The organism is Halomonas sp. HL-93, assembly GCF_900086985.1.
GTDB lineage: Bacteria > Pseudomonadota > Gammaproteobacteria > Pseudomonadales > Halomonadaceae > Vreelandella.
Window position 1 is genome coordinate 343651 of record NZ_LT593974.1, and the last position, 57140, is coordinate 400790.

At 55.3% G+C, this 57140-nt stretch carries 52 protein-coding genes and 1 riboswitch (2 of these 53 only partly in view); of the genes, 28 read left to right on the forward strand and 24 right to left on the reverse strand.

Annotated features, from left to right (window positions below; all coding sequences use genetic code 11):
- From GA0071314_RS01525 to GA0071314_RS01540, 4 genes are all read left to right on the forward strand, one after another.
- Positions 1-469: the 3' end of an amidohydrolase gene (locus GA0071314_RS01525; protein WP_074394990.1), read on the forward strand. 827 nt of this gene lie to the left of the window's left edge; 469 of the gene's 1296 nt are visible here — the last part of the coding sequence; the start codon falls outside the window, past its left edge; the stop codon is at positions 467-469.
- A gap of 199 nt (positions 470-668) precedes the next feature.
- Positions 669-1640 (forward strand): aldehyde dehydrogenase family protein, encoded by a 972-nt coding sequence (locus tag GA0071314_RS01530; RefSeq protein ID WP_231896496.1) that lies wholly within the window; start codon positions 669-671, stop codon positions 1638-1640.
- A gap of 31 nt (positions 1641-1671) precedes the next feature.
- Positions 1672-2547 (forward strand): NAD(P)-dependent oxidoreductase, encoded by an 876-nt coding sequence (locus GA0071314_RS01535; RefSeq protein ID WP_074394991.1) that lies wholly within the window; start codon positions 1672-1674, stop codon positions 2545-2547.
- 280 nt (positions 2548-2827) lie between these two features.
- On the forward strand, positions 2828-3766 hold the full coding sequence (locus tag GA0071314_RS01540; RefSeq protein ID WP_074394992.1) for a GGDEF domain-containing protein: 939 nt from the start codon (positions 2828-2830) through the stop codon (positions 3764-3766).
- Here GA0071314_RS01540 and GA0071314_RS01545 read toward each other — a convergent pair.
- Positions 3763-4524 (reverse strand): SDR family NAD(P)-dependent oxidoreductase, encoded by a 762-nt coding sequence (locus GA0071314_RS01545; RefSeq protein ID WP_074394993.1) that lies wholly within the window; start codon positions 4522-4524, stop codon positions 3763-3765. The two genes, GA0071314_RS01540 and GA0071314_RS01545, sit on opposite strands and share 4 nt — an antisense overlap.
- 198 nt (positions 4525-4722) lie before the next feature.
- On the opposite strand from GA0071314_RS01545, the gene GA0071314_RS01550 reads away from it, so the two are divergent.
- A complete protein-coding gene (locus tag GA0071314_RS01550; RefSeq protein WP_074394994.1) occupies positions 4723-6069 on the forward strand; it encodes an aspartate aminotransferase family protein in 1347 nt (448 codons plus the stop codon).
- Here GA0071314_RS01550 and pdxR read toward each other — a convergent pair.
- Positions 6066-7547 carry a MocR-like pyridoxine biosynthesis transcription factor PdxR gene (gene pdxR, locus GA0071314_RS01555; protein ID WP_074394995.1) on the reverse strand — a complete coding sequence of 494 codons (1482 nt, stop codon included), beginning with the start codon at positions 7545-7547 and terminating at the stop codon, positions 6066-6068. The two genes, GA0071314_RS01550 and pdxR, sit on opposite strands and share 4 nt — an antisense overlap.
- A gap of 248 nt (positions 7548-7795) precedes the next feature.
- Between pdxR and GA0071314_RS01560 the strand changes: the two genes are divergently transcribed.
- From GA0071314_RS01560 to GA0071314_RS01575, 4 genes are all read left to right on the forward strand, one after another.
- Complete coding sequence (locus tag GA0071314_RS01560; protein ID WP_074394996.1) at positions 7796-8653, forward strand: transporter substrate-binding domain-containing protein; 858 nt, start codon at positions 7796-7798, stop codon at positions 8651-8653.
- Between the two features lie 76 nt (positions 8654-8729).
- On the forward strand, positions 8730-9371 hold the full coding sequence (locus tag GA0071314_RS01565) for an amino acid ABC transporter permease (RefSeq protein ID WP_074394997.1): 642 nt from the start codon (positions 8730-8732) through the stop codon (positions 9369-9371).
- A 13-nt stretch (positions 9372-9384) separates the two neighbouring features.
- A complete protein-coding gene (locus GA0071314_RS01570) occupies positions 9385-10050 on the forward strand; it encodes an amino acid ABC transporter permease (RefSeq protein WP_074394998.1) in 666 nt (221 codons plus the stop codon).
- Complete coding sequence (locus GA0071314_RS01575; RefSeq protein ID WP_074394999.1) at positions 10043-10810, forward strand: amino acid ABC transporter ATP-binding protein; 768 nt, start codon at positions 10043-10045, stop codon at positions 10808-10810. The genes GA0071314_RS01570 and GA0071314_RS01575 overlap by 8 nt, the downstream gene beginning before the upstream one ends.
- Positions 10811-10834: 24 nt before the next feature.
- Here GA0071314_RS01575 and GA0071314_RS01580 read toward each other — a convergent pair whose 3' ends face one another.
- The 7 genes from GA0071314_RS01580 to GA0071314_RS01610 form a co-directional block, all read right to left on the reverse strand.
- Positions 10835-11596 carry a M15 family metallopeptidase gene (locus GA0071314_RS01580; protein WP_197668822.1) on the reverse strand — a complete coding sequence of 254 codons (762 nt, stop codon included), beginning with the start codon at positions 11594-11596 and terminating at the stop codon, positions 10835-10837.
- Between the two features lie 4 nt (positions 11597-11600).
- Positions 11601-12878 carry a TRAP transporter large permease gene (locus tag GA0071314_RS01585; protein ID WP_074395000.1) on the reverse strand — a complete coding sequence of 426 codons (1278 nt, stop codon included), beginning with the start codon at positions 12876-12878 and terminating at the stop codon, positions 11601-11603.
- Positions 12879-12920: 42 nt separating this feature from the next.
- Entirely contained in the window at positions 12921-13412 is a 492-nt protein-coding gene (locus GA0071314_RS01590) for a TRAP transporter small permease (RefSeq protein ID WP_074398383.1), read from the reverse strand.
- 80 nt (positions 13413-13492) lie between these two features.
- The gene (gene dctP, locus GA0071314_RS01595; RefSeq protein WP_074395001.1) at positions 13493-14527 is read right to left on the reverse strand and encodes a TRAP transporter substrate-binding protein DctP; all 1035 of its coding nucleotides are present in this window, start codon (positions 14525-14527) and stop codon (positions 13493-13495) included.
- A 126-nt stretch (positions 14528-14653) separates the two neighbouring features.
- A complete protein-coding gene (locus GA0071314_RS01600) occupies positions 14654-15580 on the reverse strand; it encodes a LysR family transcriptional regulator (protein ID WP_074395002.1) in 927 nt (308 codons plus the stop codon).
- Positions 15581-15653: 73 nt separating this feature from the next.
- Entirely contained in the window at positions 15654-16913 is a 1260-nt protein-coding gene (locus tag GA0071314_RS01605; RefSeq protein ID WP_074395003.1) for a D-amino acid dehydrogenase, read from the reverse strand.
- Positions 16914-17080: 167 nt separating this feature from the next.
- Positions 17081-17182: riboswitch (glycine riboswitch) on the reverse strand.
- 90 nt (positions 17183-17272) lie between these two features.
- Positions 17273-18943, reverse strand: a complete 1671-nt coding sequence (locus GA0071314_RS01610) for an isovaleryl-CoA dehydrogenase (RefSeq protein ID WP_074395004.1) — start codon at positions 18941-18943, stop codon at positions 17273-17275.
- Between the two features lie 176 nt (positions 18944-19119).
- Here GA0071314_RS01610 and GA0071314_RS01615 point away from each other — a divergent pair, with 176 nt between their 5' ends.
- Together GA0071314_RS01615 and GA0071314_RS01620 are read left to right on the forward strand one after the other, a co-directional pair.
- Positions 19120-19413 (forward strand): hypothetical protein, encoded by a 294-nt coding sequence (locus GA0071314_RS01615; RefSeq protein WP_074395005.1) that lies wholly within the window; start codon positions 19120-19122, stop codon positions 19411-19413.
- Between the two features lie 135 nt (positions 19414-19548).
- Positions 19549-20076, forward strand: coding sequence for an HPP family protein (locus tag GA0071314_RS01620; protein ID WP_074395006.1), 528 nt, complete (start codon positions 19549-19551; stop codon positions 20074-20076).
- Here the strand turns inward: GA0071314_RS01620 and GA0071314_RS01625 are convergent.
- Entirely contained in the window at positions 20067-20651 is a 585-nt protein-coding gene (locus GA0071314_RS01625; protein ID WP_074395007.1) for a gamma-glutamylcyclotransferase, read from the reverse strand. The genes GA0071314_RS01620 and GA0071314_RS01625 overlap by 10 nt on opposite strands.
- A gap of 136 nt (positions 20652-20787) precedes the next feature.
- On the opposite strand from GA0071314_RS01625, the gene GA0071314_RS01630 reads away from it, so the two are divergent.
- Both GA0071314_RS01630 and GA0071314_RS01635 read left to right on the forward strand, forming a co-directional pair.
- Entirely contained in the window at positions 20788-21642 is an 855-nt protein-coding gene (locus GA0071314_RS01630) for a sirohydrochlorin chelatase (protein ID WP_074395008.1), read from the forward strand.
- 96 nt (positions 21643-21738) lie between these two features.
- Positions 21739-23325: an ABC-F family ATPase gene (locus tag GA0071314_RS01635; RefSeq protein WP_074395009.1), complete on the forward strand. Its 1587-nt coding sequence runs from the start codon at positions 21739-21741 to the stop codon at positions 23323-23325.
- A 15-nt stretch (positions 23326-23340) separates the two neighbouring features.
- Here GA0071314_RS01635 and GA0071314_RS01640 read toward each other — a convergent pair whose 3' ends face one another.
- Together GA0071314_RS01640 and GA0071314_RS01645 are read right to left on the reverse strand one after the other, a co-directional pair.
- A complete protein-coding gene (locus GA0071314_RS01640; RefSeq protein ID WP_074395010.1) occupies positions 23341-23943 on the reverse strand; it encodes a cell division protein ZipA C-terminal FtsZ-binding domain-containing protein in 603 nt (200 codons plus the stop codon).
- Positions 23944-23981: 38 nt separating this feature from the next.
- Complete coding sequence (locus tag GA0071314_RS01645; protein WP_074395011.1) at positions 23982-24443, reverse strand: TspO/MBR family protein; 462 nt, start codon at positions 24441-24443, stop codon at positions 23982-23984.
- 116 nt (positions 24444-24559) lie between these two features.
- Here GA0071314_RS01645 and GA0071314_RS01650 point away from each other — a divergent pair, with 116 nt between their 5' ends.
- Both GA0071314_RS01650 and GA0071314_RS01655 read left to right on the forward strand, forming a co-directional pair.
- A complete protein-coding gene (locus GA0071314_RS01650) occupies positions 24560-25471 on the forward strand; it encodes a helix-turn-helix transcriptional regulator (RefSeq protein ID WP_231896497.1) in 912 nt (303 codons plus the stop codon).
- Between the two features lie 274 nt (positions 25472-25745).
- The gene (locus GA0071314_RS01655) at positions 25746-26720 is read left to right on the forward strand and encodes a Bug family tripartite tricarboxylate transporter substrate binding protein (RefSeq protein WP_074395012.1); all 975 of its coding nucleotides are present in this window, start codon (positions 25746-25748) and stop codon (positions 26718-26720) included.
- Positions 26721-26800: 80 nt separating this feature from the next.
- Here the strand turns inward: GA0071314_RS01655 and GA0071314_RS01660 are convergent, their stop codons facing one another.
- Both GA0071314_RS01660 and GA0071314_RS01665 read right to left on the reverse strand, forming a co-directional pair.
- Positions 26801-28300 carry an aldehyde dehydrogenase gene (locus GA0071314_RS01660; RefSeq protein ID WP_074395013.1) on the reverse strand — a complete coding sequence of 500 codons (1500 nt, stop codon included), beginning with the start codon at positions 28298-28300 and terminating at the stop codon, positions 26801-26803.
- The gene (locus tag GA0071314_RS01665; protein ID WP_074395014.1) at positions 28297-29544 is read right to left on the reverse strand and encodes a M20 family metallo-hydrolase; all 1248 of its coding nucleotides are present in this window, start codon (positions 29542-29544) and stop codon (positions 28297-28299) included. The genes GA0071314_RS01660 and GA0071314_RS01665 overlap by 4 nt, the downstream gene beginning before the upstream one ends.
- A gap of 160 nt (positions 29545-29704) precedes the next feature.
- On the opposite strand from GA0071314_RS01665, the gene GA0071314_RS01670 reads away from it, so the two are divergent.
- The 3 genes from GA0071314_RS01670 (at position 29705) to aguA (ending at position 33652) form a co-directional block, all read left to right on the forward strand.
- The gene (locus GA0071314_RS01670; RefSeq protein WP_074398385.1) at positions 29705-31105 is read left to right on the forward strand and encodes an aminotransferase; all 1401 of its coding nucleotides are present in this window, start codon (positions 29705-29707) and stop codon (positions 31103-31105) included.
- Positions 31106-31178: 73 nt separating this feature from the next.
- Positions 31179-32525 carry a Na+/H+ antiporter NhaC family protein gene (locus tag GA0071314_RS01675; RefSeq protein ID WP_074395015.1) on the forward strand — a complete coding sequence of 449 codons (1347 nt, stop codon included), beginning with the start codon at positions 31179-31181 and terminating at the stop codon, positions 32523-32525.
- Positions 32522-33652: an agmatine deiminase gene (gene aguA / locus GA0071314_RS01680; protein ID WP_074395016.1), complete on the forward strand. Its 1131-nt coding sequence runs from the start codon at positions 32522-32524 to the stop codon at positions 33650-33652. The genes GA0071314_RS01675 and aguA overlap by 4 nt, the downstream gene beginning before the upstream one ends.
- A gap of 70 nt (positions 33653-33722) precedes the next feature.
- On the opposite strand, the gene GA0071314_RS01685 is transcribed toward aguA, so the two are convergent.
- Positions 33723-34841 carry an alkene reductase gene (locus tag GA0071314_RS01685; protein ID WP_074395017.1) on the reverse strand — a complete coding sequence of 373 codons (1119 nt, stop codon included), beginning with the start codon at positions 34839-34841 and terminating at the stop codon, positions 33723-33725.
- 155 nt (positions 34842-34996) lie between these two features.
- Between GA0071314_RS01685 and GA0071314_RS01690 the strand changes: the two genes are divergently transcribed.
- Positions 34997-35752 (forward strand): FadR/GntR family transcriptional regulator, encoded by a 756-nt coding sequence (locus tag GA0071314_RS01690; RefSeq protein WP_074395018.1) that lies wholly within the window; start codon positions 34997-34999, stop codon positions 35750-35752.
- On the opposite strand, the gene GA0071314_RS01695 is transcribed toward GA0071314_RS01690, so the two are convergent.
- The 5 genes from GA0071314_RS01695 to GA0071314_RS01715 all read right to left on the reverse strand — a co-directional run bounded on the left by GA0071314_RS01695 (position 35749) and on the right by GA0071314_RS01715 (position 41008).
- Complete coding sequence (locus GA0071314_RS01695) at positions 35749-37017, reverse strand: allantoate amidohydrolase (protein WP_074395019.1); 1269 nt, start codon at positions 37015-37017, stop codon at positions 35749-35751. The two genes, GA0071314_RS01690 and GA0071314_RS01695, sit on opposite strands and share 4 nt — an antisense overlap.
- A gap of 21 nt (positions 37018-37038) precedes the next feature.
- Positions 37039-37740, reverse strand: a complete 702-nt coding sequence (locus GA0071314_RS01700) for a DUF1028 domain-containing protein (protein ID WP_074395020.1) — start codon at positions 37738-37740, stop codon at positions 37039-37041.
- An 11-nt stretch (positions 37741-37751) separates the two neighbouring features.
- Complete coding sequence (locus tag GA0071314_RS01705; protein WP_074395021.1) at positions 37752-39146, reverse strand: YfcC family protein; 1395 nt, start codon at positions 39144-39146, stop codon at positions 37752-37754.
- A 175-nt stretch (positions 39147-39321) separates the two neighbouring features.
- Complete coding sequence (locus tag GA0071314_RS01710) at positions 39322-39693, reverse strand: hypothetical protein (protein WP_074395022.1); 372 nt, start codon at positions 39691-39693, stop codon at positions 39322-39324.
- Between the two features lie 118 nt (positions 39694-39811).
- A complete protein-coding gene (locus GA0071314_RS01715) occupies positions 39812-41008 on the reverse strand; it encodes a M24 family metallopeptidase (RefSeq protein ID WP_074395023.1) in 1197 nt (398 codons plus the stop codon).
- Between the two features lie 454 nt (positions 41009-41462).
- On the opposite strand from GA0071314_RS01715, the gene GA0071314_RS01720 reads away from it, so the two are divergent.
- Positions 41463-42755: an NAD(P)/FAD-dependent oxidoreductase gene (locus GA0071314_RS01720; RefSeq protein ID WP_074395024.1), complete on the forward strand. Its 1293-nt coding sequence runs from the start codon at positions 41463-41465 to the stop codon at positions 42753-42755.
- Between the two features lie 138 nt (positions 42756-42893).
- On the opposite strand, the gene GA0071314_RS01725 is transcribed toward GA0071314_RS01720, so the two are convergent.
- Positions 42894-44282 (reverse strand): glutamine synthetase family protein, encoded by a 1389-nt coding sequence (locus GA0071314_RS01725; protein WP_074395025.1) that lies wholly within the window; start codon positions 44280-44282, stop codon positions 42894-42896.
- 265 nt (positions 44283-44547) lie between these two features.
- Here GA0071314_RS01725 and GA0071314_RS01730 point away from each other — a divergent pair, with 265 nt between their 5' ends.
- From GA0071314_RS01730 to GA0071314_RS01750, 5 genes are all read left to right on the forward strand, one after another.
- On the forward strand, positions 44548-45354 hold the full coding sequence (locus GA0071314_RS01730; protein WP_074395026.1) for a gamma-glutamyl-gamma-aminobutyrate hydrolase family protein: 807 nt from the start codon (positions 44548-44550) through the stop codon (positions 45352-45354).
- Positions 45355-45389: 35 nt separating this feature from the next.
- On the forward strand, positions 45390-46766 hold the full coding sequence (locus tag GA0071314_RS01735) for an aspartate aminotransferase family protein (protein WP_074395027.1): 1377 nt from the start codon (positions 45390-45392) through the stop codon (positions 46764-46766).
- Entirely contained in the window at positions 46766-48265 is a 1500-nt protein-coding gene (locus GA0071314_RS01740) for an aldehyde dehydrogenase (protein ID WP_074395028.1), read from the forward strand. The genes GA0071314_RS01735 and GA0071314_RS01740 overlap by 1 nt, the downstream gene beginning before the upstream one ends.
- Positions 48266-48486: 221 nt before the next feature.
- The gene (gene nhaC, locus GA0071314_RS01745) at positions 48487-49941 is read left to right on the forward strand and encodes a Na+/H+ antiporter NhaC (protein WP_074395029.1); all 1455 of its coding nucleotides are present in this window, start codon (positions 48487-48489) and stop codon (positions 49939-49941) included.
- Positions 49942-50107: 166 nt separating this feature from the next.
- Positions 50108-50659 carry a cupin domain-containing protein gene (locus GA0071314_RS01750; protein ID WP_082934174.1) on the forward strand — a complete coding sequence of 184 codons (552 nt, stop codon included), beginning with the start codon at positions 50108-50110 and terminating at the stop codon, positions 50657-50659.
- Positions 50660-50733: 74 nt separating this feature from the next.
- Here GA0071314_RS01750 and GA0071314_RS01755 read toward each other — a convergent pair whose 3' ends face one another.
- The 3 genes from GA0071314_RS01755 to GA0071314_RS01765 are packed head-to-tail and all read right to left on the reverse strand — an operon-like array spanning position 50734 to position 53645.
- Positions 50734-51474 (reverse strand): sulfite exporter TauE/SafE family protein, encoded by a 741-nt coding sequence (locus tag GA0071314_RS01755; RefSeq protein WP_074395030.1) that lies wholly within the window; start codon positions 51472-51474, stop codon positions 50734-50736.
- A gap of 11 nt (positions 51475-51485) precedes the next feature.
- On the reverse strand, positions 51486-52166 hold the full coding sequence (locus GA0071314_RS01760) for a transglycosylase SLT domain-containing protein (protein WP_074395031.1): 681 nt from the start codon (positions 52164-52166) through the stop codon (positions 51486-51488).
- 60 nt (positions 52167-52226) lie between these two features.
- Positions 52227-53645, reverse strand: coding sequence for an aminotransferase-like domain-containing protein (locus GA0071314_RS01765; RefSeq protein WP_074395032.1), 1419 nt, complete (start codon positions 53643-53645; stop codon positions 52227-52229).
- Between the two features lie 237 nt (positions 53646-53882).
- Between GA0071314_RS01765 and GA0071314_RS01770 the strand changes: the two genes are divergently transcribed.
- The 3 genes in view from GA0071314_RS01770 to gabT are tightly spaced (at most 29 nt apart) and all read left to right on the forward strand, a layout consistent with a single transcriptional unit that may run on beyond the window.
- The gene (locus GA0071314_RS01770; protein WP_074395033.1) at positions 53883-55298 is read left to right on the forward strand and encodes an APC family permease; all 1416 of its coding nucleotides are present in this window, start codon (positions 53883-53885) and stop codon (positions 55296-55298) included.
- 29 nt (positions 55299-55327) lie between these two features.
- On the forward strand, positions 55328-56779 hold the full coding sequence (locus GA0071314_RS01775) for an NAD-dependent succinate-semialdehyde dehydrogenase (RefSeq protein WP_074395034.1): 1452 nt from the start codon (positions 55328-55330) through the stop codon (positions 56777-56779).
- 11 nt (positions 56780-56790) lie between these two features.
- Positions 56791-57140, forward strand: partial view of a 4-aminobutyrate--2-oxoglutarate transaminase gene (gene gabT / locus GA0071314_RS01780; RefSeq protein WP_074395035.1) — the start only. 922 nt of this gene lie beyond the right edge of the window; 350 of the gene's 1272 nt are visible here — the first part of the coding sequence; it begins with the start codon at positions 56791-56793; its stop codon lies off the right edge, out of view.

Consider the following 57140-nt stretch of genomic DNA (forward strand, 5'->3'; position numbering starts at 1 on the left):
GATTAATGTGGGTCAACTGCATGCCGGGAGTGGGCGCAATATCATTGCCGATAGCGCGCTGTTAAGGCTGGAGACCCGTGGTGCTACGGAAGACATCAACCACTATATGGAAAACCGTGCGTTTGAGGTGCTTAAAGGCGCTGCTGCCATGCAGGGCGTTGATGTCTCGATTGAGCGCGTTGGCGCTGCCAGTGCCTGCGCCGCCAGCCCTGCTTTGGTAGATAAAATTGCCGCTTGTCTTGGCGGTTACCCTGGCATCACCCAGTTAGTGAAGCACGATGTAACGGCCTCGGGCTCAGAAGATGCCACCTCACTAATGGCCAGGGTGATGGAGCACGGTGGCCAGGCGAGTTACATGATTTTTGGTGCGGATCTTGCGGCTGGCCATCACCACGCCTGCTTTGACTTTGATGAGGCAGTGATGCCACTGGCAGTCGGCGCGTTGATGCAGGTAGCGCTTACCTCATGATACGCGACGCAGAAGCGCTGATGGATATGACGCTGGTTTTGTAACTCATCAGCCATGGTGATGGCGTAAACCTATAAGGCAATACGGCTGTTTCGATTGCTATCGGGTGAGTCGCGTATCGGCGCAAGCCGGAATTTCCCCGTGCGCTTACCCGGCGCTATCTTGGCGCCTGATTACAAAACTAAGTACTGCCGCCGATTTGGAGCGTAAAACCCACATCGTGCTGGCGGCGGGCAACACCGTAGTGCTCAAGCCAGCGGAAGACGCCTGTTTGAGTGTGCTACGCTTGGCGGAGTTGGCAGTGAGCCATGGTTTGCCAGTTGGGGCCCTCAATGTAGTACCAGGGCTTGGCTCCGAGGCGGGTGCTGCGCTTGCCGCCCATCCCGACATTGATCATCTCTCCTTTACCGGCTCGCCTGAGACTGGCACGCATGTCGCCCAGGCGGCTGCGCAACACCATGTCCCGGTTACCCTGGAGCTAGGCGGTAAATCGCCCCAATTAGTGTTTGCCGATGCAGACCTTGACGCAGCGCTTCCAGCAGTAGTGCGCGGCATTATTCAAAATGCCGGGCAGACCTGTTCGGCAGGCAGTCGCTTACTGGTTCAGCGTGAAATTGCCGATAGTGTGGTAGCAAATCTTTGTGAGCGTTTTGCTACCTTGCGTTGTGACGCGGGTGAAGCAGATGCTGACTGTGGGCCGCTGATCAGTGCGCGCCAAAAAGCCAAATTGGAAGCACGTTTGGTGGCGGCTGAGGCGGATGGTATTCGCGTGGCGGCAAAAGGCAAGTTAGCCCCAGGCGCGCGTTCCGGAGGCCATTTCGTGCTTCCGCAACTACTGACAGACATCCCTGAGGGACACGAAGTGCTCCAAGAGGAGTTGTTTGGCCCTGTGTTGGTGGTGCAGGTATTTGAGGATGAAGCGGAAGCGTTGGCACTGGCCAACGCCACCGATTTTGGTCTATGTGCAGGCATTTGGACGCATGATGGCGGTCGCCAGCTACGCTTAGCCAAGGGTATTCGTAGTGGTCAGGTATTCATCAATAATTACGGCGCTGCCGGGGGCGTCGAGCTGCCCTTTGGGGGCGTTGGCCGTTCCGGCCATGGCCGTGAAAAAGGCTTTGAAGGACTACGAAGCTATACACGTATTAAGACCGTCGCAATCAAGCATTAACGGATGCGTCACCTAACCTAGGGAGATAACAATGAAGACAGCACGCCAAGTCGGCATCGTCGGTGTGGGTTTAATGGGCCACGGAATTGCCGCGAGTTTGCTACGCGCCGGCCATCAGGTCAGCTTTCTAGAACACCCAGGCAACCAGCCGGTAGATGACTTATTGGCCGCGGGTGCCACGGCGCTGCGTTCGGGCCGGGAAGTGGCTCAGCGCGCGGAGGTGGTGATTTTGTGTGTCACAGGGTCGCCCCAGGTAGAAGCAGTGTTGTTTGAACCCAACGGCGTACTAGAGGGATTAACGTCCGGCAGCGTGGTGGTGGACTGCTCCACCGCCTTACCTAGTTCCACTGAAAAAGTCGCTGCCCGAGTTGCTGGCGCGGGCGGGCGCTTTATGGATGCCGCCATGACACGCACCCCAAAAGAAGCCGCAGAAGGTCGACTCAACTTGATTGTGGGTGCGCCGCAAGCGCTGTTTGATGAAACGCTACCGCTGTTGCAAGGCTTTGCCGAAAACATTGCCCATGCGGGCGAAGTAGGCGCAGGGCATACGCTCAAACTGCTGCATAACTTCGTTTCACTGGGTTTTTCCGCCGTACTGGCCGAGGCCACCGCTGCTTCTCGCAAAGCGGGCATCAGCGATACTGCCCTGTTAGAAGTGCTGGGGGCAGGAGGCGGTGGTGGGGTGATACTAGAACGGCTGCGCCCCTATATCGCTGAAAATGACCCTTCTGGGTTTCGGTTTACCGTTGCCAATGCCAGTAAAGACCTCGGCTACTACCAGACCATGACCAGCGAGTTGGGTGTGGAGCAAGGCGTTGCGGGCGCAGTGCATGCCCTGTATTCCTCAATCGACGATAGCGCGCTTGCAGTGCCAGAGGTCATAGGCGTGCTTGAAAAACGTCGCTAAAAATAGCGGTTGCAGATGTAAAGCTTAGCAACTATTCCTGATGAGGCGATCAGCGCGAAAGGAGTGCAATTGGCATTTAATTGGCGCCCCATAGCCTGCGTTATGTTAATGAAGTGTAATTGGTTATATTTTTAGGTAACTGTAGCCAGTGCTAGACAGTAAGGTTTGCGCTGACATAGGCGTGTGGCGCATAGCTGAACCCGTAGTGCCGATGCCTGTCAATGTTCGCATGAACAACGGCAACGAGTGCACTTCTATTTCACAGGGACGAGTTAAAAGTATGTATCAGCACCATCCGCTACCAGGGCCACGGTCTGACGGCGAACAGCCAGATCATGCGGTAGCCATCCTGAGCGTAGAAGGACACTCGCCAGGGGTTCGCATTGTGGATGTGAATACTGACTATCAGCGCTTGTGGGGCGGCACCCGAGAAGAGTGGTTGGGGGCTGTTCCTATCGTGGTCCAGCAACAGGCAGTCAATCAGCAAATTTTTACGCAACTGCATGATGCGCTGAACCTGTTGAGCCAAGATAGCCGTAATACCTTTGAAGGGTTGGGAGGACGTGAAGTCAGTCGCCGCCATGACGGTTCTCGCATGCATATAGAGTGGCGGATTTCCGCCATGGGGGCTAACCACCATGGCCCCATGACGCTGGTGCTGACCCAGCGTGATGTAACCGAGCAAATGGAGAATGAGGCACAGCTCGAGCAGCTAGCGACTACCGATATGTTAACCGGACTTGTTAACAGAGCGCGGTTCGATGCAGTTCTGAAAAACGAGCTGAATCGACAACATCGCTACGCACGCCCCCTCTCTCTGATCATGCTAGACATCGATTTCTTCAAAGACATCAATGATAGTCACGGTCACGATGCAGGTGATCAGGTATTGGTTAACCTGGCTGTTTTACTTGAAAGCAATTTACGCCGTGCGGATTGCTGCGCTCGTTGGGGTGGAGAGGAGTTTATGCTTTTGGCACCTGAAACATCGCTTGAACAGGCTGTTCAACTCGCCAATAAAATTAGAGTGGCCATCAAAACGGCGAGCTTCCCCATTCCGGGAAGCGTTACCGCCAGCTTTGGCGTTGTCGAAGTGCATCCTCAAGAATCAGTCAAAAGCGTGATGAAGCGAGTGGATAACGCCCTTTATCTTGCCAAAGAGAAAGGGCGTGATCAGGTCTCACCCATTGAGGTGTTGACGTCCGCTAAGCAAGCCTAGGTAGGGTCGCGATCAATCGCAAACGGTGCCCAGGCTTGGCGCACAGGCATAATCTCCAAACGATTAATATTAATGTGCGCGGGAAGCGTGGCGAGGTAGTAAAGCTGCTCGGCAATATCCTCTGCTTGTAGCGGTGTGGTGCCCCGATACAGCGCGTCGGAGGCGGCTTGGTCGCCTTTCGTACGCACCAGCGTAAACTCGGTTTCGGCCATCCCAGGGGCCAGGTCGGTCACGCGTACCCCGGTGCCCTGCAGATCACAACGCAGGTTATAGCTGAACTGCTGAACAAAGGCTTTAGACGCCCCATACACATGCCCGCCTGGATACGGCCACTGCCCCGCTACCGAGCCCAAATTGAGGATGCTGGCACCTTTCCCCGTATCCAGCAGATGTGGTAACGCTGCGTGGGTCACGTTGACCAAACCGGTGATGTTGGTATCGATCATGGTGTGCCAGTCTTTGAGTGCCACCTTTTGCGATGGCTCCGGCGCTAGCGCCAATCCCGCGTTGTTAATCAAACAGGTTAACGGTAGAAAATCGCCTGGCAAATTGGCGATGGCGTCTGTGACGGCGTCGCTGTCACGCACATCCAGCGACATGGTCAGCACACTTACCTGCGGCGAGAGTTCGGTTTCTAGTTCGGCAAGCCGTTCTTCTCGGCGTCCCGTCAGAATCAACGACCAACCGGCTTTGGCAAAGCGGCGCGCAGCGGCTTTACCAAAACCCGATGTGGCGCCGGTTATCAATACGCTAGGCATGGTGCTTCTCCTTACTCATCAAATAAAAGATCAACTCAACTCTATAGTGTGTGAAGCAACGCGCTTAGAGCCAGATCATTCGATCGACTGTGACATTGGCTGTCCTAGAGACCCGATGTGGTTGGCCCTATAGCAGCGCGGGTGATGTCGCTAGTCTTTCATTAGATGATTGTTGGGTAAATTAATTGGGAGCTTGCTATGAATGCCGATATTGCCACGTCTCGCCTATCGAACCGTGAGGTGGATAATACCTATGTGCACGGTTTGGACCGTCAATATGTCTTCCACTCCTGGTCCCAGCAAGGCAGCCTGGACCCCATGGTTGTAGCAGGCGCGTCCGGGTGCCGCGTTTGGGATTATGCTGGAAACACCTACCTGGATTTCAGCAGTCAACTGGTGAACACCAATATTGGCCATCAACATCCCAAAGTGGTCAGTGCCATCCAAGCCCAGGCAGCCGAGCTTTGTACCATCGCCCCGGCCCATGCCAACCTGGCCCGCAGCGAGGCCGCAAAACGAATTATCGGCAAAGCGCCCGATGGGTTTCGCAAGGTGTTTTTCACCAACGCGGGGGCCGACGCCAACGAAAATGCCATTCGCATGGCACGCCTTTACACGGGGCGCAGCAAAATACTTTCGGCGTATCGTTCGTATCACGGCAATACCGGCGCCTCAATTGCCGCCACTGGCGACTGGCGGCGTGTGCCCAACGAGTATGCCAGCGGGCATGTGCATTTCTTCAATCCCTACCTCTATCGCAGCGAGTTTTGGGCGCGGGATGACGATGAGGAATGCGCGCGTGCTCTTCAGCATCTTCGCCGGGTGATTGAATGCGAAGGGCCCAAGGCGGTGGCCGCGATCCTGCTGGAAACCATTCCCGGTACTGCCGGGGTGCTGCTACCTCCACACGCGTACCTTAAAGGTGTCCGCGAACTCGCTGACGAATTCGGCATCGTGCTGATTCTGGACGAAGTCATGGCCGGGTTTGGGCGTACGGGCCGCTGGTTTGCCTTTGAGCACTACGCGGTCGTACCCGACCTGATTGTATTCGCCAAAGGGGTCAATTCTGGCTACGTGCCTGCCGGTGGGGTGATTATTTCAGACCCTATCTCGGCCTACTTCGATGACCACTTTTTTGTCGGCGGTCTGACCTACTCAGGCCACCCCCTGGCAATGGCCGCCATCGTGGCGACGCTGGATGCGATGGAGGAAGAAGGCATCGTGGAAAACGCCGACACCATCGGCAACGGCTGCCTGGCCGAGGGGTTGCAGCAGCTTGCCGAACGTCATGCGGTCATTGGCGACTGGCGGGGTATTGGGGTGTTTCATGCGCTGGAACTGGTCAGCGACCCAGTGCGCAAGACGCCTCTGCCGGGAGCGGAAGTGTTGACGCTCAAGCAGCAATTGATGGAGCAGGGGCTGCTGGTGTTTAGCGTGGAGAACCGCATTCATGTGGTGCCGCCCTGCAACGTGACAAAGGCCGAGGTAACCGAAGGCTTAGCGATTTTGGACAAGGTGTTAACCGATTACAGGGTCGCTTATTAAGTGGTTGACGCGCGATCGTAAGCAAGCCCTAAGGTTTCGATGCCTGGGGCAATGCGTTCACGTGCGATAGCCCCAAAGCCCAAGCGGAAAAAGTGGCGGGGAGGCGCGGTGTCAAAAAAGTGCTGAAAGCCGGGTTCAATCAGCACGCCGCGTTGCGCGGCATGCCAAGCCAAGCGTTGCGTATCGATGCCTGGCTCGGCTTGCATCCAAAACGCACTGGAACGCGGGCTGCTAATGCATTGGCAACCGGGTAACGCCTGGTCGATGGCCAGACGCATCGCGTCGCGTCGCTGGTCAATTTCTTGGGTATGTTGCTTCAGGTAACGCTCGTAATACCCCTGGGCAATAAATTGTGCCAACTGATGCTGAAGGGCGGCCGGTGGATGGCGATACATCAAGCGGCGCAGTGCCCGCAGCTCGTCAATTAATTCGGCGTCGGCCACAATGTAGCCCATGCGTAATCCAGGTGAGAGCGCCTTGGATAAGCTGCCCATGTAGATAATACGGGCGCTTTGGGCGCTGGCTTTGAGCGCGGGCAGGGCGAACTGGTCGCCATGAATTTCAGCGTCGTAATCATCTTCAATCACGATTTGATCGCGGTGGGGGATCTGGGCGAGCAAGGCATCCCGTCGTGCCCGACTCATGGTCACACCGGTCGGCACCTGATGGTTCGGCATAACGTAGAGATAGTCACAGTGCTGCGAACCCTGAAGGTACATGCCTTCGCTGTCCAGCGGTTGCAACTGCACGCTGGCCCCCCGCTGGGCAAACACATTCATGGCTTCACGGTAGCCGGGCGATTCCAAGGCAACGCGCGTGCCCCGGTGGCAGAGCAACTGGGCGATCAAGAAGAGCGCATTCTGGGTGCCCATGGTAATCAGGATATCGTCCGCGCGGGCAAAAATACCGCGTCGTGTTAAAACACGCTTACGTAACTGTTCAATCAGTAAAGGATCGTCCTGGTCAATGCGATCACACAGCCAGGGTTTATCCCGCCGGGAGTTTAATAGTCGTCGAGATACATCACGCCACTGGGTTAACGGAAACAAGTCTGTGTCGAGCTGCCCATAAATAAACGGGTAGGGGTAATCCGACCAATTGCCCGGTTTTAAGATCCCTTGATAATTCGTAGGGCGTTGAATAATGCGTTTGTGCCAGCTTGGTGCACGTTGTGGCGAGGTGGTAGGGGCAGTGAAAGCCGGCAACGCCGCCTGCTGGGAGGCATCGCCATAGTCGGGGTGTAAGTAGTAGCCACTGCGGGGTCGACTGATCAGGTAGCCGTCTTCGACGAGGTTTTCGTAAACAATCGCGACGGTATTGCGTGAAATGCCCAGTTGCTGTGACAGCTTGCGACAAGACGGTAACGCCTCGCATGAGGGTAAGCTGCCGACGCGAATCGCTTCCAGCAGTGACTCGCGCAGCTGCTCCTGCAGGCAAATGGGTGCTGCCGGGTCAATATCAAGACACAGTGCCGTCATCTTATGCTCCCCCTTCTTTTCATTGACTGACTCATCCACCCGCTTAGTAACCTTAAGCAGCTTTCGTGCCAACCGGCCAAAACCAAACTGTCCCTTGAATTTCAGGTAACTGGCTCTAGGAGACGGCCATCTAAAAAAACTAGGGTGATGTGACGTTCAGCGTTTTGCCGAAGTGGCCGGTCACTCACCGGGCTGGCCGTCGTAACTATTTGGGCATACTGGATAAAAGTCACCTGAGGAGTCTTGCAATGAGCAACGTCAAAGTAGTTCCCAGCTTGATGATGGCCGGCATAGTGTCGCTTGGTGTAGCAACAAATACGCACGCGGCCGACCTTCCGGAAATCGAAGAACGTGGCTATATGAACGTGGCCACGGAGGATAATTACGCGCCGTTTAACTTTATGGACGGTGACGATCCCGATGGCTTTATCGAAGATGTATTGGCCGAGTTGGAGGACTACGCCGACTTTGAAATTCGCCAGGAGATTTTGCCCTGGACGGGACTCCTTGCCTCGGTGACGTCGGGCAAATACGACATGGCACTGACCGGCGCGTCGGTGACAGATGAACGCATGCGGGTGTTCAACTACGCCCCGCCGTTTGCCTCTGCTCAACACTATTACATCAAGCGAGCAGGCGATGACCGGATCAACAGCGTTGAGGACCTAAGCGGCATGACCCTGGGCGTGCAAGCCGGCAGTGCGCTGCTTTCGCGTCTGCCTGAGCTCGAAGAGATGCTGGCGGAAAGTGGCGGCGAATTAGGTGAGGTGGTTGAGTATGAAGCCTACCCTGAGATTTACGCCGACCTCGCCAATGAACGCGTTGACTACGTGATCAACTCCATCGTGCCGGTCAACGATGTGGTCCGTGAACGTCCGGATGAGTTCGAAGCCGGCCAAGCCGTCTCAGGTCCAGGGTTCGTCGCTTGGCCAATGCCCAAGGACAGCCCTGAACTGCTCGAATATATGACCGAGTTTATGGACCACCTGCGCGATTCGGGCCGCCTAGCCGAACTTCAGGAGAAGTGGTTTGGCGAGTCGTTTGATGACTTGCCTGAAGAGCCGATTACCACCGTGGATGAGTTTCACGAAATGGCGGGCATGTAAGCCATCCTGTGCAGCAGCCGCTTACCGGGACGACGGAACGCGGCTGCTTTTTTTATCCAGTGAGTAAAGGTGACGCATGGACAGTAGCGCATGGGGGCTTCTGGCATATGGTGCATGGACAACCGCCTGGATCTCAGGCGTTGCCATTGCCATAGGGGTGTTGCTTGGGTTGATAGTGGCGTTGTTACGCGTTGCGCGTATCCCGGTATTGCACCAGCTATTAGGTATGTATATCAGTGTGGCGCGCGCGACCCCTCTGGTGACACTGGTGCTGTTTATTTTCCTCACTGCACCCACCATGGGGTTGGATATTCACCGCAACGTGGCGGGCATTATTGCGCTGACCCTCAATACCACCGCCTTTAACGCCGAAATTTGGCGCTCTGCATTCAACAACTTCTCTAAAGATCAGCGCGAGGCAGCCCTCGCGATTGGCATGACGCCTTGGGTGTATTTTCGTCGCATCATGTTGCCGCAAATCACCCTTACCAGCCTGCCAGGGCTGGTTAACGAAATGTCGTTTCTTATCAAAGGCAGCCCGGCCGTCGCCGTTATCGGCGTGGTGGATTTAACGCGGGTGACCAACCGCATTTCGGCCGTTACCTATGAGCCACTTCCGCCGATTTTAGCCGCCGCCGCCATGTACATGGTGCTGATCAGCCTATTGGTATGGCTGCAACGCCTGGCTGAGCGCAAAGCCAACCGATTGGCCGTCTAAAGGGGAAGTCGTCATGAGTAATTGGGAAATATTGTGGTCGTCGCGGGATGTGTTTTTACAAGGGTTTTATAACACTCTACAGCTGTTTGGCATATCAGCGGTGCTGGCCTTTTTACTCGGCAGTGTGATGGTGTTTTTACTGGAAGGCTCCCGGCCGCGGCTAAAAATCCCGCTGCGAATTTTCATCGATGGGATGCGCATGCTGCCGTTTTTGATACTGGCCTATCTATTGTATTACGGGCTGCCCAGTGTGGGGATTCGCATGAGCGCTTGGTACGCCGGGTTAACCGCCCTGGTGCTCTATCACGGCGCTTATTTTGCGGAAATACTGCGCGGCTGCCGTACAACGTTTCCACAGGGGCAAGTGGAGGCCGCCACGGCACAGGGGTTCTCCCTGCCAACCATGTTTCTTCGCATTATTTGGCCGCAGCTCATCCTAAAAACCCGCGGGTTGATGGGCAACCAACTTATTATTCTGCTCAAAGATACCGCCTTTCTAGTGATCATTACCGTGCGCGAACTCACTGCCGCGGCGAACAGCTTATCAAGCACTTACTTCATTCCCATGGAAGCCTTTATCGTCGTGATCGGCTTTTACTGGCTGATCAGCATTGGGCTGGAGCAGTTTATCAAATTGATTGGCCGTTACGGTGCCAAACGAGGATTCGAAAATGCCTGAGACAGCCGCTGTGAGTATCCGCAAACTTTCCAAAAGCTTTGATGGCACCGAAGTGCTACGGGATGTCTCGCTGGAGGTTCAGCCGGGCGAGGTCGTCAGTATTTTGGGTTCATCGGGCTCTGGTAAATCCACCCTGTTACGCTGCATTAACTGGCTCGAACACCCCGACCGCGGCGATATACATATTGCCGGTGATCGTATTGGCGTGAGCGACACCGGCAAACTGATGTCGCGCCGTGAGCTGGCGGGCATGCGCGCGCGCTTAGGCATGGTGTTCCAGGGGTTTAATTTGTGGCCTCACCTGAGTGTAATGCGCAATGTCACCGAGGCCCCTATTCATGTGCAGGGCTTGAGTAAAGCCGAGGCTGACAAGAGAGCGCTGGCGCTACTTGAAAAAGTCGGCATGGTCGATAAACGCGAACAATACCCCTACACGTTGTCGGGCGGGCAAAAACAGCGCGTGGCGATTGCCCGGGCGCTGGCCATGCAGCCGAAAGTGATGCTGTTTGACGAGCCCACCTCGGCGCTTGACCCTGAGCTCGTTGGCGAAGTGTTGGGGGTGATCAAAGACCTCTCAAAAGAGGGCTACACCATGGTACTGGTGACCCATGAAATGGAATTCGCCCGTGCCGTTTCCGATCAGGTGGTCTTTCTCGATAAAGGTATCATTATCGAGAAATCCCACCCCAGCGAGTTTTTCGTTAACCCCAAAACCGAACGGGTAAGGCGCTTTTTAGAACTGGAAGCGCCTGTGGTTTAAGCCGATTAGTGTGGGCTAAAGCCATCAACTTAGCTGCCTGCGCCAGCGATTCTCGATGGTGTCCAGCTCAGCAGCCCCGTAATGCGCATGATCATAAGGTCCGTAATACGCCCACAATTGATCGCCATAATCAAAGTGCCACCACTCGCTAGGCAGATTGGTGAAGCCTTGCTGATGCATGATGTGATACAGCAAGCGGCGGTGGTCCCGGGCCTTGCGTTGTGGCGGCGTTAGCGTTTCCAGATGTTCGAAATAGTCGCTATGCGATGCCGGTAGCGCCTCATCAAATAGCGTACCCATATCCAACGGTAGGCCATCGGCGTCGCACAGCGTGACATCTACAGCGCCCCCGGTGAGGTGTGGGCTGGGGGCAAACGGATCACGGCTGGGTACCGAGACAAATTCCCTTGTACGTTCCAGCAGCTCCGCTTCGCCGAGATTTGGCTGGTGATGGTGAATAGCCTCATGCAGGGTGTCGAACAGGTATTGCTGCACTCGCCATGGCCGCCAGCCGTCCAGCACGATTAACCCAATACCGTCGGGTAAGCTGCGAGCGGCTGTGAGCAGTGCCCGATAGACACCTTCGCGGACGAAACACTCTGGCACCGCACCCGGAATGCCCAGTCGGGCATAGGCCGGAAAAACGCTGATCGGTGTGGGGGCAAGGCTCATGGGTACCAAGCGCTCACCGTTATCGGTAATGGGCACGCGGCGCAGCCCTTCCCAGCAGGGTGCTGGGTGGCTGGGTATAGGCGGCAATGCCTTTAAAAGTGTGTTCAAAGGCATTGTCTTATCCAAGCAGGGTAGGCAACCACAGCGCCAGCGGTGGAAAGAGGATTAATAAAATAAGTACCGCAACCGCTGTCAGCACAAAAGGCCAAATGGTTCTAAACAGCGACACAATTTCAAGGCGGCTAACCGCTGCAGCGACAAAGACGCAAGCGCCTAGGGGGGGAGTAATCAAGGCAATGGTAATGTTCAACGTGATGATGACACCCAGATGGACCGGGTCGATACCTGCCATCGTGGCCACCGGTGCGAAGATAGGCGTGAGTAGCATCAACGCCGATACCTCCTCCATAAACATCCCAGTGACAAAAGTGATAGCGCTGAGCAGTAATAAAATGACGACGCCATTATCCACATAGGGTGATAAAAGTGACACAAATTGCTCTGGGACCTGGGCGTAGGAGAGCAACCAGCTAATCGTGGCTGAGGCCGCCATGATCAGAAAAATCGCCGAGGTCAGGCGCGCCGTATCCACAATGGCTTTCCAGCATTCCTTGAGTCGCAACCCGCCCAGCACGAAACCACATAGGGCGACATACAGCGCTGTTAGCGCTCCCGATTCCGTGGGCGTCACAAAGCCCATTACAATGCCAGCTACGATAATAAAGGGAGCGATAAGCGCTGGCAGAGCCGTCACGAACGCTACACCCAGCTGGCCCAAAGAGGGTAATTGGCCACTTTTGGGTAATCGGTGACGCCAGGCATACCAGGCGTTCATCCCCATAAAGGCGACACCCAACAACAGTCCAGGCACGACGCCCGCCAAAAACAAATCTCCTACGGATGTGTTAGTTAATGAGGCGTAGAGAATCATAAAGATACTGGGCGGAATAATCGGGCCGATCAGCGAGCTGCCTGCGGTTAAGCCTGCGGCAAAGGCCCTTGAGTAGCCTTCTTTCTCCATAGCGGGTACTAAAAGCGACCCCAGTGCTGAGGTGTCGGCCACGGCAGAGCCATTAACGCCTGCGAAAAACACGCTTGAGACCACATTGACATGGCCCATGCCACCTCGTAAGTGCCCGACTATCAGGCGTGCTAGACCCATCAAGCGTTCCGTCAAACCGCTGACGTTCATCAGGTTGCCGGCAAGGATAAATAACGGAATAGCCATCAGTGAGAAAGCATTGATACCACCGAAGAATTGCTGCGGCATCATGCGTGGAATCATCGATAAGTCGACAAATAAAAAGCCTACTAATGCAGTGGTTAACAACGCAATAAACAGCGGAAGCCCAAGCAATACGTGGCCAAGGAAAACGGCCAGCATGGTCAAAGTCATAGGGAGTCCTCAACGGTCTTCATAGGGAGTCCTCAACGGTTTTCATAGAGAGTCCTCAACGGTCTTAAGAGGGGTCGGACCATAGAGAAGGGCATGCCAAGCCAGCAGTAAGAAGCCAATAGGTAATGAAAGCATTGGCACCGTACGGCTAATGCCCAGCCCAGATGTCGTGAACGCGCTGACCGATAGTGCATAGCGATAGCTGACCCATGCGCCGCCAGCTGCAATCAATAGGGTGAGTAGCCATTGGTACACATTAAGTAAACGAGCGAAGGGTGCAGGCAGCAGTTTTTCCAGCAGCCCCACGCGCATATGCCCACCCTCCGACCAGACTGCCCCAGCCGCAAGCATCACAGTGGCAATGATCAAAAAACGGGACAGTTCATCTGTCCAGATAGGCGCACCACCGGCAACATAGCGGGCAAAAACGCCAAAAAGAATGGCTGCCACATTAAGAGATAGCAGGACTCCAGCCAGCGTAAGGGTGATCGGGCGACTGATCGCCAGTAGTCGAGAGCGGAGCGTAGTAAGCATGACAATCCCATTAAGCATAAGCATGGAAAATAGGGGCCAGGAGAGTTTCAGCCCCTATATGGCAAAATGGATGAGGGCCTTTAGTCGAGCAGATCGCTCATACCCGCATCTTCCAGCGCCATATCGATCCAGCGTTGCTCGATATCACGCTCTTCGAGCCATTCTAGATACGCGGGCTGGCCAATGTCGCGAAAAGCGGTTAGCTCCTCTTCAGAGGGTCGAATCACTTCCATACCCTGTTCTTCCAGGTAAGTGATACGTTCATCTACCTGATTCTCGTTATGCTCTCGGGCGTTTTGGTTGGCTTCGGCAACGGCTTCTTGAAAGACATCACGAAGCTCGTCATCCCAGCCGGCGATCATGTCACTGTTGCCGACCAGAAACTGATTGGAGTACTGGATATTGGCAAGCGTCAGGTAGTCCTGCACTTCGTGAAGGCTTTCCATAATGATATACATCGGCGGGTTCATCTGGCCGTCAGCCACCTCAGTGCGGAGGGCCATGTAGGTTTCTGTCCAGGGAATGGGTGTACCAGATGCACCGAAGGCCTCGTAGAGAGCAACTTGGCTCGGGTCCATGGCACGGAACCTGAGCCCTTCGAAGTCGTCAGGGTGGCTGATAGGCGTCTCATTATTCGTAAACGCTAGGAAGCCCCCCTCTTCCACAACTGCCAGCATATCGATACCGGCCCGCTCCTTCAGCGCCTTGCTGACCTCTTGCCAATATTCACCTTCATCAAAGAAGGTACGGGCCGCATCAAAATCGTCGAATAGAAACGGAATGGCGCTGACGAAGATCTCTTCTACGAGAGGAGAGACGCCCGCAAAGGACGCCACATTGAGCATCGGTGTGCTCATGGTCTGCTCCATGCGTTCTTCTTCTTCGCCCAGCGAACTATTGGGATATAGCTCTAATTGAATTTGGTCGTCGGTTTTTTCTTCGACTAACTCTTTCAGGTTGGTGGCGAAGACATGAACGGCATTTTTCTCAGGGTCGGGAGCGCCGTTGTAACCTAAATCGATGGTGGTTGCAGCGTTGGCATTACCCGCCATCATTGCAGTGCCAAGCATGCAAGCTGTAATAAGTCTTTTTGGTAAAAAGCGTTGAGTCGCCATGTTAAGTCTCCTGGTTTGTTATCGTGAGCTGTAAAGTGCTAGGCGAGCGTTATTGGATTTATAAGTGTTGCCTATAGGAAGACTATGTATTGAGGTGTTGACTATGCAAGGCCTTAAGTGTGGACTTTATCGCAACAGTCGAGGCGCATCGGCTGAGAAAAAACGCATTCCTTTGTGCAAATGATCGATACATGTCGTTGAAGCCACGGGCAGCTCTTGCCCTTTTAAGCTAACGATTTGCGCGCGGGTACCGTTCATCACTGGGTAGCGCATAGGTAGCGTGCAAATTTCGCCCCGCTCTATTTCATCAATGACGGTGAGTTCCGGCATAAACGTAACGCCAATCCCTGAGCGGACGAAATTCTTTAAAACCGAAACAGAGTTAGTATGTAGGCGTGCCTCAAGATGAATACGTTCCTGATGAGCCACCATGTTGACCATTTGGCGCATTCCGAAAGGATTGTCCATTAATGCTAGGGGCCAATCTTTTAGATCATGCAGTGTCACGGAGCGGTCCAGCTCACTTAGTGGGTGATTGGGAGGCACAATGACATCGAGCGGTTGGCGCGTTTCCACATGGCAGTAAAGTTGCGGGTCTACCGGCGGTGCATAAAGTAGCGCTATATCCACTTCGCGATCTTTGAGCAGCGACATTGCTTCATTAACACCTGCCATGCGGATTTCTACCTTAATACCCTCAAACGCTGACATAAAAGTGCCTAACGGTGCGGTGATCAGGTCTGCGATAAACCCTTCTCCTACGGCGATGCGAACCTCCCCTTTTGTCAGGCTTTGCAGGGCTGTGAGTTGGGAGAGCACGGCTTCTTCAGAAGCTCGCTGGGCGTGAAAGTGATGCACGAGTAACTGACCCGCCGGGGTTGCACGCATGCCTCGCCCATGCCGTTCACATAGCTGGGTATCTAACTCCTCTTCGAGTGCCTTTAATTGTCGGCTAACGGCGGAAGCATCGACATTTAAGTGAGCCGCGGCGCGCCTGAGCGAGCCGTGGCGAATGACTTCATTTAGGTAAGTTAATGCACGCTGATTAAGCATAAATACACCTGACATAGGGTGCCGTACATATTAACGGATGACCGCCTGGCAAGCGCAGCTGATGTAGGTGAGGCTATGCGAGAGGTTGCGAAACTCGCTCGCTTTGTGAGTTTTTCGCCTCCACCGCATCCGCTAGCATGTCGGCGGTGATGGCGGAGAGCGTCCAGCCCAGGTGGCCGTGGCCAGTGTTGTAGAACACCGTGGGTAGTTTACCGGGGCCGACCTTGGGTAGCATGTTGGGGAGCATCGGGCGCAGGCCTGCCCAGGGCACCACGCGGCGGGTGCTGACGCCGGGGAAGCATTCTTCGACCCAGCGGATCAGCGGCCGAATGCGGTTATCGCGGATATCGCGATTAAAGCCGTTGAACTCGGCGGTACCCGCGATACGAAATCGCTCGTCGCCCAGGCGGCTGGTGACCAGCTTGGTTTCGTCATCCAGCAGGCTGACGGTGGGGGCGGCTTGCTGGGAGGCGGCGTCGTCGAGCTGCACGGTAATCGAGTAGCCTTTGACCGGGTAGATGTTGACGCGGTCGCCGAGCTTGGCGGCCAGTGCCCGGCTGCCTACCCCCGCACACACCACCACGCGATCAAAGGTTTCGCGCACTGGTTCGCCAGCCTCGCCTTCAAGATTGGCGGTGATCCAGACGTGCTGTTGATCGGCGCCGACATCCTGCACGCTGTGGCCATATTTGAACTTTACACCGCGTTTTTCCGCTGCCTGTGCCAAGCCGTGGGTGAACTTGTGAATGTCGCCGGTGGCGTCGCTTTCGGTGAAGAAGCCGCCATAATAGTTGCCCGCCAGGGTCGGTTCGATGGCACGCATTTCCTCGGGCGTCACCGCTTGGCGCTCCAGGCCGCCTTTGCTAAGTAGCCTGGAGACCTTGGCGGCGTGATCATAGCCCGCTTTATCGCGGTAGATGTGCAGAATGCCTTTTTGCTTTAAATCAAAATCGATCTGCTCGTCTTTCGCCCACTGAAACAGATGCTCGCGGGCCGCAATGGCCAGCCGCGTGGTTTCGGTGGTGTTGTCAGCATACTTGGGAATCGAGGCGATGAACTCGCCAAACCAGCTCAGCTTGTGCCAGCTTGGGCGGGGATTGACCAGCAACGGGGCGTCGTTTCTGAGCATCCAGCGCAGACCCTTTATCACGGTCGGCCAGTGGTTCCAAACTTCCGCGTTTGAGGCTGAAAGCTGGCCGCCGTTGGCAAAGGAGGTTTCCATTGCGGCGTAGCGATGTTTTTCGAACACGGTAACGTCATAGCCACGTTTTGCTAGGGCGTAGGCGCTGGTAATGCCGGTGATACCACCACCAATAACGGCAATGCGTTGCATAGTACTCTCCAAGTTTCATGAGCGTCGGGGAATCCCACCTAACGGCGTAATGGCTGCTGGGCGTACCCCTTCCGTCATGGAACCTGAGAGATTCGCGTGCCCGGTGGGGCGCGCTTGCTCCTTCGGTGGGCTGAGTGACGCAGTCATCAGCCGCTCTTCGGAAAGTGATGGTGATAGCGGTCCGGTTGCCTGAGAGTTTCCGGGGCAGTTGCTCCTTCGGCGCTGGCGTCATCCTTGTGGGATGCGCCAAGCTCTCCCGCTACTACCGAGTCTTATATCTTGTATAGAGCGTTATGTTTTAACGCTACCAGCTTGCTGATGAAAGTCGACCATGGTCGTGAACGCTTATTCCGCGAGGCTCATTCCAAGGGCTGGGCACGCTCGATGATCGCCGCGCAATCAAGCCCAGTGGGCAGCGTGCCGGTACTTAGGCCGCTGCGCTCAGTCAGCCGACCGGCACAGAACGCATCGGCCACGAAAGCGGGGGCGTGCTGCACCAGCAGGGCGCCCTGTATTGCCAGGGCCATGCCGTCCGCCAACTGACGGGCGCGGTACTGGAGTGCTTGGGTATCCTGCATTGAACGCTGTAATTGGTGAATAAAGCGGTCAAGATGTGCATCAGCGCCTTGCGCTTTGGCAAGTTCGGCGAAGTAGGCGTCAAGCACTTCGGGCTGCTTTTCAATCGCCCGCAGGATATCCAAACACTGCACATTGCCACTGCCTTCCCAAATAGCGTTGATGGGCGATTCGCGGAACAGGCGCGGCATCATGTGGGTTTCCATCACGCCGCTCCCGCCAATCACCTCCATTGCCTCGTAGGCGTGGTGGGGCGTGCGTTTGCAGATCCAGTACTTGCCGACCGGCGTAGCAATGCGTGCAAGCAAACGCTCGTGCTCGTTATCCTGGTGGTCCATGGCTCGCGCCATACGCAGCATCAGGGTGGTGGCGGCTTCGCTCTCGATGGCCAGGTCGGCGAGCACGTTTTGCATCAGTGGCTGCTTGCTCAAGTAGGCCCCGAAGGCCTGCCGATGGCTGGCGTGATGAATCGCCTGGGCGGTGGCCTGGCGCATACCGGCAGCGGAGCCGATCATGCAGTCGTAGCGGGTCATGGCGACCATCTCGATGATGGTGCGCACGCCGCGGCCTTCATCGCCGACCATCCAGGCAAAGGCGCCGCGCAGTTCCGTCTCGCTGGACGCATTCGCCACGTTGCCCATCTTACGTTTTAGCTGCTGGATGTGGAGCGGGTTTTTGCTGCCGTCGGGCCGCCAGCGCGGCAGCAGAAAACAGCTCAAGCCGCCAGGCGCCTGGGCGAGCACCAGAAAGGCATCGCACATGGGCGCTGAGACAAACCACTTATGGCCTACCAGCTCATAGGCTTCGCCGGGCCCTCCTTGATCAATGGGATAGGCGCGGGTGGTGTTAATGCGCACATCGGAGCCGCCCTGCTTTTCAGTCATCGCCATGCCCAGGGTGACGCCCTGTTTCTCGAAATAGGGCACGTTGCGCGGGTCGTAGTGCGGCGCGGTGATTTTATCGCCCCAGCTCTCAAGCAGACTTGGCTGATGGCGAAGTGCTGGCAGGGCGGCAAACGTCATGGTGATCGGGCAGCCATGGGCCGCTTCCACCTGAGTGTGCAGATAGTAGTTGGCGGCGCGTGTAACGTGTGCACCAGGCCCCGAGTTTCGCCAGGGGCTGGCGTGCAGGCCGTGCTCCACCGCTGTTTGCATAAGCTGATGATAGGCAGGATGAAACTCAATCAGGTCGACTCGGTGGCCTTGCCGATCGTGGGTCATCAACTGGGGCGCAAAGCGATTGGCGTCGAACCCCAGCGCGATGGCTTCAGAGGAGCCCGCCCACTGACCAAACGCCCGGAGTGCGCTGTCGTTCGTGCCGCCTTCGCGGTTGACGCCTTCTTGAAGCGCTTGGTCGGCGGTGTAGCTATTATAGTTTTCGAGCGGTGGCGGTTGGTTTTCCACCCGATGGGTACTCGCTTGGAGCTGATCGGCGAGGGGGAAATGCGGCGACATGAGGCCACCTCTTATTGTTTTTGATTGAATAATAAATTGAATTTTTTAAACGACTGTTTGATCACTTTAGCGCTACGTGTTGATTATGCAAGCAGCGTCGTTTTGGACCCCCGCTTTGCGCCAGCGCGCGACTTCACCGACAATAGGGCCAGTCCCTTAAAACATGGATATAAGACATGCAAGCAAATGGATTTTTTGATGATGTTGGCGAAACGATCGGTGAAGTGATTCGCGGCGTCGTTGAGTTTTTGCTCGGTATTTTTACCAATTTCTTTGGCGCGTTCGATGAGTTTATCGACGGCCTGACGCGCTCGCTGGGTATCAGCGACTCATTTTTTAGCATCGTGGTACTGGTCATTGGGTTATTAATTCTTTGGGGCGGGCTGCGGGCTTTTTTTCGCGGCTCAATCATTGGCGGCATCATTCGCACCCTGCTGGGGCTGTTTATTCTTGCCTGGTTGATGATGTAGAGGGCGCTTCTTGGCGCTCAAAATGATCAATTATTTTGCCCTTGAAACAGTTTCATCAGTGGCATGACGGATTGTCATTTGCTTATTTGGTGCGTTTTGTCATGATTTGCACTTATTTTGTGCAAAGCGAGTGCAATGAAAACTTATCTTGGCAAGATGCGGGGGCAGCCAGTTAAGCGCACCCGGGTAGGCTGGCAGGATGCTTTTTGGTCATGGACAGGGGCCTTTACCGGTATGGCAGTGATTTGCTGGTTAAGCTCGGCGTGGCTGTCACAACAACTGCTTATCGTAGGCTCCTTCGGCGCAACCTCGGTGCTCATTTATGCGGCACCTGAAAGCCCTTTTGCCCAGCCCAGCCATGTGCTTTTTGGCAGCATGCTATCGGCAGGTATTGGCGTTGCTTGCTATCAACTGCTGGGGGCAACACCGATGTCAATGGCCCTGGCCGTATCACTTTCGGTGCTGGGTATGCAGCTAACCCACACGGTTCACCCACCGGGAGCGGCGGCGGCTCTGATTGCGGTAGGCGGGGGGGCCAGCGTTCATCAATTGGGGTGGTGGTATCCACTGATCCCGATTGGGGGTGGCTGCGTCATCATGTTGATCGTGGCCATCTTGGTCAATAATTTAGCGCGCCATCGCCGCTACCCGCGTTATTGGTAACCTGGAAGGCGGTCCAATTGCTGCTCTAGTGCGAAAATATGCGCATCATCAACGCCTAGCTCGCGCAGAGCGCTGGCCAGATTCAATAGGTACTCGCGATTGGGGCCGCTGGGTCCGTGGGCTTGATTAATTTGGCGAGCCATATCGGCAAGTGGTGCCTCGCCAAGAAATGCCGGGTTGTCTTCACTGGCCAGATAAATAAGCCCTTCGCTTTGGCCCGCTGTGCCGCCATTTTCATTAAGAAAGGTAAGTGGGACCTTTTCCCGCAAGTAGCCGTTTTTTTCCCGTACATCCAGTGGGGCAAGCACGTCTGAGGTAATGCGGTACGCCATGCCGTGGCACACTGCCCCTTGTGCGCGGATCAGTGTGGCGACTCGGCCGGGTGCGTCTGGTGTGCCGCGGTGGTCGTGGGAACCTTGCCAAAAGCGCCGCGCCCAGCCAGTAATAAAGGCAGGGCGGCGTTCTAAATAGGCAAAATCCGCCTTCCAAATCAGTGAGCCATAGCCGAATAGCCATATATCGGCATGGCCCTCAAAGAAGTTTCTTTGCTGGTTAAGGGCAGTGGTATCAAGCATGGTTATCAAGCAACATATCGTCATCAAATAGCATCGTGGGCTACACCCTTTGTAAAACAGCTATCTTACCATGTCACTGGTGATTGCTTACCTGACAGCTCACACGGCTCATCAACCCCAGCGAGTGGAGGCAAGCATGCGCGCGATATTTCTGGTGGATAACGGCTCGCTACGAGCGCAGGCGACGCTGAACTTACGTCGCGTGGCGGCTTCGCTTAGCGAGCTTATTGGCGAAACCGTGCAGGCGGCATCGCTGCTGCACTCCAACAAGATTCCAGCGGACGAGATCGATGGTATCCCTGCTACAACGCTTGGCCCCGCCGCTGAGCGCAGTGCCGAGCAGGGGGCAACGGAGATTATCGTACTGCCGTTCTTTTTCGGCCCTAGCAAAGCCCTCACCGGCTACCTGCCTGAACGCATGGCCACGCTTCAAGAACGCTTTCCCCATGTAAAAGTGCGTGTCGCCCAGCCCTTGGTGGATGAGTTCGGTGGTAATGACCTGCGTTTAGCCCATCTGCTGGCCGATAACGTGCGCGACCATCTTCGGCCGGACACCAAGCCTCACGTGGCGCTGGTGGATCACGGCAGCCCGATTCCCGAAGTCACTGCCGTACGAAACCGCCTGGCGGGGCAACTTAGCGTGCTGCTTGGCGATGACGCCGCCTGTGTTGCCGCTGCCTCCATGGAGCGCCGCGAGGGCGATGAGTACCGCTTTAATGAACCACTGCTGGAAAACTTGCTGGCGCTACCCGAGTTCAGCTCAGGCCCGGTTATCTTGGCGATGCTGTTTCTTTCGCCGGGGCGCCACGCCGGGGAGGGCGGTGATATTGCGGAAATATGCGCCGCCGCTGAACAGCAGCATCCAGGCCTTTCCGTTACCACCACCAAGCTGGTGGGGGAGCACCAAGGAATCGTCGATATTTTGCACTCTCGGTTGCGCCAAGCGCTTGATGATGAACGCTTTCTACTCGATATCCCGGCCATCGCTTGATATGACTAAAGTCTGATGGGTGAATACCCGTCCAATAGCGCGTAGAATCGCGAGCCTTTCTATTACTGTCAATGACACGCTAACCGGGCTCCTTTTGTGATCGCAACCGCCAATATCACCATGCAGTTTGGGGCTAAGCCCCTGTTTGAAAATGTCTCCGTGAAATTCAATAACGGCAACCGTTACGGCCTGATCGGTGCGAACGGCTGCGGCAAATCCACCTTTATGAAAATTCTCGGTGGTGATTTGGAGCCCTCTTCCGGCCAGGTGATGCTGGATAGCAGTACACGGTTGGGTAAGCTGCGTCAGGATCAGTTTGCGTTTGAGAATGAGCGGGTGATCGATACCGTGATCATGGGCAATGTCGAGCTGTGGTCGGTCGCGGCCGAGCGCGAGCGTATCTACTCCCTGGCAGAGATGAGCGAAGAGGACGGCATGGCCGTCGCCGACCTGGAAGTCCGCTTTGCCGAGTTGGATGGCTACACCGCCGAAGCCCGTGCGGGGGAGCTGCTGCTAGGCTTGGGTATTCCCATTGAGCAACACACCGGACCAATGAGTGAGGTATCACCCGGCTGGAAGCTGCGCGTGCTGCTCGCTCAGGCGCTGTTTTCAGATCCGGATGTCCTGCTGCTCGACGAGCCTACCAACCATCTGGATATCAACACTATCCGCTGGTTGGAAGATATTCTTAAAGCGCGCAGCAGCACCATGGTGATCATCTCCCACGATCGCCACTTCCTGAACAGCGTCTGCACCCATATGGCGGATCTGGATTACGGCGAAATTACCCTGTTCCCGGGTAACTACGATGATTACATGACGGCCGCCACCGCGGTTCGTGAGCGTCAGCACTCGGATAACGCCAAGAAAAAAGCCCAGATTGCCGAACTGCAGCAGTTCGTGAGCCGCTTCTCGGCCAACGCCTCGAAGGCCAAGCAGGCTACCTCACGGGCGCGTCAAATCGACAAAATCAAGCTGGAAGATATCAAGCCGTCCAGTCGGGTTAGTCCGTTTATCCGCTTCGACCAGAACAAAAAGATTCACCGTAACGCGGTGAATGTGGACGGCATTACCAAGGGCTATGACGGCCCGCCGTTGTTCGAACGTCTCTCCATGACCGTAGAAGCCGGTGAGCGGATTGCCATTATCGGCCCCAACGGCATTGGTAAAACCACGCTGCTGAAAACCCTGGCGGGCGAGTTACGCCCGGATGCTGGCGAAGTGAAGTGGACGGAAGCCGCTGAGGTGGGTGTGTTTGCTCAGGATCACTCCGACGATTTCGCCGTAGATGCCACCCTGTTTGAGTGGATGGGCCAGTGGACACAAGGCGGTGAGCAGGTGGTGCGCGGTGCGCTCGGGCGAATGTTGTTTTCCAGCGATGACATCGATAAATCGGTCAAGGTGATTTCCGGTGGCGAGCAGGGGCGCATGCTGTTCGGTAAGTTAATCCTTACTCAGCCTAATGTGCTGCTGATGGATGAACCCACCAACCACCTGGATATGGAGTCCATCGAAGCCCTGAACCTAGCCCTTGAAAACTACCCGGGTACGCTGCTGTTTGTCAGCCATGACCGTGAGTTCGTCTCTTCGTTGGCCACGCGCATTATTGATATGCAGCCGGAAGGCATCGTCGACTTCAGCGGCAGCTACGACGATTATCTGCGCAGCCAGGGCGTTGCCTAATCCGCTCAGCCGTTGTTAGCCAATAATGCGCTCAAAGGTGATGTCGGTGGCAGGCTCGCGATCGGCATCCAGCATATCGCCGGTAAACAAGGTCTGCATCTCTTTGGCCAGCGCCACATAGACGTGCATCTGCTGATTGCGGCGTTTACGCAGCGGTGGCTTCACCAATAGGCTGATGCCCTTGATGGGATCGTGAGTTTCATCGCGCAGCAGGTCGGGCATTTCACCAGGTGGAAACGCGTTGGCGATGGTAACCGGGTTAGAGGGCTGTTCACCGGCAATGTGGAAGACTTTCTTGATCGGGTCGAAGGTGGCGTTCTTTTCACGCAGCCAAGCGGCAAGACGCTGGTCGGTTTGTTCGTCAGGGTGGGAAAAAATCACGAACAGGGAGTGCTGGGTCACTTTGCTGGTGCGCTTGGCAGAGGCGGTGGAAGGTGGTTCTGCAGCGGGGGGCGGAGAGGTGGCCGTTGTACTGGCGCGTTCCATTGTCGGCTCGGCGGCGTCTGCCGGTCGTTGACGACGCTGTCGCCGCATCACATAAATGAACAGCGCCAAGGCGATTAGCGCTAATACGATAGAGCCGAATGCCAATAAGGTGACTAACGGTGTTGTCTCCATTGTGTTGTTATCCTTCGTCTTGTCGCGCCAATCGCGCGTTAATTCTGCCGCCAAATGGAGGCATTAAGCACTAGCGCAAGGGCCACCCAAAGCGCGTAGGGCACCATTAACCACGCCGCCAAGCTGCTCACTTTAGCAAACACAATAACCGCCAGCACAATCAATATCAGTAGCAATACAATGTCGCCAAGCGCTGCAGCGATTTGTTTGCGACCAAAAAACAGCCACGACCAAGCGGCGTTAGCCAGCAACTGAAGAGCGTAAATAGTTAGGCTGGCAGTACGCCAAGCCGAGTCGTCTGCCATGTAGATTCGCCATGCGGCAATCGCCATCAAAAGGTAAAGGATGCCCCAGGCGATGGGGAAGGCGGTATCGGGCGGTGTCCAGGTGGGTTTGTTGAGCTCGCGATACCAGCCATCGGGCCTAAAGCGTGCCCCGGTAGTGGCGGCAAGGCCAACCAGCGCCACCGATACCAGCAAAGCCAACAGCGAATCGAGCATTCATCACCTGTCTGTTCAAACGAAATAATCAATAGCTTAGCAGCGATTGTTGGCGAGGCATATATACCAGCCCAGTTTGAAGTATGAGTTGTTGAGCAGCATTAATTGAGTTTACCGTGTTCACAAGCCAGTATCGTTTTATAAAACAACCTGACGAAGCCCTTATCATGAAATACTGCTCATCAGCTGATGATATCGACAGTGCCTTTCTTGCTAACACAGGCAGTGCTGCTTGGCACCGGCACCTGGCAAGTTTGGTGCGTACAGCAGGGCAGCGCGATTTCCCAGCGCGGTTAGAGCAAGTACTTAGAGCGGTAACTGGGTTCGACACGATTCTGGTCACTACCTACAAAGGGCGTCACAGGCCGCTTCTGATTCATGATGATTACCCATCAGAAAATCGCCCCCAAGCGATAGATCGCTACCTCAGCGGGGCGTATTTATTGGATCCTTTCTTTACCGCTATAAGTGGTGGCCTGGATAGCGGTGTGCACCGATTGCGGGAGCTAGCCCCTGATCGTTTTGAGTCCAGTGACTACTATGCCCACTATTATCGCGGGTTAGGGTTGGCGGATGAGGTGGGCCTCTTCGCACGTGTGGGGGATGATGTCTTGATGGTGGTATCGCTGGGCTTTCAGACAGGAGCGCCCTTGAAGAGACGTGCGTTGCAGGTACTGAAGAATGTGGAGCCGATGATCGAAACGTTGTTAATGGAGTATTGGAAGTGGCAGGGCGTCCATTTCCAGTCGACATTGGAAAAGTATGCTCCGGTGGAAGCAGCCTTCGCAAGCTTTGGTCGTGAGGTTTTAACGGCACGTGAACAAGAGATCGTTCGTCTGTTACTCGCTGGTCACTCTACCAAATCGGCGGCCCGGGAGCTGGATATCAGCGATGGTACTGTGAAGGTACACCGCAAACATATTTATCAGCGCCTGGATGTCTCCAGTCAATCCCAGTTGTTTCAGCTCTTTCTTGATCATATTTCCCTCGTCTCGCTGCAAATTAATGCGAGAAGCGACAGAAACTGAGTATGTCGAACGGCATATGAGGAGACTGTTTGTGTGGCCAAAACCGATTAATGGCTGCCCCCATCTACCCGGCAACTGAAGAAACGTTTTCTGCGCCTCCTGATCGCTGCAATTGTTTGATGTCACGGCTGAGTGTTCAGTTTACGTATACCCCAATGAGGGTATTTTTTTTAATTTCTTATGTTGCTAGTTTTCTTATTAAATAACGATAACGATTTTCTAAAGTGTAACGGCGTCAGCACACAATAACTAACTAATTAATAAGGTGATGACCATGTTGGATAAAAAAGTAACGCGCTTTATCTCTGCTATCGTAATCGCTTCGAGCACAGTGGCATTAAACGCTTCAGCGTCAGATTATCCTCAACAAGATATCCGTATGGTGATCCCCTATGGCCCTGGAGGGGCAACCGACGCCATATTTCGTTTAGTCTCGAAAGAAGCAGAAAAGCATTTAGGCGTGTCGGTGATACCTGTCAATATGGCAGGCGCTGGGGCAACGACCGGTTCACGTCATGTCAAAGAAGCGCAGCCGGATGGCTATACGCTTCTGGGGAGTCACGATACGATCGCGCTTTCACGCCTCGCAGGCACAGTCGATTACTCTTACGATGCATTCGAGCCCGTGGCATTACTGACCCAAACAATTGTCATTCCGATGACATATGCCGACCATCCTGTGGACGATATGGCTGAAATGGCCAGCTATATCTCAGAGCATCCGGGTGAGGTCACCTTTGGAATGACACCCTCTTCAGTGGATCACTTCTATTGGGTGCAGCTTTTTGATGCGATTGGCGTCAACCCAGAAGATGTGCGATTTGTTGCGTATCAGGATACAAACGAGCAGATTGCGGCGTTAATGGCGCAAGAAATAGATTTCGTTAACGCTGACATGCCTTCAAGCCGTGCCTTTTTTGAGAGTGGTAAATTTCGACCTTTAGGCGTGTCTCATGAGGAACGCCTTCAAGGGTTAGAGGATGTGGCGACCTTAAGAGAGCAGCAGGTGGACTTGGTCAGTGCTACCAATCGAGGCATTTTCGCTCCTAAAGGTACTCCCACGCATATTTTAGAGGCTTTGGCAGATGCTTATTCTAAAGCGCTTGAAAATGAAAAAATTAGAAATCGAATAGAGAATGAGTTTGGCTCGGTCGTTCATTTTTTGCCAACCGATGAATACCAGCACTTCTTAGATGAAAATGAAGCTGCGTTAACGCAGGCTGCAGAAAGTATCGATTTCAATAACTAAGCGCTAAGTATCAATATCGCCCTGTATGGCTTTTTAAATCAGCCTACAGGGCGATTGTATTTATCCGCAGTCGTTTTAGATCAAGCGTTGATGGACATCCAGATAGTCTTGATGTTCATATATTCGTCAATGGAGTGCAGTGATTTATCCCGCCCATTTCCAGACTGCTTCACCCCACCGAACGGTACGGTCATATCCGGGCCTGCCCAGTTATTAACGTAGACTTGCCCAGACTGCAACTTGCGTGAAACACGCATGATGCGATCAATATCCTGGCTCCAGACGGCGGCAGCCAAGCCGTATTCGCTGTCGTTGGCAAGGGCCAATGCCTCTTCTTCGGTATCGAAGCCAAAAACCGACAGCACTGGCCCGAAGATCTCCTCGCGACCTATGGTCATGGCCGGGGTGACATCGTCAAATACGGTGGGAGGAATAAAGAGCCCGGCGCTATCTAATGGCTGTCCGCCGGTACGCAGCGTGGCACCCTCTTCTTGCCCCTGGCGGATATAATCAAGCACTCGCTGGTATTGAGTGTCATCTACCATCGCCCCCATAAAGCTTTGCGGGTCGAGTGGGTCGCCTGGTTGCATGGCAGCTGCAGCGCCCACCACCTTCTCAACGAAGGCATCGCGAATGCGGTTTTCCACCAACAGCCGTGAGCCAGCGATACAGACTTCACCTTGGTTATGAAAAATCGCAGCGGCTGCGTGCTGGGCTGCGGCGTCTAGATTGTTGCAGTCGGCAAAGATGATGTTGGGGCTTTTGCCGCCGCACTCCAGATAAACGCGTTTCAAATTGGACTGGCCCGCGTACTGCATGAGCTGTTTGCCCACTTGGGTGGAGCCGGTAAAGGCGAGGCAGTCGACCTCCATCGACAGGGCCAGCGCTTTACCTACGGTATGGCCATAGCCGGGGAGTACTTGGAATACCCCGGCGGGTAGGCCCGCTTGTTGGCTTAGTTGAGCAAGGCGTAGCGCCGATAATGGCGATTTTTCTGAGGGTTTGAGAATAACGCTGTTACCGGCCGCCAATGCCGGTGCAATCTTCCAGGCGGTCATCATGAGCGGGAAGTTCCAGGGGACGATGGAGACCACCACCCCGAGCGGCTCGCGCACAATCAAGCCGAGGTGATGGTCTCCCGTCGGAGCCACCTCACCGTAAAGCTTATCGATACTTTCGGCGGTATAGCGCAAGCAGCCGATGGCGCCGTCAATATCCCCCAGCGCACTGGTAATCGGTTTCCCCATATCCAGAGTGTCCAGCAGGGCAAGTTCGTGTCTATGGGCCTGCATTAACGCCGCTAGGTCAAGCAGCGTGGCTTTGCGCTGACCTGGGGCGCGTCGCGACCACTCTCCCCGATCAAAGGCCTGCCGAGCTGCGCGGGTAGCGAGCTCGGCATCAGCGTCATCACAGCTGGCGACCCTGGCTAACACCTCGCCGGTGGCTGGGTTCACCGTGGATAGGGTGGCGCCGCGCTGCGCATCGACAAAGGTGTCGTTGATATAGGCGCGGGTTTCAAAGGAGAGTGTGTCTGCCAGTGATTGCCACTCGGACTGGTTCGTTGGGACAGTTGTACTCATTGGGTAACCTCAAGGTCGTTAGCGTTATGCAGTAGCGCGTCGCAAAGCACTTGGGTGCCAAGTGCACACTGCTCCGGCGTTGAGTACTCGGCTTCGTTATGGCTAATGCCATCGCGACAGGGAATAAAGATCATCGCGGTGGGTGCCACCCGTGCCACATACACCGCATCGTGGCCCGCACCACTGAGCATTCGGCGGTAAGCAATGCCGCGTGCCTTTGTGGCCTGTTCGATGGACGCAATACACTGCTCGTTAAAGGCCTCCACCGGGGAGTTCCAGAGGCGTTGCGGTGTTACTACGACACCAAAGGTCTCTACCAAGGCATCCAGCTCGCTATAGAAGCGGGCCTCCAGCGCGTCTAGCCGATCATCGTGCATATGACGAAGGTCGACAGTCATGGTGACCTGGGCAGGAATCACGTTGCGGGAAGGCGTATCGATCTCCAGGCAGCCAAAGGTCACCTTGCTGTCACCGCTGGTGTCGGTGGCGGCGATGGCGTATAGCCGATCAATGAGCCGGGCGGCAGCGGCCAGGGCGTCGTGACGATATGCCATGGGAGTGGTGCCCGCATGAGCAGCGTTGCCTTCAATCGTTAGGTCAAACCAGCGCATCCCTTGCACTCCGGTGACCACACCGATATCTAAGCCCTCCTCTTCAAGCACCGGCCCCTGTTCGATATGCAGTTCCAGAAAACTGGCTAACCGAGGCTCGCCAATAGGCAGGCTGCCCTTCATGCCTGTCTCATCAAGGGCCTGTCCAAAACTGATCCCTTGTTCGTCCTGGCGAGCGAGGGTCTCCTCCACAGTAAACACCCCCGCATAGGTGCCGGAAGCCACCATCGCGGGGGCAAAACGACTGCCTTCCTCGTTCGTCCAAACGATCAGTTCCAGAGGTCGTTCGGTAACGATTTGGTGATCGTGCAGGGTGCGAAACACTTCCAGACCTGCGAGAACCCCCAGTACGCCGTCGAAACGCCCCCCTTTCGGCTGGGTATCCAGGTGGCTGCCGACAGCGGCAGGCGCCAGATCGTCACGTGTGCCGGGGCGACGAAAAAAAAGATTACCCACTGCATCACTGCGAACGTGGCAGCCAATATCGGCGCACCACTCGATTAACTGCTGCCGACCGGCAGTATCTTCGGGTGTTAGTGCCAAGCGGTTGCTGCCGCCATTGGGGGTTGCGCCGATCTCTGCCATGGCCATTAAACTTGACCACAATCGCCGACCATCGATGGACACTTGCATGGCGTGTCTCCTGTTGTGTTTGTTGGGTTAAGGATATCCACCATAGGAGGCCTTCCGCGCAGCCGATATACCCCAATGGGGATATATTCCCGACACTGTTTTCCCCGCTAGCCTGTGAAGCCACCTCTACAACGGCTTCCTAATAAGCGAGGGCATAATGATGACTCAGCAGCAGGCGCACGCCTCTTACGATGCGCAAGATCTTTGGCACAAAGATAAAAATCACTTTATTCACCCCTTCACCGACTTCAGCTTGTTCCACGAAAAAGGCTGTGACGTGATTACCGACAGTGATGGTATCTATGTCGAGGATGTACACGGCAACCGCTTTATCGATGGGATTGCGGGCCTGTGGTGTGTCAATGTGGGCCACGGCCGTGCCGAAATTGGCCAGGCGATGGCCGAGCAAGCCACGCGCATGGCCTACTTTTCTACTTTTAATAATCTCTCCAATGCCCCGGCCACCGAGCTGGCTGCCAAGCTCGCCGAGCTTGCGCCTGCCCACTTGAACCATGTGTTTTATAGCTGCGGCGGGTCAACGGCAAACGATGCCACCATCCGGCTTGTGCATTACTACTTCAATCGTTTGGGCAAGCCTTCAAAAAAGCGCATCTTGTCGCGCACCAATGCCTACCACGGCACCACCTACATGGCGGCGAGCCTGACCGGTATCGCCAGCAATAACTGGCAGTTCGATACGCTTGATCTGGTGACACATTTGAGCGAAGCCAACTGCTATCGCCGTCCAGAGGGGATGAATGAGGCCGAGTACTGTGATCATCTGGTCGATGAACTCGAGCAAACCATTGACCGGCTAGGGGCAGATAACATAGCCGCCTTCATTGCAGAGCCCATTATGGGAGCAGGCGGCGTATTGGTTGCACCGCAGGGCTACCACTCCCGCATGCAGGCCATATGCCGTGCCAACGATATTCTGTTTATTGCCGATGAAGTGGTGACGGGCTTTGGTCGTTTAGGGCACTTCTTTGCCTCAGAAGCCGTGTTTGAAACCCAGCCCGATATTATCAATGTGGCGAAAGGGCTTTCATCTGGCTATGCCCCGCTGGGTGCAACGCTGATATCTGACAACCTTTATGCCGTACTAAGTACTCCTCAAGGCCCAGGCGGAGTGTTGAGCACTGGCTTTACCTACTCTGGGCATCCCGTTAGCTGTGCTGCAGCGTTAAAAAATATCGAAATCATTGAACGTGAAGGCATTTGTGAAAATGTTCTAGAGGTTGGCCCCTATCTTGAGTCACAGCTCAAAACCCTCGCCTCTCATGAAACGGTCGGCGATATACGCGGCAGTCATTTCATGATGGCGATTGAAAATGTGGCAGATAAAACGACCAAGGCGTTGCTCCCTGTTGAAGCACGCGTGGGTGACCGCGTGGCGGCTGAAGCACAGAAGCGGGGTTTGATTATTCGACCCGTCGGCCATCTCAATATCATTTCTCCGCCCTTGATCTGGACGCGTCAAGTCGTGGACGAAGCTGTAGCGATTCTTGATGACGCTTTTGCCGCCACCACGCGCTCACTTAAAGCGGATGGTTACCTATAAACACTGCTATGAGAGGCGGGCGCTAGTGCCCGTCTTGAGTAGTGATCTACGACAATGATAAAGGGGAATAACAATGGAAGAGTATGGAGTTTTAAGCCTGATACCTACGTTAGTGGTTTTAGTCATGGCGATTATTACCCGGCGCACGATTGAGTCACTTCTGGCAGGCGCGCTGGTAGGCTTATTGATGTTTGAACCTCTCAATGTCATTACCCAAGGGTCGGATATACTGCTATCGGTATTGGGTAATGACACGGTGACGTGGATTATCCTTGTGTGTGGGCTATTTGGTAGCTTGATTGCCTTGCTGGTAAAAACGGGCGGCGTGTTAAGTTTTGGTGATGCGGTTACCCGACGCATCCATACCCGCCGACAAAGCTTGTTAGCGACGTGGGGGCTGGGGCTAATCATTTTTGTCGATGACTATCTCAATGCGCTGACCATTAGCGCTTCCATGAAGAAAGTGACAGATCGCTTTAACATATCCCGTGAGAAGTTAGCGTATATCGTTGACTCCACGGCAGCGCCGATCTGTATTCTCGTACCGTTTTCCACCTGGGCTGTGTTCTTTGCAGGTTTGCTGGAAGAGAACAATGCTGCTGGTAACGGCATGGGGCTATACATTCAAGCGATACCTTTTATGTTTTACGCTTGGATAGCGGCGGCGCTTGTGCCCCTGGTGGCACTGGGCATTATCCCCAACCTTGGCCCAATGCGAGCAGCTGAGGCTCGCGCTGAAGCTGGCCAGCCACAACCAGATGGCACTGACGACAGCGCGCTGGAAATAGAAGATACAGACAAAAAACGCCCTCATCTGCTCAATTTTCTGCTTCCTATTGCGACGCTGATTTTCTTCACCTGGTATTTTGAGATTGATGTGCTGCGCGGCGTTATTGTGGCGCTTGCTGTGACGCTAGTGCTTATCGCGGTGCAGCGACTGTTAAGCTTTCACGATACGTTTGACACCGCGCTTGATGGCTTCAAAGCCATGATTATGCCACTTGGCACGCTGGTGGCTGGGTTTGTGCTTAAGGAGGTGAACGACCTGCTTGGCTTAACCAACTATGTGATCGAGAGTGTTCAGCCGTTAATGACCGCAGGTATGCTACCGGCGGTTGTCTTCGTCACCATGGCCTTTCTCGCTTTTGCGACCGCCTCCTTCTGGGGACTGTTTGCTGTGGCGATGCCTATCGTATTACCGCTTGCCAGTAGTATGGATGCGCATATGCCGCTCGTAGTGGGGGCTTTGATCTCAGCCAGTGCCTTTGGCAGCCACGCCTGCTTTTACGGCGATTCTACCGTCCTTTCTGCCCAAGGGGCCGGGTGTACGCCAATGGCCCATGCGTTAACGCAACTGCCCTATGTCTTAATAGCCGCTGCCGTGGCAACGGGCTTCTTTATACTGGCGGGGCATATATGAAGCACTCGACGTCCTTACCTATAACTACCACCGGCTCTCTGGCGAGCGAGCCAACACCCAGAGCGTTGGGCTTTTCGATGCCGGCGGAGTTTGCCCCCCATGCTGCCTGCTGGATGCTGTGGCCTCAGCGCCCAGATACATGGCGCTATGGCGCAAAACCTGCCCAGCAAGCCTTTGTCGATGTAGCACAAGCGATTGCAGAGAGTGAGACGGTCTTTGTGGGTGTCAATGATGAGCAGTATGAAAATGCCCGCAACCAGTTGCCTGCGCATATTCGGGTGGTTGAGTTGTCCAGCAATGATGCCTGGATGCGCGATGTCGGGCCCACCTTTATTACCCACCCCGATGGGCGACTCGCCATGGTGGACTGGGAGTTCAATGCCTGGGGCGGGTTGAAGGAGGGGCTCTATTTCCCATGGGACAAAGACAAGCGGGTTCGTTGTAAAATCAGTGAGATGCTGGGTATTCAACGCTTCGAGGCCCCGCTCGTATTAGAAGGAGGAGCCATTCATGTGGATGGTGAAGGTACGCTTATCACCACGGAAGAGTGCTTGCTGAATCCTAATCGTAATCCGGAGATGAGCCGCGCCACTATCGAATACTGGCTGCAGGAGTATTTAGGCGTCAGTCACATCATCTGGTTACCGCGTGGCTGTTATCTCGACGAGACCGATGGCCACGTGGACAACCTGTGCTGCTTTATTGCGCCTGGCCATGTGGCGCTAACGTGGTGTGAGGATGAGCAAGATCCCCAGGGCGCTATTTGTCGGGAAGCATTGCGTGTGCTGGAAAACGCCACGGATGCTCAAGGCAGGCGGCTCACTATCCATAAACTGCCCCAGCCAGGCCCGCTATATATTGCCGACGATGAAGCCAGTGGAATTGATCGCCTGAACAGCTCGCATCCCCGGTTACCTGGGGATCGCATGGCGGGTTCTTACGTCAATTTTTATATTAGTAACTCGGTCATTGTAATGCCTTTGCTGGATCCTCGTTACGATGGACAGGCTAAAGGCATTCTATCCCGGTTATTTCCCACGAAAAGGGTGATCGGCGTTAGGGCAAGGGAAATACTGCTTGGTGGCGGGAACATTCACTGCATCACTCAGCAGCAACCACGCGTGTAGCGTTTCGCAGGGAAAACGCCCTGTTCAGCCACAGGCTGAACAGGGCGCGGGGGAAAGCTACCTTTGGCTGTTACTGGATGCGGTCGTAACCGTTATCCATAAACGGATAGTCGGTGTAGCCTTTTTCGTCGCCGCCGTAGAACGTCTCGTGGTCGGGCTCGGCGAGCGGCGCATTGACCCGGAAACGCTCGGGCAAGTCCGGGTTGGCGATGTAAGGACGCCCAAAGGCCACCGTGTCGGTGGTGTTTTCGCGGATGCGTGTTTCCGCATGGTCGGCGTCATAGTTGCCGCAGTACATCAGGCTACCGCTAAAGCGCTCACGCATCTGCTCACGGAATCCGTCAGGGAAAGTGATATCACCACCGGCCCAGTTGGGCTCGTTCAGGTGCAGATAGGCGAGGCCGCGCTTGGAGAGTTGCTCGGCCATATAGAACGCCATGGCTTCAGGCTCATCGTCGGTCAAGCCGAACAGTTCGATAAACGGCGTCATGCGAATGCCGACCCGGTCAGCGCCGTAGACGTCGATTACGGCATCGACCACTTCCAGCGGGAAGCGCGCGCGGTTTTCCAGCGACCCGCCGTACTGGTCGGTACGCTGGTTGGTGCCCGTAGCCAGGAACTGGTTCAGCAGGTAGGCGTTGGCCGCGTGGACCTCGACCATGTCAAAGCCTGCCCGTTTGGCGCGAATAGCCGCCTGGCGGTAGTCGTCAACGATGCCGGGAATCTCGTCGGTTTCCAACGCGCGCGGTGTACTGGTGGCGTGCTGACCGGCGGTGCCGTCTTCAAACTCAACGAAACACTGGGCGCCTTCGCCTTTCAGCGCGCTGGGCGCGACCGGCTGCTGGCCGTTGGGTTGAACCATTTCGTGGGAAACACGCCCAACGTGCCACAGTTGCAATGCCATTCGCCCGCCTTTGGCATGCACTGCATCGACTACGTTTTTCCAGCCAGCTTCCTGCTCGTCGGTCCAGATGCCGGGTGTATACACATAGCCACGGGCGGTGGGGGAAATATTGGTGGCTTCGCTGATAATCAATCCGGCCCCGGCGCGCTGGCCGTAATAAGCTTCCTGCATTTTGCCAGGCACGCTGTCAGGCGTGCGAGCACGGGTCAGCGGTGCCATGATCACCCGGTTGGGGATTGATACGCTGCCTAGTTGCGTCGGGGCAAAAAGCGTTTCGTAAGCCATTAAACAAACTCCTTTCGAGTTCTTAGATGAACAATAGCGCACAGAATAGACCAGTTTACTAGTGAGTGCCAATATCGTGCGGATTTTCGTCTGCGGCCCTAACGCTGACGAGTTCTGCTACGCTAGCGGCATTACTAATGGATAGACGTTATCGCATGACGAAAAAAGTATCCCAGCGCCGCCCTCATCAGGTGGCAGAAACCATTAAGTGCTGGATTGTTGACCGCCATTTGAAACCTGGCGATCGGCTTCCCAGTGAAGCGGAGCTGATGGCAACGCTCAACGTATCGAAGGGGACCGTGCGCGAGAGTACGCGTGTCTTGGAAGCACAGGGATTGGTGGAAACGCGCACCGGGCCTGGTGGCGGTGCCTTTGTGCGTGCGATGAGCGACGCGAAAGCCGTATCGCTTTTAAGTAATTATTTATTTTTCAAAGATATTTCGATTCAGGATATCTATCAGATTCGTTTGGCGCTGGAGCCTGAACTAGCCGCCTCGTTAGCAGGCAAGGTCAGCCAAAGTGATATTGCTCGGTTGCGGGAGAGCTTGCACAGTTACGCACAGCCTAGTGACGATAGCGACACCGAACGGCAGCAGCACCTCGACTCGCTTAACTTTCATTTGATGCTTGCCGAGCTGGCGGGCGGCAATCAATTGCTGACCTTTATTATTCGCTTCACGATCCAGGTGCTTTCCGACCTGACGATTTACCGCCGTTTATATGACCCGGTTACCCACGATTTAGGGCAAACGGGGTGCCGCTACCATGCGGCAATACTTGATGCCATTGAGCTAGGTGATGCGGACAGTGCCTTTGCCATCATGCGCGAGCATATGTTGGACGCTCAGCGGGTAATGAACCAGCAAGAAGCCCAGGTAAGGCGAGCTTTCCTGCCGGAGTTATTGGCCTAACGGCATTTCGCGGGATCAAGCTGCTGCAAAAAGGCCATCATGACCCGCACCGCTGCTTCGCCATCGTCAGCGGAAATGCTCTCGTCGGGGTGGTGGCTCAAGCCCTCTTTGCAGCGTACGAACAGCATGCCGATATCGGTGACATCCTGCATGGCCAAGCCATCATGACCGGCGCCGCTAAACATCCGCTCAGTGGGTTGCTGAACGTTGGCGCAGGCTTGCTCTAGACCCTGCATAATCCATTCGGCACATCGGGCACCGTCTGCGCGGTAGGAGTTGTCCATGGATAGTGACAGACCGCGACTTTCGGCAATCTCTTTGAGTGCGACCTGAACCGCCTCGCGTCCCTGCTGCCGCGTTGCTGACTGTGGAGAGCGTAGCTCAATCGTAAAGGTGACCGATGCGGGTATGACATTAACGGCATTGGGGCGTACATCCAATTGCCCAACGACGCCAACTAACGCCTGCGTAGTTTGCAGCACGCTATCGACAGCTAGCACCATTTCTGCGGCACCCACCAACGCATCATGGCGGCCAGGCATCGGTGTGGTCCCCGCATGACCGGCCTTTCCACTAACCGTCACTTGATGGCGCTCAATACCAGTGAGAGCGGTGACAATCCCCACTGCATGATCGCGCTGCTCCAAGCGGGGGCCTTGTTCGATATGTACTTCCACAAACCCCAGCGTGTTGGCAGGCTTGCGGGCCAATGCAGGAATGCCATCTGGCTCTGTGCCAAAGCTACGCAGCGCCTCTTTTAAAGTGATGCCTTGTGCATCGCGTACCTCAAGCTGCTGTGGGTCAACCGTGCCCGCGAGAGCGCGGCTGCCAACCAGGGTGGTAGGAAAGCGCACGCCTTCTTCATCACCAAAAGCGACCACTTCCACCCCATAAGGTAGCGTAATGCCTTCGTGGCGCAGCGCTTCTAACGCGATCAGCGGGACTGCTATGCCGAGCATGCCGTCGTACTTGCCACCCTCAACCACTGAGTCCTGGTGAGAGCCCATGATTAACGTGGGCTTGCCAGCTTGAGCATTGGGGCAGCGGCCTACCAAGTTGCCTGCCGCATCGAGCTCGGGTGTCAGGCCTGCGCGTTGCATCCACTGTTCAATCAACGGCAGTACTTGGCGATGTTCGGGCGAGCAAAACAGCCTTGTGACGCCAGGGCCGAGCTGAGAGTAACGCGCCGCTTCGTCCAGACAACTTAATAGATAGTGACCTATCTGTCCTTCAGCGAAGGTTGTAGGTGGGGTTTGGTGAGACATAAGAACTCCATCAATGAGCCATCAGCGTAGCGGTAGCTGCTGCCAAAACGCTTGAAAGTCGGCCGCCCTGAAACGCGCTTCAAGCGCCCGCAGTGCCTCAATAACGTCGTCGGCCCAATCCACCCGAAGGTCGATAGGAGGCTGAGCAAAGGACTCGATACGCAGCGCGGCTGAGCGTGTCCCACGGGCATCGCCGCCCGCATTGAGAGCGGCCTCCAACGCGTCCAGTAAGTGGCTGAGCAGCCGTTGGTCGTGATCGTGGGGGTATCGAGGGTGAGCGCCATCTTGCAGGACAGCGGTGCTGTTGAGCGTGCTGATTTGAATAAAGTGCTTGGCCAACATTGTGACTACATCGGTGTTATGCAGCATGTTGCCTGCTGCTGCGACACTTGGGTAGAGGTTGGCAGCTACACTGGGCAGGTTGGCGGAACCAGTATGTACATTAGCTCGTCCTTGAGCGTCCATCACCAGGCACTGACGATTCTCTGAGCGGCCATCAGTCTGAATTGCCACTTGCAACGCCTCGGAAGCGGAAGCGCCTTGGCTCAAGGTCTCGAATACCCGTGCAGGGTACCAGGGGTTGGTGTAGCGCCCCTGGGTAACGCACGCCCCAAGGCCGCGCCAGCAATGATGCACATAGCCACCCACCGCCACGCCACCCGTTGCGGTGAGCGTGGCCACGGTGCCCGTTTCAGGATGAACGTGAACCAGTGAAAGCGTCATAAGGTCGCTGATCAGTAGCCTGCGTAGTGGCCAATGATCAAGCCTACCCAGGCCAGTAAATAGACCACGACCATAAAGGGCAGAATGGCTTTCAGCCACTGCGCATAAGAAACACGACCAAGGGCCAGCATTGCCAGGGTGCCGCCTGAGGTAGGCACAATCAGGTTGGTCAAGCCGTCGCCCACCTGGAAAGCCGTGATCATTAACTGACGGCTCATGCCGACTAGGTCGGCGACAGGAATCAGAATCGGCATGGTAACCAACGCCTGCCCGGAACCCGAGGGTATGAACAGGTTGATAACGCCCTGGACGACACTGGCACCAATCGCCGAGAACAGCGGGGGAATGTTGTCGATCAAGGCGCTCAGCGAATTAACGATGGTGTCAATAATCACCGCCTGCTCCAGGATAACCTGAATAGAGGCCGCGACCCCGATCACCAGCGCGCCGGCGGTGACACTCGCCGCGCCTTCCATCATCTGTTTAACAATACCGTTGGCCGAAAGGCCGTTGAGCGCACCGATGATGATCGCCAGTAATAGAAAAGTGGCGGCGATCTCATTGATATACCAGCCGCGCGTAAAGACGCCGATAAGCATTGCGCCCAAGCCGCCAACAAAGACCGCGATGGTCAAAAGATTGCGCTTGGTCAGGCGGTATTCGCTTAGGGGCTTGCTTAACGACTCGGCGTTGTCAGGCTCTTCAAAGTCCATCTTGATGACACGTTTGCAGATATACAGCGATAGCAGGGCGAGCGATGAAACCACCATCAAGGTACGCAGCCAGGCGCCCGAAAACGTGGGTAGCTCGGCAATACCTTGCGCCACGCCAACGGTGTATGGGTTGATCGGCGACAGCGCAAAGCCGATACCGATGCCGCCAACCGCCATTGTGGTTCCTACCAAGCTAGAGCATCCAATAGCACTGGCAATAAGCACTGCAATGGGGACGAGGGCGATATTATTCTCAAATCCCACCGCGACACCGAAAAAGCCGTAAATGAAGGTGCCAACGGTAATGATCATATTGCGGCGCTCAATCCCGACGCGATGAACCGCGACGCCGATGGCGTTTTCGAGCGCACCGGTTTTCTGCAGGATATGAAACAGGCCGCCGGCGATAAAGACAATAAATAGGTATTGCGAGGCGGAGATGAGGCCTTCCGGTATCGCCACAAAAATATTGAAGGGCGACAAGGCGGCAACGTCGTTTAAGTACCTAAAGGAGTCAGCGATGACGACGGTTTGTCCGTCCTGTGTCGTTCGCTCAAACTCACCGGCAGGAATAATGAAGGTCAGCAGATAAGTTGCGACCAAAATCATAAAGATCAGCACCATTGGATCGGGGACCGTTTGGTACCATTTTTTGCTCGGACGGGCTGCCGCCGCCGTGTTGTGTTCTGTCATGAGAGACCCCTTGCGTAGTGTGTGTCGCAGCGTGGTGCTCGTTGGTGGCACCTTACATTCAATTTATCATGATAAATTCAGGGGTCAAGAAAACGACAATACGCAAGCACACCTGCTACCTAACCAGTAAATGGTCAGTAGGCAGTGCCTGTAGGTGAGTGATGACGTGTAATGTTTATCCCCGTTGCCAAGGCCAGCGGCGCTTAGGCGGGGTGTCGATCTGCTGTAGCGCGCTGGATAGCGGCAGCATAAGGGCGGCTAACTGACGGTGGCAGATGGCGCTGCTGAGTACGCCGGGGCACTGCTTAAGCAGCAGCTCGCACTGCTGGGAGGCGATGAACAACTGCTCGGTGACGGCGGGAGAAAATATCGGCTTGGCCTGCTGGCAGCAGTGGGTCAGCTCCCGCGATAACATCGTGAGCATGCTGGTATCCAGCCAGCAGGGCAGAGGATCGTCTAAGCGACCGGCAATCGAGTGCTGGATAGCTTCAAACGAGGTGCGTAAGAACATTATGGTATGGCGAAGCTGACGCTGTTCGCTGTTCATGTGATTAATCCAGCATCGTCGTCGATGGCCAAATACAAAAGAGAGTATTTCTCATTTTCATCTGTGTGACGATAGCGCCAGTCCATCAGGCTGTCAATACTGCGGCTATAAGAGGCTGTTATCTGGTCGTGCTGGGCGCCTGAAATAGCTGCCAGTCGTTACCTGTTAGTGGCTTGGCACCTTGCGCGGTCACCACCACTGTATCGCTCAGCCCAACGCCCCACTGCCCCGGCGACCGCAGGCATAGCGGCAGGTGAAACACCATATTGGCTTCAAATTCACGCAACTGCCCTTGGGCGATATAGCCGGTCCCCTCGACCCAGCTGGGGGGAAACTGCGCGCCCACCGCGTAGCCAAATACGCCGGAGAAAAACAGCCGGTCACGTTGCGGCGCGAGCAGTGCATCAGCGGCCCTGGCGGCCTCATCAAAGGTGTTACCTGGGCGCATGGCATTGCACAGCGTTTCAAACATCGAGCGGCACAGATCGCGAGTGGCAGAAAGGGCCGGGCTGGGTGCGCCGGTAACGGCGGTGCGCATCATAGGGGCGGTATAGCGCTGATAGGCGGCGCCGAATTCCAAAAAAACCGGCTCATTAGGCTGTATTACGTGACGCTTGTGGTTGACGTGAATGATCCCAATGCGATGCCCACTAGTAACAATCGGCTGAAGGCTCATAAATTCACTGCCGTTTTCCAACAACGCTTTGGCCCCCACGGCAGCAATATCGTTATCGGTCATGCCAGGGCGAATTATCTGGATGGCGGCGTCCAACCCAGCGGCGGTAATGCGCGCGCTTTCTTGCAGCATGTCGAGCTCGGCGGCGCTTTTAACGATCCGAATGGTATCCAGCAAATCGCCAGCCTCGCAGAAGCGCTCTCGACCAACGCTATTGGCCAGGGCCTCCATAACACCCACGCGTAATCCACTGCTCCAGCCATCAATGCCGATGCGGGGGCAGCTGGCGAGCAGGTCTGCCAGCGGGGTGATAATTTCATCCACGTTTTCCCAGCGATAACCAATAATCTCGTCCACCCGAGCCGTAACAACGGCAGCTCCCGTTTCAATCGACGCCACTTGCAGTACTAAGCGCTCTGGTGTGCACACTAGGCACGCATGCACCGAGACCTCGAAGGTGTGGTAGCCGGTGAGGTAATTAATATCGGCTGGATCGGTGAGCAGCAAGGCGTCAAGGCCGCGCTCGGCCATCGCTTGGCGAACTGTATCCAGGCGCGCTTGGTATTCCGAATGAGAAAAAGGCAGCTCGCTCTGAGCGAGAGTCTCGGCAAGGGCTTCGCGGTAGTGGTGGTAATCCATAGCGACCTCCAGGAGTAGGTAAGGTCAGTATAGGCAGCTAAGAGCTTAACGCTTTCCATGTCATCAACGCTAACCATGCCTTTAGTACGGATGTTAAAGAGGAATCATTGCCTCATCTGGAGGTTTTCAGTTTGGGGAAAGCGTGCAAGCGGGATTTCGTTGGTGCGCGCCTCCCTTGTTAAGTAGTGACTGCTGACTGAGCGGGCTTTGCAAATAGGCTGTTACGAAGTATTGGGTTGAGCATAGTTGACATGATTGAGGGGGTTGTTGGGAGCAAAATATTTGCGCCTAGAAGCAAGTGTGAGATAGACACAATTTTTAATTTGTTGAATTTAATGTGACATAAAAATTCATATTGTTGGTTTTTTTCAGCCTAAAGCAGTGCTTGTTGCCCTTTTTTAGGCTGTTATGTACCATGATGTGGTTAAAATAATCAACAACTGGAGGGCGATAGATGCAATCTCAAACTTCTTCTGGGCATGTCTCATCTTACTATGCGGCGTCTGCCAACGTTTCGCCGGAACGGTCTGTGCTAGAAGGTGATGTGGAGAGTGATGTCTGTGTAGTGGGAGCTGGATTTACCGGTATCTCAGCGGCGCTACATCTGGCCGAGCGTGGTTACCGTGTGGTGGTGCTGGAAAGCGTGGCGATTGGCTTCGGAGCATCTGGACGTAACGGCGGGCAGATCGTTAACAGCTATAGCCGTGATATGGATATTATTGAGAAACAGAATGGCGCTGAAACCGCTCGCGCGCTGGGCGCTATGGCGTTTGAGGGTAACCAGATTATCCGGCAACGCATTGAGAAGTATCAGATCGATTGTGACCTGAAAGAGGGTAACCTTTTTGCTGCCTGTAACAAGAAGCAGTGGGAAGGTCTCAAGGAACAAAAGACCTTATGGGAGCGCTACGGCCATCAGGAACTGGAACTGCTGGACGGCGATGAGGTCAGGCGAGAGATAGGCAGCGAACGCTACGTGGGCGCATTGATGGATCACTCTGGTGGTCATCTACATCCCCTCAATCTGGTGCTGGGGCAGGCAGCAGCATTAGAGGCGCTGGGTGGGAGGATTTTTGAGCATTCGCCCGTGACGCGAGTGGAACACGGTGAGCCGGTAACGCTGCATACCCCGAAGGGGCGAGTGACTGCTCAGCGGGTGGTCATGGCTGGCAATGCCTATTTGCAAGGGTTGCTACCCAAGCTGGAAAGTAAAGCGATGCCGTGTGGAACCCAGATCATTACCACTGAGCCACTGCCGGCAGAGTTAGCAGCGCGATTACTGCCTAACGATAAAGCGGTAGAAGATTGCAATTATCTATTGGATTATTACCGCCTGACTGCTGATAACCGCTTGCTGTATGGCGGGGGTGTGAATTATGGCGGGCAAGCATCAGCCAGTATTGAAGCGGCCATCCGGCCGAAAATGCTAACCACCTTTCCTGAGCTGAGCGATGTCCGCGTTGATTACGCCTGGAGCGGTAACTTTCTGCTGACGCTCAACCGTTTGCCGCAGTTCGGACGTATTAATAGCAATGTCTACTATGCGCAGGGGTACTCTGGTCATGGTGTAACGTGCTCGCATCTGGCGGGAAAGCTGGTGGCAGAAACCATTAGCGGTGAGGAAGCGCGTTTTGAATCCTTTGCACAGGTCTCTCATCTGCCAATGCCTGGCGGGCGCCTGTTGCGTGTGCCGCTTTCCGCCATAGGGGCGTGGTTTTACGCCATGCGTGACCGGCTTGCAGTGTGAGCGGGTTCGATTACTTCTACAGCAACGTCTTGCAGCACTGGTGGTTGGTTTAATTTTAGTATTCACCTAGCGTTTGTGCACAGCCCTCTCCCACATTCCTGTGGGAGAGGGAGGGGCTGTTGATTGGTAATCGCCAATCTAGACTTGCCGCAGGTACCAGTCGTATTCCATCGCACTGACTTCGCGCATGGTTTCGGCACGCTCTGATTGGCGGTTGGCAATGAACACGTGAATGAAGTCTTCGCCAAGTTGTTCGCCGAGTACGCGGTTGTTGCCAAGCAGGTGTAGCGCTTGGGTCCAACTGTTAGTTAACTGAGGCGCGATTTGGTCATAGGCGTTGCCGATGATGGGCGCAGCGGGGGTGAGCTGCTGGTCCATTCCATGGTGGATTGACGCCAGCACGGTGGCTAGTAGCAGATAGGGGTTGACGTCAGCGCCGGCCACGCGGTGCTCGATGCGTCGCGCTTCTTTTGGTCCGGCGGGTATGCGTATCGCCACGGAGCGGTTGTCGTATCCCCAGGTGGGTGCCATTGGCACATAAAGCCCTTCCTGAAAACGGCGGAAGGAATTTAGGTTTGGCGCCAGTAGCGCCATGGAGTCCGGCATCAGCCCCAGCAGCCCCCCTACGGCGTGTTGTAGCGCTTTGCTTTCCAGTGGGTCATCGCCGTTTTCGGCAAAGATATTTTGCCCGTTGCTATCCACTATGCTTGCATGAACATGGGTGCCGCTACCTGCTTCCTGACCATAGGGCTTGGCCATGAAGGTGGCTTCAAAACCGTGGCGTAGCGCCACGCCCTTTATCAGTCGCTTGAGTAGTACCGTATTGTCACAGGCGCGCAAAGCATCATCGTCGTGAACCAAGTTGGCTTCAAATTGCCCTGGTGCGCACTCCTTCAACACCGTGTCCAGCGGCAGGTCTTGTGCCTGAGCGGCACTCTGCAAATCATTGATAAATTCAGCGTACTCGTCCAGCTCCAGCACTGAGTAGAGTTGGCTTTGCGTGGCCCGTTCGCCACTGCAGGGAGATTGCGGTGGCTGAATCAGATTCCCTCCATCGCGCAGACGATCGACCAGGTAAAACTCCAATTCAAGGGCGACTACTGGTGTTAAGCCACGGTCAGAGAACTGCTTAAGAAGGCGGCGCAAAATCTGGCGCGGATCGGCAAAGAACGGCGTGCCATCCATTTCCTCCATGGTCATCAATAGCTGACCGTAGTGGTTTTTATTCAGCCAAGGTGCCGGGTTGAGCGTGCCGGGAATGGCGCGGCATAAACGATCACCATCGCCGCTGGAAAGCCCTAGTCCGGTTTCCTCCACGGTATTGCCGTTGATATCCAGCGCAAATACGGATGCAGGCAGGAAAATGCCTGTTTTGAAGACTTTAGAAAGGTTGTCTCTAGGGATCCGTTTGCCACGGATAACGCCATTAAGGTCACTGATCAAAAGGTCAATACTGGTAATGTCAGGATAGCGCTCAAGGAAATCCTGGGGTTCGTTGTGAGCGTTTGTAGGACTGGCAGAGGACATACAATATACCTTGTTTTTATGCCGTTTTGGTTGCGTTCTGATAACGATATCCTTGCTCTGGCGACCTCGTGTGTCAAATATTTAATAACAAAAAGCCTAGTTTTTGTTCGAGTAAAAATAAGTGCGTTTGTTTTTGTATTTATAAATCATACTATTAGATATTTTTTTGCAAAAAAGTTGTCTTCCCTATTGGAAAATAAAATAGACCGCGCTATGTTGAGGTGAGTGTTGATTAAAGCATAACAACTGACAAAGTGTATTAACCATGGAAAAAATCCAATCCCCAAGCCCGGTTGTGGGTGTAATCGCCTGCTGTCGGGATGTGGAAGGCCACCCTGCTCAGATGGTGACCGACAAATACCTCCAAGCGCTCTACCAGTATGGTATGACGCCGATTATTCTCCCCGTGCTAGCTGCCGACACGTTGACCTTTGAACAGCGCAAAGCTCAGGCCGTAGCGCTCTTTGGTAATCTTGATGGTCTTTTGCTTACAGGCAGCTACACCAACGTCTCACCGTCCCGTTATGGCGCCGAGCGCGCACCTGAAAATACCCGCGATGACGCTTGGCGTGATGAGCTGGCACTTGTCTGGGTGCATGAAGCAGTGAAGCAAGCGTTGCCGTTATTCGGAATCTGCCGCGGTTTCCAGGAAATCAACGTGGCATTTGGCGGCACATTGCACCAAGCCGTACACACGCTACCAAATATGCTCGACCACCGTGAGCCATCCGCCGATAACAAAGCCGGTCATTATGCGCCTGCTCATGAGCTGAATATCCGTCCTGATGGTGCTTTGGCGGCGCTATATGATGCAGAGCACGCCGAGGTGAATTCGCTTCATCAGCAAGGGATTGATCAGCTTGCGCCGGAGCTTGATGCGGAGGCGTGGGCGCCGGATGGGTTGATTGAAGCGATTTCTATACGTGATGCCACCGCGTTCGCGCTGGCCGTTCAATGGCATCCTGAGTGGTATCCCAAAGAACATCCTTTATACGACTCGCTGTTTCAGGGCTTTGCAGCGGCTTGCCGTCACCATCGCTACCAACATGACGCACAGCCTGCCGCTTGTTGAGGCTTGTCGTTATGATCTGATCAGGAGCCATGCTCATGCAGACCCAGGATTACCAAACGCTGGATCGCCAGCACCACCTTCACCCATTCTCCGACTTTAAATCACTCGGAGAAGAGGGCAGTCGCATCATTACCCATGCTGATGGGGTGTATATCAACGATAGCCAAGGCAATCGCATCCTTGATGGTATGGCGGGCCTGTGGTGCGTCAACCTCGGCTATGGCCGTCAGGAGCTGGTGGATGCTGCCACCAATCAGATGCAGCAATTGCCGTATTACAACAACTTTTTCAAAACTACTCACCCACCAGCAGTGAAGCTGGCAGCTAAGTTAAGTGAGCTGGCACCCGAGCATATCAATCATGTGTTCTTCACGGGATCCGGCTCTGAAGCCAACGATACCGTGCTGCGCATGGTGCGCCGCTATTGGTCGATCAAAGGCAAGCCGGAAAAGCAATGGATCATCTCGCGTGACAATGGTTATCACGGCTCTACCGTTGCAGGCATGAGCCTTGGCGGCATGGCGCCGATGCACGATCAAGGCGGCCCTTGTGTGCCGGGCATTACCCATATTGGCCAGCCTTACTGGTTTGGCGAAGGGCGCGACATGAGTCAGGAGGCCTTCGGCAAGCAGTGTGCCCAAGCGCTAGAAAAGCAGATCCTGTTGTTGGGTGAAGACAACGTGGCCGCCTTTATTGCCGAGCCGGTGCAGGGCGCGGGCGGTGCCATCATTCCGCCGGACAGCTATTGGCCTGCGGTGAAAGAGGTACTGGCTAAGTACGATATTTTGCTGATTGCCGACGAAGTCATTTGCGGTTTCGGGCGTTTAGGCGAGTGGTTTGGCAGTACTCACTATGGGCTAACACCTGACCTGATGCCGATTGCCAAGGGCTTGTCGTCGGGCTATCTGCCCATTGGCGCGGTGCTGGTGGGAGACCGCGTGGCCGATACATTGATAGAAGATGGCGGTGAGTTCTTCCACGGCTTTACTTACTCCGGCCACCCGGTCTGTGCGGCTGTGGCGCTTAAAAACCTCGAGCTGATGGAAAGTGAGCAGGTGGTCGACAACGTTCGCCATGACCTGGGCCCTTATCTGGCGAAACGTTGGCAGGCGTTGGCGGAACACCCGTTAGTTGGTGAAGCTCGCTCGCTAGGCCTGATCGGGGCACTTGAGCTGGTTGCTGACAAGACGACCGGTGTGCGCTTCGATAAATCCCTTTCGGTAGGCAATCTGTGTCGTGATTTGTGTTTCGAAAGCGGGCTAGTGATGCGCTCAGTGGGCGACACCATGGTGATATCCCCGCCGCTTATCATCACGCACAGTGAAATTGATGAACTGGTGAGCAAAGCGCGTTTGGCACTGGACAAAACAGCCGAAAAGCTGGCGATAACACACCCCATGGAGAGTGCATAATGGCGGCAGATAACACGAAAACCCTAGCCGACTGGCAAGCAAAAGCAGCGTCACTGAGCTTTGAAACGCGCGCTTTTATCAATGGTGAGTTTGTGGCCGCCGCAGGTGGCAGCACACTGACCAGTATCAATCCTGCTACCGGAAGCGTGCTTGCCGAGGTGGCCAGCTGCGATGCGCCAGAGGCTGAGCGTGCAACGCAAGCGGCCCGTGAAACCTTTGATAGCGGTGTCTGGTCACGTTGCCCTCCGAGTCAACGCAAGCGCGTGTTGCTGCGCCTCGCGGATTTGGTAGAGACGCACCGCGATGAGTTGGCGTTACTCGATACGCTCGATATGGGTAAGCCGATTTCCAGCTCGCTTGGGGATTTGGCAGGCACCGTTGCCTGCTTGCGCTATCAGGCGGAATGTATCGATAAACTCTATGGCGAAGTGGCCCCCACGGGAGATCGTGCGCTCGGATTGGTGCTACGTGAACCCATGGGCGTTGTTGCGGCGATCGTGCCATGGAATTTTCCACTGATGATGACGTCCTGGAAGATTGCCCCGGCACTGGCCGCGGGCAACAGCGTGGTTCTCAAACCGTCGGAAAAATCGCCGTTGTCGGCGCTGCGCTTGGCGCATCTTGCCCAGGAAGCCGGTATTCCTGACGGCGTATTTCAGGTTTTACCCGGTTACGGCCATACGGTGGGCAAAGCACTGGCGCTCTCCATGCAGGTAGATTGCTTGGCGTTTACCGGCTCCACGGCGGTGGGTAAACAGCTCATGCAGTACGCCGGACAATCCAACCTGAAACGCGTGTTTCTAGAGTGCGGTGGCAAAAGCCCAAACATCGTTTTTGCGGACTGTCAGCATCTAGATGCCGTCGCCCAAAGCGCTGCAGAAGCTATTTTCCACAACCAAGGTGAAGTCTGTATTGCCGGTTCGCGCCTGTTGGTGGAAAACAGTATTCGCAAGGAGTTTGTGGCCCGTGTGGTGAAAGCCGCTGAGCACATGCAGCCAGGAGACCCGCTCGACCCGGATAGCTTCATGGGCGCCATGGTCGATGAAGCGCAGTACCACCGGGTACTTGAGTATATTCGCCAAGGCGAAAGCGAAGGCGCCACCCTGACGCTAGGGGGTGAAGCCAATCACTCCCAGGGATATTTCCTGTCGCCGACGATTTTCGATGACGTTACTCCCGATATGCGCATTGGCCGCGAAGAAATCTTTGGCCCCGTGCTGAGCGTGTTCGGTTTCGACAGCGAAGAGCAAGCGATTGCACTGGCCAATGATAGTGACTTTGGCCTCGCTGCCGGCGTTTGGAGCCAGGACATTGACCGCATTATGCGGGTCTCTCGGCGTCTGCAATCCGGTCAGGTATACGTGAATAACTGGGCGGGTATCGATCAGACAGTACCCTTTGGCGGCGTTAAACAGTCGGGCAATGGGCGCGATAAATCGCTTCATGCGCAGGAGAAATACTGCGAAGTGAAGACGGTGTGGATGTCGCTGAGCGTTTGAACCCTCGAAGTTCGTAACGAACTTCACCTGGGTACTTCACCCTTTATTGATTCGATTCAACAGCGCTAGGTGTCACGGCAAAAGCCGTGCCCCTCGCCGAGGGGGCCTTGTGCCTGAAAAACCAATAAAAACAAGCATAAGAAGGATCGGAGTCGCCATCACTGCAAGGATTTCCTAACGGAAATACGACGACCAATAATCAAATATTAAGTGAGGACATTATGTCGACTGACCACACTGCTAAAGAAGACCAAGAAACTCCCCGCCCAAGTTTGAAAGCGACCATGATACCTATTGTGTTTATGGCGGCATCATTGGGCATTTTTATCGGCTATTTCGAGACGGATCCGCACTTGCCACTTTTTTTGAGTGCGATTGTCGCGACGATAGTGGCTATTGCGACGGGTAGTCGCTGGAAGCATCTCGAAGCGGGAATCATGCGCTCTATTGGCCTGACCACTCAGGCGATTGTGATTCTCATCATTATCGGCACCATTATTGGCTACTGGATTGCCGGTGGCATTGTGCCCACCATGATCTATTACGGGCTGAGTATTCTGGCACCGGACTACTTTTTGGTCGCGGCGTGCCTGATCTGCTGCTTGGTATCGCTGGCTGGCGGTAACGCCTGGACGGCGGCCGGCACTATTGGCATCGCTCTGATGGGGGTCGGTGAAGGACTAGGCCTTAATCCGGCGATGGTAGCCGGCGCCGTGATCTCTGGGGTTTATTTTGGCGACAAGATTTCTCCGCTTTCCGAAACTACCAACATGGCGCCAGGTGTCGTCGGTGTCGATCTGTTTGAACACATTCGCTATATGCTCTACACCACGGTTCCTGCGCTTGCAGTAGCGCTGGTGCTTTACACCATTCTTGGTCTGAACATGACGCCTTCCGGCGATGGCGCGACACAAGTCGCCGAGTTGCAGCAGAGCTTAAATGAGCTCTTTATCATTAGCCCCTGGCTGCTGCTAGTGCCTGCGGCAGTAATCGTGATGATGATCAAAAAGGTGCCGGCTATCCCTGCGCTTGCTGTTGGTTCGCTAATGGGGATCGTCTGCGCGATTGTGGTTCAGGGTGTGCCTCTAGACGATAGCTTCACTATTTTTGTGGAAGGCTATTCGGTAGACACTGGCAATGTCACGGTGGACGACCTGCTGACCAACGGCGGTACTGACGCCATGATGTGGACGGTTTCATTGATCATCATTGCAATGAGCTTTGGCGGGATTCTTGAGTCTGCGGGTTTCTTTCGCACTATTGTAGAAAGCCTGCTTAAACTGGCCAAGACGACTGGCAGCTTGATCGCTACCACGGTGGCGACGGCGATGACCGCTAATGTAGTAGGTTGTGATCAGTATTTGAGCATTATCCTACCTGCCCGTATGTATGCCAACGAGTTCCAGCGTCGCTCGCTTAAGCTGAAAAACCTTTCGCGCACGGTAGAGGATGCCGGCACCATGACATCACCGCTAGTACCTTGGAATACTTGTGGTGCCTTCATGTTTGCCACGCTTGGTGTCAGTGCTTTCAGCTACGCGCCCTATGCCTTTCTAGCGTTGCTTAGTCCGCTATTTGCCATTCTTTACGGCTTTACCGGTTTCCGGATTGCTTACGAAGACGTACCGCAAGAGGCTGAAGTGGACTCTGGCTTGGCTGATGCTCGAAGTGCTTGAGCTGAGCACGATGGTGCACACCGATTAGGCGAATTATCTTTTACCGGAAGTACCCTTTTAATTAAGTTTTTGCCCCACAGCCGTGGGGTTTTTTTTGCGCTATTATGTGCCCTCAATAGATAGTCGAAATAACCTAATTCACTTATTGAGAGGGAGTGAAACAAGCATGTCGGATGACGTGGGTGCGAGTTTGCGTTCCTTGCGCAAGCAGCGGGGAATTTCGCAGCGTGAGCTGGCAAAGCTATGTGGAGTTACTCACTCTAGTCTTTCGCTGATAGAGCAGGGAAAAGTTAGCCCGTCAGTCAGTTCCCTGAAGAAAATTCTGAACGCATTTTCCATAAGCGTCGGTGATTTTTTTACGATGGACCTTGATAGTCAGGAGCAGGTTTTCTATTCGGCTGATGAGCTTGTTGATATCGCCTCTGGTGATATTTCCTACAAGCTTGTAGGAGCGAATCGGCCTAATCGCGCGTTGGCATTTATGGTTGAGAATTATCAACCGGGCGCTGACACAGGGCAGGCGATGATTGCTCACTACGGTGAAGAGGCTGGCTTCGTCATAGAAGGTGAAATCGAAATCATCGTGGGAAGCACCGCTAGACGCTTAGGGCCGGGTGAATCGTATTATTTCAAGACAAGCGTTCCGCATCGTTTCCGAAATACCGGAGATGCACCCTGTAAGATAATTAGCTGTGCTACACCTGGTAAGACGTTCTGACATTACTGGCTTATATTGTGCGGCAACTGTTGCAGCAATGATGGCGCGCAAATCGCTTGGACTCTGCTGCAACGCTAGCGGGTGAGCAGAAAGACCCCTTGCAAGAAGTAGAAGACCCCAATACCGGTGACGATCCAGCGGGTCCAGGTGCGGAAGTTGGCATCGGTGAGGCGGTGTAAAATGCGGTTGCCGGTGTGGGTACCAAAGATCGCAAACGGCGCCGCTAGCAGGACAATGCCCCACTCTCCGGCACTAAGCGACATGGCGGCACCCAGGTAGAAAATGATTTTAATGCTGTGCGCCACCACCTGAATCATCGCCTTGGTGGCGACTACCTGACGTCGATCCATGCGAGAGCGCACAAAGAAAATATCAATAAGTGGCCCGGAAACCCCCGCCGCAATTGTCAAACCGCCAGAAGCGATACCACAGCACAGCGCGTGGCTGGCGCGGTTGGCATCCAGGTGAAACCAGCGCTTGGGCATCCATACCAAAATCGGCATCAGGCCTATCAAAATCGATACGCTGGCGGCGTTAGGGCTGTAGTTGAACAACAGCAGCAAGCCAGCGGCACTCAATACGCCAAGGGTCATAAAGGCAACGATACGCCAGACAATATAGCGCCGCGATAGCCATGCCCGTGACCCATTCGCGGTGAGCTGTATTACGCCGTGCACCGCCATTGCCGTGCCTGCAGGAAAGATCAACAGTAGAAACCACAGCAGTACCAAACCGCCCGCCATGCCAAATACGCCAGAGAGCATCGACGTAAAAAACACCACACTAACCAGGGCTGCACCAATCCATAGTGACATCGTCAGATCCCTTAACTACGACAGAACGGCCATACCTGATAAAACTTGCGGCATTGGAATTCCGCTTCGCAGCTGTTGAGTTGCGATTGGTAGCGGCTGGCCCGCGTGGCGACTTGGCTGGCGGCCCGCTGTACGGCGGGTTTACCACGGTAGCTGCCGCGCTGATAGCCGCCTGCGCCTTCGTGATAGGCCAGGTAAAGGTGTTCAGGGTTGCTGAGTGAAACGCCGGTTTGTTCGCGGGTGCGTTGGTTGTACCAGCCAATAAAATCGGTGGCGTGTTTCATGTGCGTGCGGCGGGAAAATAGCCCGCCTACGTCATCTTCGTATTCACTCCACACAGGGTCTTGGGCCTGGGCGTAGCCTTTGGCTGAAGAAGGTCGCGGGCCGGGGATAAAGCCCAGGTAGTACTTGCGGTCTGGTCGAATGTGGCTACGAAACGACGATTCCTGCTGAATAAATGACATCTGGGTGGCGATCGGCGTGCCCCACTTCTCCTGAGACTCTTGGGCGTAGTCATACCAGCTGGGCTGTTCGCGGAAAATCTCGCAGATGTTGCTTTGATCCTCGGGTGGGTTGGGCGCGAAGGTAGCGCAGCCCGAGAGCGCCAGAACTAGGCCTAGCGGCACCCAACGGCGAAGCGTAGCGAAAGCCGGCCAGTGGCGAGCGATAAATCCATCAACAGGGCGGGGCATGACAAAGTCCTTGTGAATAAATTGTTATCGTTAAATGAGTGGCTGCTCACAAATCGCACGCTAGCGTAGCAGGCTCTCTAAGCAACGGCGTAATCGCTGGGCTTCGCGCACCAATGTTTCCCCCGAAAGCATTCCCACGCCCATTACCAGACCAACCCGTGGGTCGTGTTTGGCGCATACGGGGCTAAGTGGACGCACAACCAGATGTTCTTTTAACAGTGCTTGGGCGATCTGCACATCATTGATACCCGGCTCAAACTCAACACATAGGCTGATGGCGCTGCTCGGCGGTGAGACGCTGCGCACCTGTGGCAGCGAGCCTAGCTGGTCATGCAGTACCTGCTGGCGGCCTAAATAGTCACGCTGGATACGGCGGCACCAGGCGTCCAGGTCACCATCAAAAATGAATTGCGCCAGTACGGCCTGATCAAGCATGCGCCCTTCGCGGAAAAGCTCGCTGCGTAGGCGGTTCATTGGCCCTGCTAGATGATGCGGTACGACCAGGTAGCCCAAGCGCAAGCCAGGAAACATCATCTTGGAAAACGAGCCGACCAGCAAGTGGCGCGCCGAGTGCGCATCGAAGAGCAGGTTAGCGTGATCGTCGCGGTTAAATTCGTAGTCGTCTTCCACCACGTAGCTGGGCGACAAGGCATCACAAAGCTGTTGCTTATGCTCGGCGCTGGTGGGCACGCTCAGTGGATAGTGGTGGGAACCGGTCAAGTAGGCCAGTTTTATCGGGCCGGTATCGGAGGGCAGCGAATGCCCGTTACCGGGCTGCCACGCCAACATCTGGATGTCTAACCCCGCAGCGGTAAACACATTGCGCGCCCCCCAGTAACAAGGCGACTCCATTGCGACGGTATCGCCCACATCGGCCAGCGCCATGGCGCACAGCTGGATCCCGTTATGAGTGCCGTCGGTGATAATAATTTGCTCGGTATCGCAACTGATGTTGCGCCAGCGCGCCAGAAAATCGCGTATCGCACGTTTAAGCGGCCCATAGCCGCCGGTGGAGTAAGACAGCAGCAGGGCATTCTGCGGCACGGTGACACTGGCATACAGCTGCCGCCACTTGCGCATCGGAAACTGGGCAATATCGGGAATGCCGGGGACAAAGGCCCCACTTTGAATCATGCTGGCGCCGGGGCCGTCTAGTACGCGCTGGGCGCGCTTTGAGAGTTGGGTGTTGACTGGCAATGTCGTTGCAAGAACCGCCGGCTTGCAGGTCCAGGTCCCCTGGCCGTGGGCGGTTTTAAGCAATTGCTCCTCAAGTAACGTGCCGACTGCTTGCGCCAGGGTTTGGCGAGACACCCCCACAGCACTGGCCAGGGCACGGTGGGAAGGCAAGCGCAGCCCAGTAGGCCATTGATGGGTAATCGCCTGGCGCAGTGCCAACTCGATACGGACTTGCTTACTCAACTGTTCAGGCTGGTGTGCATAAAGCTGTTCAAAGTGGTGCAAAGCCTCCGTATGGTCCATTTTGAAAGTCTCCTGTCGCACTTTAAGCCGGCAATGATCGGGTGTTACTACGAAAGTCGAATGCAAGTTGCGCACTAATTTGGTGCGCCCAGAAAGTGGTCTAGTCGAACGCCAAAGTGGTGCATTCGCGTTCTGCCCGCTGCCTGCTAGCGTGTGGTTATTCCGTTAAAGCGGAATCGGGATACTGCGCCTCAGAGCGCCCATGACAACATCCAATAACTTGCAGGACTCTGCGCTATGACAACGTCTTCTTCAGAACAAGCCAAACTCGTCCGGGTGCTGGCCCGCGGCGACGTACTCGCCCTGGCATTTGGCGCCATGATCGGCTGGGGCTGGATTGTCCTTACCGGCACCGCCATTCAATCTGCTGGCAGCGTAGGCGCCATTCTAGCCTTTATCATTGGTGGTTTAGCGATTGTTTTAGTCGGCCTAACCTATGCTGAGCTTGCTTCGGCGATGCCTAAAGTCGGCGGTGAGCATGTTTACAGCTACCGCGCGCTAGGCCATTGGCCCTCTTTCTTCTGCACATGGGCGATCATATTAGGCTATCTAAGCGTGGTGGCGTTTGAAGCCGTCGCGCTGCCAACAGTGGTCGAGCATCTTGCGCCCAACTACGCCGTCGGCCACATGTGGACCATTGCTGGCTGGGAAGTTAAAGCCACCTGGGTGGCAGTGGGCGTTGGCGGCTCGCTTGCCATGATGATCATCAACTACTTTGGCGTGAGCACGGCCGCACTGCTGCAAAAAGTGGTCACAGGGGTGATTCTGCTGGTGGGGGTGATGTTTGTTACCGGCTCCCTGTTTGAGGGCAGCACCGCCAATATGATGCCTCTATTTTCACAGTCTGAGGGCAGTGTGATATCCGGTATTATTGCGGTTATCGTGATGGTGCCGTTCTTGTTTGTCGGCTTTGATGTCATCCCACAAGCCGCTGAAGAGATCAACTTGCCTTACAAAGCCATCGGCAAAGTGTTGATGGTCTCGGTGATTTTGGCGGTGGTGTGGTACTCGCTGATTATCCTAGCCACCAGCCTGGCGCTGGATAACGAAGCAATCGGTGCCAGTTCGCTAAGCGTGCCCGACGCCATGGAGAGCCTGTTCAATGCTTCATGGGCGGGTAATCTGATGGTGATCGCCGGTATCGCCGGGATCATTACTAGTTGGAATGCCTTTTACATCGGCGGTTCGCGGGCTATCTACGCACTTGCCAATGCGGGCATGCTGCCAGCCGTCTTCTCCAAGCTACATCCGCGCTATAAAACGCCCACCAACGCTATTTTCTTAATGGGCTTTCTGTCCTGCCTTGCCCCGTTATTCGGCCGCCCCGCGCTGGTGTGGATCGTCAATGCCGGTGGCCTGGGGATTGTACTCGCGTACCTGTTTGTGGCGGTGTCTTTCATGGTGCTTCGCGTACGCGAGCCGGATATGCCCCGTCCGTTCAAAGTGAGTTACGGCAAGCTATGCGGCACCTTGGCCGTCGTGCTTTCGTTTGGCATGGCCTGCCTTTACCTGCCGGGAAGCCCAGCAGCATTGGGCACTGCAGAGTGGATCATCCTTGCCGTATGGACGCTACTGGGGATCGGGTTGTACTTCCATGCGCTGCACACTTATGGGCGCGACTACAGCGATCGCCACATGAAAGCTGAGATGTAAGCCGACCCAAAAGATTTCTGGAGAATGTCATGAGCTTTATCGATCAGTGGTTGCACGACGCGGTTCCCGCTCTTGTAGGCGGCGAGTGGCGCACAGGCAAGCAAACCTTTGCGGTGGATAACCCCGCTACCGGCGAAATCATTGCCCGGGTGGCTGATATGGACGCCGACGATACCCGTGACGCGGTGGCTGCTGCTTATAACGCTGGTGCCGCTTGGCGCGCTACCCCAGTGAAGCAGCGCTCGGCGCTGTTACGCCGCTGGTTTGAGCTTATCCATGAGCACGCCGACGACCTGGCCCGTTTGATGACCCTGGAGCAGGGCAAACCGCTGGCGGAAGCCAAAGGCGAAGTGATCTACGGCGCCTCGTTCATCGAGTTCTTCGCCGAAGAAGCCAAGCGCATGGCCGGGGAAACCCTGCCCAGCCACGGTGCCGACAAGCGCCTGCTGGTACTGCGCGAGCCGGTGGGTGTCGTCGCGGCGATTACCCCCTGGAATTTCCCGCTGGCGATGATTACCCGCAAGTGCGCACCGGCTTTGGCCGCTGGCTGCACCGTGGTCATCAAACCCGCAGAGGCGACACCGTTAACGGCGCTTGCCGCCGCTTATTTGGCGCTGGAGGCGGGCCTGCCCGCAGGCACCATTAACGTGATTACCGCGTCAGCACCGGCCGCAGTCGGTGAGGTGCTCACCACGGATTCACGTGTGCGCAAGGTGTCGTTTACCGGCTCGACCCCGGTGGGCAAACACCTGCTGGCCCAGTGCGCCAGCACGGTGAAGAAAACCGCCATGGAGCTGGGCGGCAATGCACCGTTTATTGTGTTTGACGACGCCGATGTGGATGCCGCCGTTGACGGTGCGATTGCGTCTAAATTCCGCAACGCCGGGCAGACCTGCGTGTGTACCAACCGCTTTTTGGTGCAGGACGGCATTTACGATGCGTTTGTCAGCAAGCTCACCGAGCGTGTGAATGCGTTAAAAGTAGGTGATGGCCTGGCAGAGGGCAGCATTATCGGCCCGCTGATCAACCAGGCGGCGGTGGATAAAGTGCAGCGCCACGTCGATGACGCGATGAGTCAGGGAGCCAAGCTGATGTGTGGCGGCAAGTCCCACGCCGCAGGCGAGCGCTTCTTTACCCCCACGGTACTCGCCGATGTCACTACCAAGATGGCGGTAGCCGACGAAGAGACGTTTGGCCCGGTAGCGCCGGTGTTCCGCTTCCAGCGCGATGAAGAAGCTATCGCCATGGCCAACGATACCCCGTTTGGCCTGGCGGCCTACTTCTACGCCACGGATTATCGCCGCATTTGGCACACCATGGAGCAGTTGGAGTACGGCATGGTCGGCGTCAACGAAGGGCTGATCTCCACCGAATTGGCGCCGTTTGGCGGCGTGAAAGAGTCCGGCCTGGGCCGCGAAGGTTCACACCATGGCCTTGATGAATTTACCGAACTGAAATACGTCTGTGTTGGCGGTTTATAAAGAGAACGATGATGACGAACCAAGAACTGAACGAACTAAAAAACCGCTTTGTGGCCAACGGTGCTGCGACGCCCACCACCCAGTTTGCCGAGCATGCTGAAAACGCCGAACTGTGGGATGCCGACGGCAACCGCTGGATCGACTTCGCGGGCGGCATTGGCGTGCTCAATCTGGGCCACCGCCACCCGAAAATCGTCGCCGCGGTAGAAGCGCAACTCAAGAAAGTCATGCACACCAGCGCCGCGGTGATCTCCTACGCGCCCTATGTGCAGCTGTGTCAAAAGCTCTGTGAACTTACCCCGGTGCGCGGCCCCGAGCGCAAGGCGATGCTGGTGAACACCGGTGCCGAAGCGCTGGAAAA

Excerpts from the sequence above, each read along its gene's own strand:
- GA0071314_RS01535 (WP_074394991.1), top strand. The coding sequence starts at position 1,672 with ATGAAGACAGCACGCCAAGTCGGCATCGTCGGTGTGGGTTTAATGGGC.
- GA0071314_RS01540 (WP_074394992.1), top strand. The coding sequence starts at position 2,828 with ATGTATCAGCACCATCCGCTACCAGGGCCACGGTCTGACGGCGAACAG.
- GA0071314_RS01545 (WP_074394993.1), bottom strand. The coding sequence starts at position 4,524 with ATGCCTAGCGTATTGATAACCGGCGCCACATCGGGTTTTGGTAAAGCC.
- GA0071314_RS01550 (WP_074394994.1), top strand. The coding sequence starts at position 4,723 with ATGAATGCCGATATTGCCACGTCTCGCCTATCGAACCGTGAGGTGGAT.
- pdxR (WP_074394995.1), bottom strand. The coding sequence starts at position 7,547 with ATGACGGCACTGTGTCTTGATATTGACCCGGCAGCACCCATTTGCCTG.
- GA0071314_RS01560 (WP_074394996.1), top strand. The coding sequence starts at position 7,796 with ATGAGCAACGTCAAAGTAGTTCCCAGCTTGATGATGGCCGGCATAGTG.
- GA0071314_RS01565 (WP_074394997.1), top strand. The coding sequence starts at position 8,730 with ATGGACAGTAGCGCATGGGGGCTTCTGGCATATGGTGCATGGACAACC.
- GA0071314_RS01570 (WP_074394998.1), top strand. The coding sequence starts at position 9,385 with ATGAGTAATTGGGAAATATTGTGGTCGTCGCGGGATGTGTTTTTACAA.
- GA0071314_RS01575 (WP_074394999.1), top strand. The coding sequence starts at position 10,043 with ATGCCTGAGACAGCCGCTGTGAGTATCCGCAAACTTTCCAAAAGCTTT.
- GA0071314_RS01580 (WP_197668822.1), bottom strand. The coding sequence starts at position 11,596 with ATGCCTTTGAACACACTTTTAAAGGCATTGCCGCCTATACCCAGCCAC.
- GA0071314_RS01585 (WP_074395000.1), bottom strand. The coding sequence starts at position 12,878 with ATGACTTTGACCATGCTGGCCGTTTTCCTTGGCCACGTATTGCTTGGG.
- GA0071314_RS01590 (WP_074398383.1), bottom strand. The coding sequence starts at position 13,412 with ATGCTTACTACGCTCCGCTCTCGACTACTGGCGATCAGTCGCCCGATC.
- dctP (WP_074395001.1), bottom strand. The coding sequence starts at position 14,527 with ATGGCGACTCAACGCTTTTTACCAAAAAGACTTATTACAGCTTGCATG.
- GA0071314_RS01600 (WP_074395002.1), bottom strand. The coding sequence starts at position 15,580 with ATGCTTAATCAGCGTGCATTAACTTACCTAAATGAAGTCATTCGCCAC.
- GA0071314_RS01605 (WP_074395003.1), bottom strand. The coding sequence starts at position 16,913 with ATGCAACGCATTGCCGTTATTGGTGGTGGTATCACCGGCATTACCAGC.
- GA0071314_RS01610 (WP_074395004.1), bottom strand. The coding sequence starts at position 18,943 with ATGTCGCCGCATTTCCCCCTCGCCGATCAGCTCCAAGCGAGTACCCAT.
- GA0071314_RS01615 (WP_074395005.1), top strand. The coding sequence starts at position 19,120 with ATGCAAGCAAATGGATTTTTTGATGATGTTGGCGAAACGATCGGTGAA.
- GA0071314_RS01620 (WP_074395006.1), top strand. The coding sequence starts at position 19,549 with ATGAAAACTTATCTTGGCAAGATGCGGGGGCAGCCAGTTAAGCGCACC.
- GA0071314_RS01625 (WP_074395007.1), bottom strand. The coding sequence starts at position 20,651 with ATGCTTGATACCACTGCCCTTAACCAGCAAAGAAACTTCTTTGAGGGC.
- GA0071314_RS01630 (WP_074395008.1), top strand. The coding sequence starts at position 20,788 with ATGCGCGCGATATTTCTGGTGGATAACGGCTCGCTACGAGCGCAGGCG.
- GA0071314_RS01640 (WP_074395010.1), bottom strand. The coding sequence starts at position 23,943 with ATGGAGACAACACCGTTAGTCACCTTATTGGCATTCGGCTCTATCGTA.
- GA0071314_RS01645 (WP_074395011.1), bottom strand. The coding sequence starts at position 24,443 with ATGCTCGATTCGCTGTTGGCTTTGCTGGTATCGGTGGCGCTGGTTGGC.
- GA0071314_RS01655 (WP_074395012.1), top strand. The coding sequence starts at position 25,746 with ATGTTGGATAAAAAAGTAACGCGCTTTATCTCTGCTATCGTAATCGCT.
- GA0071314_RS01660 (WP_074395013.1), bottom strand. The coding sequence starts at position 28,300 with ATGAGTACAACTGTCCCAACGAACCAGTCCGAGTGGCAATCACTGGCA.
- GA0071314_RS01665 (WP_074395014.1), bottom strand. The coding sequence starts at position 29,544 with ATGCAAGTGTCCATCGATGGTCGGCGATTGTGGTCAAGTTTAATGGCC.
- GA0071314_RS01670 (WP_074398385.1), top strand. The coding sequence starts at position 29,705 with ATGACTCAGCAGCAGGCGCACGCCTCTTACGATGCGCAAGATCTTTGG.
- GA0071314_RS01675 (WP_074395015.1), top strand. The coding sequence starts at position 31,179 with ATGGAAGAGTATGGAGTTTTAAGCCTGATACCTACGTTAGTGGTTTTA.
- aguA (WP_074395016.1), top strand. The coding sequence starts at position 32,522 with ATGAAGCACTCGACGTCCTTACCTATAACTACCACCGGCTCTCTGGCG.
- GA0071314_RS01685 (WP_074395017.1), bottom strand. The coding sequence starts at position 34,841 with ATGGCTTACGAAACGCTTTTTGCCCCGACGCAACTAGGCAGCGTATCA.
- GA0071314_RS01690 (WP_074395018.1), top strand. The coding sequence starts at position 34,997 with ATGACGAAAAAAGTATCCCAGCGCCGCCCTCATCAGGTGGCAGAAACC.
- GA0071314_RS01695 (WP_074395019.1), bottom strand. The coding sequence starts at position 37,017 with ATGTCTCACCAAACCCCACCTACAACCTTCGCTGAAGGACAGATAGGT.
- GA0071314_RS01700 (WP_074395020.1), bottom strand. The coding sequence starts at position 37,740 with ATGACGCTTTCACTGGTTCACGTTCATCCTGAAACGGGCACCGTGGCC.
- GA0071314_RS01705 (WP_074395021.1), bottom strand. The coding sequence starts at position 39,146 with ATGACAGAACACAACACGGCGGCGGCAGCCCGTCCGAGCAAAAAATGG.
- GA0071314_RS01710 (WP_074395022.1), bottom strand. The coding sequence starts at position 39,693 with ATGAACAGCGAACAGCGTCAGCTTCGCCATACCATAATGTTCTTACGC.
- GA0071314_RS01715 (WP_074395023.1), bottom strand. The coding sequence starts at position 41,008 with ATGGATTACCACCACTACCGCGAAGCCCTTGCCGAGACTCTCGCTCAG.
- GA0071314_RS01720 (WP_074395024.1), top strand. The coding sequence starts at position 41,463 with ATGCAATCTCAAACTTCTTCTGGGCATGTCTCATCTTACTATGCGGCG.
- GA0071314_RS01725 (WP_074395025.1), bottom strand. The coding sequence starts at position 44,282 with ATGTCCTCTGCCAGTCCTACAAACGCTCACAACGAACCCCAGGATTTC.
- GA0071314_RS01730 (WP_074395026.1), top strand. The coding sequence starts at position 44,548 with ATGGAAAAAATCCAATCCCCAAGCCCGGTTGTGGGTGTAATCGCCTGC.
- GA0071314_RS01735 (WP_074395027.1), top strand. The coding sequence starts at position 45,390 with ATGCAGACCCAGGATTACCAAACGCTGGATCGCCAGCACCACCTTCAC.
- GA0071314_RS01740 (WP_074395028.1), top strand. The coding sequence starts at position 46,766 with ATGGCGGCAGATAACACGAAAACCCTAGCCGACTGGCAAGCAAAAGCA.
- nhaC (WP_074395029.1), top strand. The coding sequence starts at position 48,487 with ATGTCGACTGACCACACTGCTAAAGAAGACCAAGAAACTCCCCGCCCA.
- GA0071314_RS01750 (WP_082934174.1), top strand. The coding sequence starts at position 50,108 with ATGTCGGATGACGTGGGTGCGAGTTTGCGTTCCTTGCGCAAGCAGCGG.
- GA0071314_RS01755 (WP_074395030.1), bottom strand. The coding sequence starts at position 51,474 with ATGTCACTATGGATTGGTGCAGCCCTGGTTAGTGTGGTGTTTTTTACG.
- GA0071314_RS01760 (WP_074395031.1), bottom strand. The coding sequence starts at position 52,166 with ATGCCCCGCCCTGTTGATGGATTTATCGCTCGCCACTGGCCGGCTTTC.
- GA0071314_RS01765 (WP_074395032.1), bottom strand. The coding sequence starts at position 53,645 with ATGGACCATACGGAGGCTTTGCACCACTTTGAACAGCTTTATGCACAC.
- GA0071314_RS01770 (WP_074395033.1), top strand. The coding sequence starts at position 53,883 with ATGACAACGTCTTCTTCAGAACAAGCCAAACTCGTCCGGGTGCTGGCC.
- GA0071314_RS01775 (WP_074395034.1), top strand. The coding sequence starts at position 55,328 with ATGAGCTTTATCGATCAGTGGTTGCACGACGCGGTTCCCGCTCTTGTA.